At 61.0% G+C, this 57,110-nt stretch carries 52 protein-coding genes (1 of these 52 running past the window's edge); 19 read left to right on the top strand and 33 right to left on the bottom strand.

The genetic code is table 11. The annotated features are described in order from the left end of the window. From ispC to rpsB, 7 genes are all read right to left on the bottom strand, one after another. A protein-coding gene (gene ispC, locus C9383_RS00780; RefSeq protein WP_090366394.1) for a 1-deoxy-D-xylulose-5-phosphate reductoisomerase crosses the window boundary here: on the bottom strand, window positions 1-1,018 show its 5' portion. 173 nt of this gene lie to the left of the window's left edge; 1,018 of the gene's 1,191 nt are visible here — the first part of the coding sequence; the start codon lies at window positions 1,016-1,018; its stop codon lies off the left edge, out of view. Beyond that, a complete protein-coding gene (locus tag C9383_RS00775; RefSeq protein WP_090366395.1) occupies window positions 1,015-1,824 on the bottom strand; it encodes a phosphatidate cytidylyltransferase in 810 nt (269 codons plus the stop codon). Before C9383_RS00775 ends, ispC begins: the two co-directional genes overlap by 4 nt. Beyond that, on the bottom strand, window positions 1,825-2,580 hold the full coding sequence (gene uppS / locus C9383_RS00770; protein WP_060754038.1) for a polyprenyl diphosphate synthase: 756 nt from the start codon (window positions 2,578-2,580) through the stop codon (window positions 1,825-1,827). Between the two features lie 17 nt (window positions 2,581-2,597). Then, entirely contained in the window at window positions 2,598-3,155 is a 558-nt protein-coding gene (frr, locus tag C9383_RS00765; RefSeq protein WP_016974404.1) for a ribosome recycling factor, read from the bottom strand. Beyond that, window positions 3,152-3,895 carry a UMP kinase gene (pyrH, locus tag C9383_RS00760; RefSeq protein WP_060754037.1) on the bottom strand — a complete coding sequence of 248 codons (744 nt, stop codon included), beginning with the start codon at window positions 3,893-3,895 and terminating at the stop codon, window positions 3,152-3,154. Before pyrH ends, frr begins: the two co-directional genes overlap by 4 nt. A gap of 211 nt (window positions 3,896-4,106) precedes the next feature. Further along, entirely contained in the window at window positions 4,107-4,970 is an 864-nt protein-coding gene (gene tsf, locus C9383_RS00755) for a translation elongation factor Ts (RefSeq protein WP_060754036.1), read from the bottom strand. 203 nt (window positions 4,971-5,173) lie between these two features. Beyond that, complete coding sequence (gene rpsB / locus C9383_RS00750) at window positions 5,174-5,911, bottom strand: 30S ribosomal protein S2 (RefSeq protein ID WP_003172263.1); 738 nt, start codon at window positions 5,909-5,911, stop codon at window positions 5,174-5,176. 388 nt (window positions 5,912-6,299) lie between these two features. On the opposite strand from rpsB, the gene map reads away from it, so the two are divergent. The 3 genes from map to dapC all read left to right on the top strand — a co-directional run bounded on the left by map (window position 6,300) and on the right by dapC (window position 11,107). Further along, window positions 6,300-7,082 carry a type I methionyl aminopeptidase gene (map, locus tag C9383_RS00745; protein WP_060754035.1) on the top strand — a complete coding sequence of 261 codons (783 nt, stop codon included), beginning with the start codon at window positions 6,300-6,302 and terminating at the stop codon, window positions 7,080-7,082. Window positions 7,083-7,146: 64 nt separating this feature from the next. Next, window positions 7,147-9,849 (top strand): [protein-PII] uridylyltransferase, encoded by a 2,703-nt coding sequence (locus tag C9383_RS00740; protein ID WP_060754034.1) that lies wholly within the window; start codon window positions 7,147-7,149, stop codon window positions 9,847-9,849. Window positions 9,850-9,907: 58 nt separating this feature from the next. Beyond that, window positions 9,908-11,107, top strand: a complete 1,200-nt coding sequence (gene dapC, locus C9383_RS00735) for a succinyldiaminopimelate transaminase (protein ID WP_060754033.1) — start codon at window positions 9,908-9,910, stop codon at window positions 11,105-11,107. Window positions 11,108-11,119: 12 nt separating this feature from the next. Here dapC and C9383_RS00730 read toward each other — a convergent pair whose 3' ends face one another. Further along, complete coding sequence (locus C9383_RS00730) at window positions 11,120-12,763, bottom strand: Na+/H+ antiporter (protein ID WP_090366397.1); 1,644 nt, start codon at window positions 12,761-12,763, stop codon at window positions 11,120-11,122. A 267-nt stretch (window positions 12,764-13,030) separates the two neighbouring features. Here C9383_RS00730 and C9383_RS00725 point away from each other — a divergent pair, with 267 nt between their 5' ends. The 4 genes from C9383_RS00725 (at window position 13,031) to C9383_RS00710 (ending at window position 16,103) form a co-directional block, all read left to right on the top strand. Beyond that, window positions 13,031-13,339, top strand: a complete 309-nt coding sequence (locus tag C9383_RS00725; RefSeq protein ID WP_232965865.1) for an arsenate reductase — start codon at window positions 13,031-13,033, stop codon at window positions 13,337-13,339. 32 nt (window positions 13,340-13,371) lie between these two features. Continuing rightward, entirely contained in the window at window positions 13,372-14,406 is a 1,035-nt protein-coding gene (gene dapD, locus C9383_RS00720) for a 2,3,4,5-tetrahydropyridine-2,6-dicarboxylate N-succinyltransferase (protein ID WP_060754031.1), read from the top strand. Between the two features lie 69 nt (window positions 14,407-14,475). Then, the gene (locus C9383_RS00715) at window positions 14,476-15,681 is read left to right on the top strand and encodes an aminotransferase class V-fold PLP-dependent enzyme (RefSeq protein WP_090366399.1); all 1,206 of its coding nucleotides are present in this window, start codon (window positions 14,476-14,478) and stop codon (window positions 15,679-15,681) included. Continuing rightward, window positions 15,678-16,103, top strand: coding sequence for a SufE family protein (locus C9383_RS00710; protein WP_090366400.1), 426 nt, complete (start codon window positions 15,678-15,680; stop codon window positions 16,101-16,103). Before C9383_RS00715 ends, C9383_RS00710 begins: the two co-directional genes overlap by 4 nt. Before the next feature lie 85 nt (window positions 16,104-16,188). Here C9383_RS00710 and tcdA read toward each other — a convergent pair whose 3' ends face one another. Then, complete coding sequence (gene tcdA / locus C9383_RS00705; RefSeq protein WP_090366402.1) at window positions 16,189-17,004, bottom strand: tRNA cyclic N6-threonylcarbamoyladenosine(37) synthase TcdA; 816 nt, start codon at window positions 17,002-17,004, stop codon at window positions 16,189-16,191. A gap of 211 nt (window positions 17,005-17,215) precedes the next feature. Between tcdA and C9383_RS00700 the strand changes: the two genes are divergently transcribed. From C9383_RS00700 to C9383_RS00685, 4 genes are all read left to right on the top strand, one after another. After that, window positions 17,216-19,807 (top strand): glycosyltransferase, encoded by a 2,592-nt coding sequence (locus C9383_RS00700; RefSeq protein ID WP_090366403.1) that lies wholly within the window; start codon window positions 17,216-17,218, stop codon window positions 19,805-19,807. A 258-nt stretch (window positions 19,808-20,065) separates the two neighbouring features. Beyond that, entirely contained in the window at window positions 20,066-21,217 is a 1,152-nt protein-coding gene (dapE, locus tag C9383_RS00695; RefSeq protein ID WP_060754027.1) for a succinyl-diaminopimelate desuccinylase, read from the top strand. Beyond that, a complete protein-coding gene (locus C9383_RS00690) occupies window positions 21,217-22,026 on the top strand; it encodes a putative RNA methyltransferase (protein WP_090366405.1) in 810 nt (269 codons plus the stop codon). The genes dapE and C9383_RS00690 overlap by 1 nt, the downstream gene beginning before the upstream one ends. A gap of 55 nt (window positions 22,027-22,081) precedes the next feature. After that, complete coding sequence (locus tag C9383_RS00685; RefSeq protein WP_090366406.1) at window positions 22,082-22,459, top strand: hypothetical protein; 378 nt, start codon at window positions 22,082-22,084, stop codon at window positions 22,457-22,459. Between the two features lie 132 nt (window positions 22,460-22,591). Here C9383_RS00685 and C9383_RS00680 read toward each other — a convergent pair whose 3' ends face one another. Further along, entirely contained in the window at window positions 22,592-22,801 is a 210-nt protein-coding gene (locus C9383_RS00680; protein WP_017844724.1) for a cold-shock protein, read from the bottom strand. A gap of 178 nt (window positions 22,802-22,979) precedes the next feature. Between C9383_RS00680 and plsB the strand changes: the two genes are divergently transcribed. From plsB to C9383_RS00665, 3 genes are read left to right on the top strand one after another with little or no spacing between them, the layout of a single operon-like run. Beyond that, entirely contained in the window at window positions 22,980-25,484 is a 2,505-nt protein-coding gene (gene plsB, locus C9383_RS00675) for a glycerol-3-phosphate 1-O-acyltransferase PlsB (protein ID WP_090366407.1), read from the top strand. Between the two features lie 52 nt (window positions 25,485-25,536). Then, window positions 25,537-25,938: a YbaY family lipoprotein gene (locus C9383_RS00670; RefSeq protein ID WP_090366409.1), complete on the top strand. Its 402-nt coding sequence runs from the start codon at window positions 25,537-25,539 to the stop codon at window positions 25,936-25,938. Between the two features lie 23 nt (window positions 25,939-25,961). Beyond that, on the top strand, window positions 25,962-26,651 hold the full coding sequence (locus C9383_RS00665; RefSeq protein WP_090366411.1) for a DUF4197 domain-containing protein: 690 nt from the start codon (window positions 25,962-25,964) through the stop codon (window positions 26,649-26,651). A 68-nt stretch (window positions 26,652-26,719) separates the two neighbouring features. On the opposite strand, the gene C9383_RS00660 is transcribed toward C9383_RS00665, so the two are convergent. Then, window positions 26,720-29,782 (bottom strand): efflux RND transporter permease subunit, encoded by a 3,063-nt coding sequence (locus C9383_RS00660; protein ID WP_090366412.1) that lies wholly within the window; start codon window positions 29,780-29,782, stop codon window positions 26,720-26,722. Between the two features lie 6 nt (window positions 29,783-29,788). Further along, window positions 29,789-30,889 carry an efflux RND transporter periplasmic adaptor subunit gene (locus C9383_RS00655; RefSeq protein WP_060754020.1) on the bottom strand — a complete coding sequence of 367 codons (1,101 nt, stop codon included), beginning with the start codon at window positions 30,887-30,889 and terminating at the stop codon, window positions 29,789-29,791. A 93-nt stretch (window positions 30,890-30,982) separates the two neighbouring features. Here C9383_RS00655 and C9383_RS00650 point away from each other — a divergent pair, with 93 nt between their 5' ends. Then, window positions 30,983-31,618 (top strand): TetR/AcrR family transcriptional regulator, encoded by a 636-nt coding sequence (locus tag C9383_RS00650; RefSeq protein ID WP_090366414.1) that lies wholly within the window; start codon window positions 30,983-30,985, stop codon window positions 31,616-31,618. A gap of 120 nt (window positions 31,619-31,738) precedes the next feature. Here the strand turns inward: C9383_RS00650 and C9383_RS00645 are convergent, their stop codons facing one another. Beyond that, complete coding sequence (locus tag C9383_RS00645) at window positions 31,739-32,521, bottom strand: class I SAM-dependent methyltransferase (protein WP_090366415.1); 783 nt, start codon at window positions 32,519-32,521, stop codon at window positions 31,739-31,741. A 96-nt stretch (window positions 32,522-32,617) separates the two neighbouring features. On the opposite strand from C9383_RS00645, the gene C9383_RS00640 reads away from it, so the two are divergent. Next, on the top strand, window positions 32,618-33,238 hold the full coding sequence (locus tag C9383_RS00640; RefSeq protein ID WP_090366417.1) for an energy transducer TonB: 621 nt from the start codon (window positions 32,618-32,620) through the stop codon (window positions 33,236-33,238). Between the two features lies 1 nt (window position 33,239). On the opposite strand, the gene C9383_RS00635 is transcribed toward C9383_RS00640, so the two are convergent. The 6 genes from C9383_RS00635 to ppc form a co-directional block, all read right to left on the bottom strand. After that, complete coding sequence (locus C9383_RS00635; RefSeq protein WP_090366419.1) at window positions 33,240-34,067, bottom strand: isocitrate lyase/PEP mutase family protein; 828 nt, start codon at window positions 34,065-34,067, stop codon at window positions 33,240-33,242. A 27-nt stretch (window positions 34,068-34,094) separates the two neighbouring features. Beyond that, a complete protein-coding gene (locus tag C9383_RS00630; protein WP_090366420.1) occupies window positions 34,095-34,955 on the bottom strand; it encodes a DUF72 domain-containing protein in 861 nt (286 codons plus the stop codon). Then, the gene (locus C9383_RS00625) at window positions 34,955-35,257 is read right to left on the bottom strand and encodes a hypothetical protein (RefSeq protein WP_060754014.1); all 303 of its coding nucleotides are present in this window, start codon (window positions 35,255-35,257) and stop codon (window positions 34,955-34,957) included. Before C9383_RS00625 ends, C9383_RS00630 begins: the two co-directional genes overlap by 1 nt. Before the next feature lie 160 nt (window positions 35,258-35,417). After that, window positions 35,418-36,104: a tRNA (adenosine(37)-N6)-threonylcarbamoyltransferase complex dimerization subunit type 1 TsaB gene (gene tsaB / locus C9383_RS00620; RefSeq protein ID WP_090366422.1), complete on the bottom strand. Its 687-nt coding sequence runs from the start codon at window positions 36,102-36,104 to the stop codon at window positions 35,418-35,420. Window positions 36,105-36,194: 90 nt separating this feature from the next. Further along, window positions 36,195-36,842 (bottom strand): adenylate kinase, encoded by a 648-nt coding sequence (adk, locus tag C9383_RS00615; protein ID WP_010212617.1) that lies wholly within the window; start codon window positions 36,840-36,842, stop codon window positions 36,195-36,197. 297 nt (window positions 36,843-37,139) lie between these two features. Continuing rightward, entirely contained in the window at window positions 37,140-39,767 is a 2,628-nt protein-coding gene (gene ppc / locus C9383_RS00610; protein ID WP_090366423.1) for a phosphoenolpyruvate carboxylase, read from the bottom strand. 183 nt (window positions 39,768-39,950) lie between these two features. Between ppc and C9383_RS00605 the strand changes: the two genes are divergently transcribed. The 3 genes from C9383_RS00605 to lptF all read left to right on the top strand — a co-directional run bounded on the left by C9383_RS00605 (window position 39,951) and on the right by lptF (window position 41,846). Then, complete coding sequence (locus tag C9383_RS00605) at window positions 39,951-40,295, top strand: hypothetical protein (RefSeq protein ID WP_060754011.1); 345 nt, start codon at window positions 39,951-39,953, stop codon at window positions 40,293-40,295. Window positions 40,296-40,578: 283 nt separating this feature from the next. Beyond that, a complete protein-coding gene (locus tag C9383_RS00600) occupies window positions 40,579-41,004 on the top strand; it encodes a DUF4398 domain-containing protein (RefSeq protein WP_090366425.1) in 426 nt (141 codons plus the stop codon). 56 nt (window positions 41,005-41,060) lie between these two features. Next, window positions 41,061-41,846, top strand: a complete 786-nt coding sequence (gene lptF, locus C9383_RS00595) for a lipotoxin F family OmpA-related lipoprotein LptF (protein ID WP_060754009.1) — start codon at window positions 41,061-41,063, stop codon at window positions 41,844-41,846. 50 nt (window positions 41,847-41,896) lie between these two features. On the opposite strand, the gene C9383_RS28085 is transcribed toward lptF, so the two are convergent. The 14 genes from C9383_RS28085 to C9383_RS00530 form a co-directional block, all read right to left on the bottom strand. After that, a complete protein-coding gene (locus C9383_RS28085; protein ID WP_158510685.1) occupies window positions 41,897-42,037 on the bottom strand; it encodes a hypothetical protein in 141 nt (46 codons plus the stop codon). Between the two features lie 152 nt (window positions 42,038-42,189). Beyond that, a complete protein-coding gene (locus tag C9383_RS00590) occupies window positions 42,190-42,516 on the bottom strand; it encodes a PA3694 family proteiin (RefSeq protein WP_060754008.1) in 327 nt (108 codons plus the stop codon). Then, the gene (locus C9383_RS00585; RefSeq protein ID WP_090366426.1) at window positions 42,513-43,418 is read right to left on the bottom strand and encodes an alpha/beta hydrolase; all 906 of its coding nucleotides are present in this window, start codon (window positions 43,416-43,418) and stop codon (window positions 42,513-42,515) included. The genes C9383_RS00590 and C9383_RS00585 overlap by 4 nt, the downstream gene beginning before the upstream one ends. Window positions 43,419-43,445: 27 nt before the next feature. Beyond that, window positions 43,446-44,723: a flavohemoglobin expression-modulating QEGLA motif protein gene (locus tag C9383_RS00580; RefSeq protein ID WP_060754006.1), complete on the bottom strand. Its 1,278-nt coding sequence runs from the start codon at window positions 44,721-44,723 to the stop codon at window positions 43,446-43,448. Window positions 44,724-44,796: 73 nt separating this feature from the next. Next, a complete protein-coding gene (locus C9383_RS00575; protein WP_174554022.1) occupies window positions 44,797-45,513 on the bottom strand; it encodes a TetR/AcrR family transcriptional regulator in 717 nt (238 codons plus the stop codon). A 106-nt stretch (window positions 45,514-45,619) separates the two neighbouring features. After that, the gene (gene lysS, locus C9383_RS00570; protein WP_060754004.1) at window positions 45,620-47,122 is read right to left on the bottom strand and encodes a lysine--tRNA ligase; all 1,503 of its coding nucleotides are present in this window, start codon (window positions 47,120-47,122) and stop codon (window positions 45,620-45,622) included. A gap of 63 nt (window positions 47,123-47,185) precedes the next feature. Further along, window positions 47,186-48,281, bottom strand: a protein-coding gene (prfB, locus tag C9383_RS00565; protein WP_098465888.1) for a peptide chain release factor 2 whose coding sequence is annotated in 2 segments (ribosomal slippage) — window positions 47,186-48,208 and window positions 48,210-48,281 — 1,095 coding nt in all. Because the reading frame shifts where the segments join, the coding sequence is not laid out codon by codon here. A 110-nt stretch (window positions 48,282-48,391) separates the two neighbouring features. Further along, window positions 48,392-49,393: a response regulator gene (locus tag C9383_RS00560; protein ID WP_060754003.1), complete on the bottom strand. Its 1,002-nt coding sequence runs from the start codon at window positions 49,391-49,393 to the stop codon at window positions 48,392-48,394. A 51-nt stretch (window positions 49,394-49,444) separates the two neighbouring features. Then, a complete protein-coding gene (gene cheB, locus C9383_RS00555) occupies window positions 49,445-50,455 on the bottom strand; it encodes a chemotaxis response regulator protein-glutamate methylesterase (RefSeq protein ID WP_060754002.1) in 1,011 nt (336 codons plus the stop codon). Then, window positions 50,452-52,716: a hybrid sensor histidine kinase/response regulator gene (locus tag C9383_RS00550; RefSeq protein ID WP_090366428.1), complete on the bottom strand. Its 2,265-nt coding sequence runs from the start codon at window positions 52,714-52,716 to the stop codon at window positions 50,452-50,454. The genes cheB and C9383_RS00550 overlap by 4 nt, the downstream gene beginning before the upstream one ends. Then, the gene (locus C9383_RS00545) at window positions 52,713-53,414 is read right to left on the bottom strand and encodes a chemotaxis protein CheW (protein WP_090366430.1); all 702 of its coding nucleotides are present in this window, start codon (window positions 53,412-53,414) and stop codon (window positions 52,713-52,715) included. Before C9383_RS00545 ends, C9383_RS00550 begins: the two co-directional genes overlap by 4 nt. After that, on the bottom strand, window positions 53,411-54,670 hold the full coding sequence (locus tag C9383_RS00540; protein WP_090366431.1) for a CheR family methyltransferase: 1,260 nt from the start codon (window positions 54,668-54,670) through the stop codon (window positions 53,411-53,413). Before C9383_RS00540 ends, C9383_RS00545 begins: the two co-directional genes overlap by 4 nt. Continuing rightward, window positions 54,667-55,179 carry a chemotaxis protein CheW gene (locus tag C9383_RS00535; RefSeq protein WP_090366433.1) on the bottom strand — a complete coding sequence of 171 codons (513 nt, stop codon included), beginning with the start codon at window positions 55,177-55,179 and terminating at the stop codon, window positions 54,667-54,669. The genes C9383_RS00540 and C9383_RS00535 overlap by 4 nt, the downstream gene beginning before the upstream one ends. Beyond that, a complete protein-coding gene (locus C9383_RS00530) occupies window positions 55,179-56,801 on the bottom strand; it encodes a methyl-accepting chemotaxis protein (protein ID WP_090366435.1) in 1,623 nt (540 codons plus the stop codon). The genes C9383_RS00535 and C9383_RS00530 overlap by 1 nt, the downstream gene beginning before the upstream one ends. Window positions 56,802-57,110 lie beyond the last annotated feature (309 nt).

Here is a 57,110-nt window from a genome sequence, read left to right as displayed (position 1 = left end):
CCACCTCATTGGCCGCATTAAGCATCGCCGGCGCGCTGTTACCCGCCTCCACTGCCTCGCGCGCCAGGCGCAGACAAGGAAAACGCTGCTCGTCCGGCGCTTCGAAGTCCAGGCGCGCAATTGCAAACAGGTCCAACGGCGCCACACCGGAATCAATGCGTTCCGGCCACGCCAGGGCGTTGGCGATGGGCGTACGCATGTCTGGGTTGCCCAACTGCGCCAGCACCGAGCCATCCACGTAATCGACCAGGGAATGAATCACACTTTGCGGGTGAACCACCACCTCGACCTGATCCGGCCGAGCATCAAACAGCCAGCAAGCCTCGATCAGCTCCAGCCCCTTGTTCATCATGCTCGCCGAATCCACGGAAATCTTGCGCCCCATGGACCAGTTGGGGTGTGCACAGGCCTGATCCGGAGAGACATGCTCCAATTCAGCCAGAGGCGTCTGCCGGAACGGCCCACCGGAAGCGGTCAACAGAATCCGACGCACGCCAACCTGGCTCAAGCCACGGGAGAAATCACCCGGCATGCACTGGAAAATCGCGTTATGTTCGCTGTCGAGAGGCAGCAACACCGCGCCACTCTTGCGCACCGCCTGCATAAAGAGCGCGCCGGACATAACCAGCGCTTCTTTATTGGCCAGCAGAATCTTCTTGCCTGCATCGACCGCCGCCAGCGTCGGACGCAAACCCGCTGCGCCGACAATGGCAGCCACGACGGTGTCCACTTCGGCATCGGCCGCCACCTGGCACAACCCCGCCTCCCCCACCAATACCTGAGTGGCGAGGCCGGCAGCGCGCAGGTCATCCTGCAAACCACGCGCCAGCGCCGCCTCGGGCACCACAGCAAAGCGTGGCGAGTGGAGAACGCAAAGGGCCAGCAACTCGCTCAGGCGGCTAAAACCGGTCAGGGCAAATATTTGATAGCGATCAGGATGACGCGCAATCACATCCAGGGTACTCAGCCCTACCGAACCAGTCGCCCCCAGTACGGTGACTTGCTGCAGACGGCTCACGAGGCAGTCATCCACAACAACACGGCAAAGATCGGAATCGCCGCGGTGAGACTGTCGATACGGTCCAATACACCGCCATGCCCCGGAAGCAGGTTGCTGCTGTCCTTGATACCGGCCTGGCGCTTGAACATGCTTTCGGTGAGGTCACCCACCACCGAAATGAACACGACAATGGCCGTACCCAACAGCGCCAGGAAGATTTCCTTCACCGACCAGTCGCGCACAACGCCGACCACCAGCGTGATCGCCAGCGTCAATGCGAGGCCGCCGTACACGCCTTCCCAGCTCTTGCCCGGACTGACCGCCGGCGCCAGCTTGCGCTTGCCGAACGCCCGACCGGAGAAATAGGCGCCGATATCCGCGCCCCAGACCAATACCATCACCGCCATGATCAACCAGTTGCCCATGGACGCATTCTTGATCTCCACCAGGCCTTGCCAGGCGGGCAGCAGGATCAACAAGCCGATCACCAGCTTGCATGCCACGCTGGACCACTGGCCACTGGTCCGTGGGTAGGTGAGCACCAGGTAGGTCGCCAGCGCCCACCACAGCACCGCCGCCCCCAACACCCAAGGCACGATGATGCTCGACAGGGTATGCATCAGGAACAGCGACAGCGCCACGAATGCCGCGTACGCCACACGTGGCGCCTGGGCATTGAAACCCGCCAGGCGCGCCCATTCCCAGGCCCCGAGTGTTACGACCAGGCCGATAAACAGCGCAAAGCCGGAACCGTCGAGCAGGAAAAAACCGCACAAGGCAATCGGCAGCAGGATCAGTGCCGTGATGATTCGTTGTTTAAGCATTTAAACCCGGGCTCCAGCTTCGATCTGCTCGCTCGTTTTACCAAAGCGACGCTGACGGGAAGCGAAATCGGCCAGCGCATTACGCATGGCATCGTGTTTGAAGTCCGGCCAGAACAGGTCGGAGAAGTACAACTCGGTGTAGGCCAACTGCCACAACAGGAAATTGCTGATGCGGTGCTCGCCACCGGTACGGATGCACAAGTCAGGCAACGGCAGGTCGCCGGTTACCAGGCAGGTTTGCAACAGTTCGGGCGTAATGTCTTCCGGCCGCAGATGCCCGGCCTGCACTTCGCGGGCCAGCCGTTGCGCAGCCTGGGCGATATCCCACTGGCCACCGTAGTTGGCTGCAATCTGCAGCACAAAACGGTTGGCGCCAGCAGTCATTGCCTCGGCTTCGCGCATGGCCGCTTGCAGTTCCGGATGGAACCGCGAGCGATCACCAATGATGCGCAGACTGATGTTGTTATCGTTGAGGCGCTTGGCCTCACGCCGCAGCGCCTTGAAGAACAGGTCCATCAAGGCACTGACTTCATCGGCGGGCCGCTGCCAGTTCTCGCTGGAGAAGGCAAACAGCGTCAACACTTCAACCTTGGCTTCGGCACACACCTCAATCACGGCGCGCACCGCATCGACACCCGCTTTATGCCCGGCAACACCCGGCATAAAGCGTTTTTTCGCCCAGCGATTATTCCCATCCATGATGATCGCGACATGGCGCGGTACCACGGAGGGCACAGTCTGCTTGGTCTTTTCCATGAAGGCGTCCTGACCCCTTATACGGCCATCAGGTCCTTTTCTTTTTCCTCGGTAGCCTTGGTGATCTGCGCCTCGGCGTCCTTGGTCAACTTGTCGATATCGGCGACGGCACGACGCTCTTCGTCTTCGCTGATTTCCTTGTCCTTGACCAGCTTCTTCAGGTCACCCAGCGCATCGCGACGGATATTGCGCACGGCAACACGCGCATCTTCGGCTGCGCTGCGGGCCTGCTTGGTGAAGCCCTTGCGGGTTTCTTCAGTCAGGGCCGGCATGGAGATCAACAGCAACTCACCCAGGTTGGTCGGGTTGAGGTTCAAGCCGGCGCTCTGGATGGCCTTGTCGACGGCGGCGAGCATGTTGCGCTCGAACGCCACGACTTGCAGGGTGCGCGAGTCCTTGACCGTCACGTTGGCCACGCCGCTCAGCGGAGTGTCAGCGCCGTAGTAAGGCACCATGACGCTGCCCAGAATGCTCGGGTGCGCCTTGCCGGTACGAATCTGGCCAAATGCGTGGCTCAGAGACTCCAGGGATTTCTGCATACGCGCTTGGGCGTCTTTCTTGATTTCGTTGATCATTGTTGGCCTTCCTCGATCAAAGTCCCTTCTGCGCCGCCGTGTACGATATTCAGCAGGGCGCCGGGCTTGTTCATGTTAAATACGCGCAGCGGCATCTGGTGGTCGCGGCACAGGCAAATAGCGGTCAGGTCCATCACGCCCAGCTTGCGATCCAGCACTTCATCGTAGGTCAGATGATCGAACTTCTCGGCATGCGGGTCTTTGAATGGGTCTGCGGTGTACACACCGTCCACCTTGGTCGCCTTAAGCACGACATCGGCATCGATCTCGATAGCGCGCAGGCACGCAGCCGAATCGGTCGTGAAGAACGGGTTGCCCGTGCCGGCAGCAAAGATCACCACTTCCTTGGAGTTCAGGTGACGCATGGCTTTACGACGATCATAGTGATCGGTCACGCCGACCATGGAAATAGCCGACATCACGATAGCCGAGATATTGGCACGCTCCAGGGCGTCACGCATGGCCAAGGCGTTCATCACAGTGGCCAGCATGCCCATGTGGTCGCCAGTGACCCGATCCATACCGGCGGCACTCAGCGCCGCACCACGGAACAGGTTACCACCACCGATCACCAGGCCAACCTGAACACCGATACCGACCAACTGGCCGACCTCAAGCGCCATGCGATCGAGCACCTTGGGATCGATCCCGAACTCTTCCGAGCCCATCAGGGCCTCGCCGCTAAGTTTGAGTAGAATGCGTTTATAGCGAGCCTGATAACCACTGCCCTGCTGAGCCATTGCGAATCTCTCCTGCGGCGTATTTTTTAAAAAATTCTTGGCGAGCCGTTTACGGCTTGCGTTCACTCTAGCTGGACGCTATCACAGCGCCATCGGAACACGGCTTTGTAAGCCAGTTCCGAAAGGAAACCAAATAAAATTGGCCTTCCCATTTGAAAAGAGGCTGCGCGCGTGAGCGGGCAGCCTCTTTCGGCGACAGTTGAAAACTGTCTTATTGCTTGGCGGCAGCCAGCTGGGCAGCAACTTCTTCAGCGAAGTTGTCGACCGGCTTCTCGATGCCTTCGCCTACTTTGAAGTAAGTGAAGGAAACGATTTCAGCACCGGCTTTCTTAGCCAGTTCGCCAACCTTGATTTCAGGGTTCTTGACGAACGCCTGCTCAACCAGGCTCGCTTCAGCCAGGAACTTGCTGATACGGCCTTTGACCATGTTCTCAACAATGTTTTCCGGCTTGCCGGCGATCTTGTCGGCGTTCAGGGTCAGGAACACGCCCTTCTCACGTTCGATCGCTTCAGCGGAAACTTCCGATGGCAGCAGGAACTCAGGGTTGGTTGCCGCTACGTGCATAGCGATGTCTTTGGCCAGCTCAACGTCGCCGCCCTTCAGAACAACGGCTACGCCGATCTTGTTGCCGTGCAGGTAACCACCAACCACATCACCTTCTACGCGGGTCAGGCGACGGATGTTGACGTTTTCGCCAACCTTGCCGACCAGTACCAGGCGAGCTGCTTCTTGAGCTTCGATCAGAGGCTCAACGGTAGTCAGCTTGTCGGCAAACGCTTTTTCAACGCTTTCAGCAACGAATGCCTTGAAGTCGTCTTGCAGAGCCAGGAAGTCGGTCTGCGAGTTCACTTCCAGCAGCACTGCGGATTTACCGTCTTCTTTCAGAGCGATTGCGCCTTCAGCAGCCACGTTGCCTGCTTTCTTGGCAGCCTTGATGGCGCCGGAAGCACGCATGTCGTCGATGGCTTTTTCGATGTCGCCGCCAGCCTTGGTCAAGGCCTTTTTGCAATCCATCATGCCTTCGCCAGTACGCTCACGCAGTTCTTTAACCAACGCTGCAGTAATCTCTGCCATTTCAAAATCCTCTTGGATAGGTTTTCAACCATTCCACCCGATCAAACGGGCGTTCAATTCTTCCCGAATCTCCCTTGTAGGCCGCTGCACGTTACAGTCGCTATGTTGCACTGCCACAAGTGGGCGCCGACAAATGGTTTTCGAGGTGGCAAAAAGGGGGCCAAGCCCCCTTTTTGCTTACTGAGTCAACGCCAGGGCGTCAATTACTCAGCGGCAGCTACCGGAGCTTCTTCAGCGAACTGCTCGGTACCGCCAGCAACGTGGTTGCGACCACGGATTACAGCGTCAGCCATCGAACCCATGTACAGCTGGATAGCGCGGATTGCGTCATCGTTGCCTGGGATGATGTAGTCAACGCCTTCCGGGCTGCTGTTGGTATCGACTACGCCGATAACCGGGATGCCCAGCTTGTTGGCTTCGGTGATCGCGATGCGCTCGTGATCAACGTCGATTACGAACAGTGCGTCAGGCAGACCGCCCATATCCTTGATACCACCCAGGGAACGATCGAGCTTTTCCAGGTCACGGGAGCGCATCAGCGCTTCTTTCTTGGTCAGCTTGGCGAAAGTACCGTCTTCGGCTTGTACTTCAAGGTCACGCAGACGCTTGATGGAAGCACGGATGGTCTTGAAGTTGGTCAGCATGCCGCCCAACCAGCGGTGATCGACGTACGGCGAACCGCAACGTGCTGCTTCTTCAGCAACGATCTTGCCAGCGGAACGCTTGGTGCCGACGAACAGGATCTTGTTTTTGCCCTGGGCCAGACGCTCTACGAAAGTCAGAGCTTCGTTGAACATTGGCAGGGTTTTTTCAAGGTTGATGATGTGGATCTTGTTACGCGCGCCGAAAATGTACTTACCCATTTTCGGGTTCCAGTAACGGGTCTGGTGACCGAAGTGCACACCGGCCTTCAGCATATCGCGCATGTTGACTTGGGACATGATAGTTCCTTAATAAGTCGGGTTTGGCCTCCACGTATCCCAATGACCAACCAGCGGCATCAAGGCCTCCGGCACCCAGGTCATCGTGTCGACACGTGTGTGGATTTAAGCTTCACGGGGCATCCCCGGAAAGCGGCGCATTTTATACCACACGCAGTCAAAAAACGAAACCCGCAATGACATTTGCCGCCTATCGCCTATACCTGAGCCTTTGAATCGCGCCGGCAAGGCCCAACCTTATAGAGAGAAGCGATCATCAGAGGCTCATGATTTGACGCCATCGTCTGTTAGAATCGCGTTTCTTGGGGTTTGTGCGTTTTTTGTAACCTTTATTGCCGCACACCGTGAACCGTATTGATTTCAGCGCATCGCGCTAGAGAGAGCCTGTATGACCGTTACCTTGAAAACCGCCGAAGACATCGCAGGCATGCGCGTTGCCGGCAAACTGGCTGCCGACGTGCTGGAAATGATCGCCGAACACGTCAAGCCCGGCGTTACCACCGAGGCGCTGGACCGCATCTGCCACGACTATATCGTCAACGTCCAGAAGGCGATCCCGGCCCCACTGAACTACAAGGGCTTCCCCAAGTCGATCTGCACCTCGATCAACCACGTGGTCTGCCATGGCATTCCAGGCGACAAGCCGTTGAAAGACGGCGACACCCTGAACATCGACGTCACCGTGATCAAAGACGGCTACCACGGCGATACCAGCCGCATGTTCCACGTCGGCAATGTGCCGGTCTGGGCCGAGCGCCTATCCCAGGTCACCCAGGAATGCATGTACAAGGCCATCGAGATCGTCAAGCCCGGTTGCCGCCTGGGCGACATCGGCGAAGTGATCCAGAAGCACGCCGAAAAGAACGGCTTCTCGGTGGTTCGCGAGTTCTGCGGCCACGGCATCGGCAAGGTGTTCCACGAAGAGCCGCAGATATTGCACTACGGCCGCGCCGGCACCGGCATGGAGCTCAAGGCAGGCATGACCTTCACCATCGAGCCGATGATCAACCAGGGCAAGGCCGATACCAAGGTGCTGGGCGACGGCTGGACCGCAATCACCAAGGACCGCAAGCTTTCCGCCCAGTGGGAACACACCTTGCTGGTCACCGAAACCGGCTACGAGATCTTCACCCTGCGCTCGGACGACACGATCCCGCGCCTTTCGGCGTAAGGCCTGGTTTGGTTTTCCCAAACACTGTTGTGACTGACTGATAGATAGAAAGGAAAGCCAATCGATGCCCCAGGTGGACCCCGAACTCTTCGACCGTGGCCAGTTCCAGGCGGAGCTGGCACTGAAGGCAAGCCCCATCGCCGCCTTCAAGAAGGCTATCCGCCAGGCCCGCGAGGTGCTCGATGAGCGCTTTCGCAAAGGCCGGGACATCCGCCGGCTGATCGAGGACCGCGCCTGGTTCGTCGACAACATCCTGCAGAAAGCCTGGGAACAGTTCAGCTGGAGTGAAGACGCCGACATCGCCCTGGTGGCCGTCGGCGGCTACGGGCGCGGCGAATTGCACCCCTACTCCGACATCGATCTGTTGATCCTGATGGACGGCGCCGACCACGAGATCTTTCGCGATTCCATCGAGCGTTTTCTGACCTTGCTGTGGGACATCGGCCTGGAAGTCGGTCAGAGCGTGCGCTCGGTTGACGAATGCGCCGAAGAGGCCCGCGCCGACCTGACGGTAATCACCAACCTGATGGAAAGCCGCACCATCGCCGGCCCCGAACGTCTTCGCCAGCGCATGCTGGAAGTCACCAGCACTGCACATATGTGGCCAAGCAAGGACTTCTTCCTGGCCAAGCGCGCCGAGCAGAAAGCCCGGCACCACAAGTACAACGACACCGAATACAACCTGGAGCCCAACGTCAAAGGCTCACCGGGCGGCTTGCGGGATATCCAGACCATTCTGTGGGTCGCCCGCCGCCAGTACGGCACCCTGAACCTGCGGGCACTGGCGGGTGAAGGCTTCCTCGTCGAGAGTGAGAACGCGCTGTTGGCGTCCTCCCAGGAATTCCTGTGGAAAGTCCGTTACGCCCTGCACATGCTCGCCGGACGCGCCGAAGACCGCCTGCTGTTCGATCATCAACGCTCCATCGCCGCCCTGCTGGGCTTTGAAGGCGAAGACGCGAAGACCAGCATTGAAAGCTTCATGCAGCAGTACTACCGCGTCGTCATGAGCATTGCCCAGCTCAGCGACCTGATCATCCAGCACTTCGAAGAAGTGATCCTGGCTCCCGATGACGAAGCGCCGCCGCAACCGATCAATGCACGCTTCCAGCTGCACGATGGCTATATCGAGGCACGCAACGATTACGTGTTCCGTCGTACCCCGTTCGCGATGCTGGAGATTTTCGTACTGATGGCCCAGCAGCCGGAAATCAAAGGCGTACGCGCCGACACTATTCGCCTGCTGCGAGAAAACCGTCACCTGATCGACGACGAGTTTCGCAACGACATCCGCAACACCAGCCTGTTTATCGAACTGTTCAAGTGCAAGATCGGCATCCACCGCAACCTGCGCCGGATGAACCGTTACGGCATTCTCGGGCGCTATCTGCCGGAGTTCGGTTTTATCGTCGGGCAGATGCAGCATGACCTGTTCCACATATATACGGTAGACGCCCACACCCTGAACCTGATCAAGCACCTGCGTAAGCTGCAGTACACACAGGTGTCGGAGAAATTCCCGTTGGCCAGCAAGCTCATGGCCAAGCTGCCCAAGCCCGAGTTGATCTACCTGGCGGGCCTGTACCACGACATCGGCAAGGGCCGGCATGGCGATCACTCGGAAATCGGTGCGGTGGATGCCGAGGCTTTTTGCCAGCGCCACCAATTGCCGCTGTGGGACAGCCGCCTGATCGTCTGGCTGGTGCAGAACCACCTGGTCATGTCGACCACGGCCCAACGCAAGGACTTGTCCGACCCGCAGGTGATCCACGACTTCGCCGGCATCGTGGGTGATGAAACTCGCCTCGACTACCTCTATGTGCTGACCGTCTCCGACATCAATGCCACCAACCCCACACTGTGGAACTCGTGGCGCGCCAGCCTGCTGCGCCAGTTGTACACCGAGACCAAGCGCGCCCTGCGCCGTGGCCTGGAAAACCCGGTGGACCGCGAAGAACAGATCCGCCGCACCCAAAGCGCGGCCCTGGACATCCTGGTGCGCGGTGGCAACGACCCCGACGACGTCGAGCAGCTCTGGTCGCAACTGGGCGATGATTATTTCCTGCGCCACACCGCCGGTGATGTGGCCTGGCACACCGACGCCATCCTGCAGCAGCCGGCCGATGGCGGCCCGCTGGTGCTGATCAAGGAAACCACCCAGCGCGAATTCGAAGGCGGCACACAGATCTTCATCTATGCGCCGGACCAACACGACTTCTTCGCCGTGACGGTGGCCGCCATGGACCAGCTCAACCTGAACATCCATGACGCCCGGGTCATCACCTCCAGCAGCCAGTTCACCCTCGACACCTACATCGTGCTCGATACCGATGGCGACTCGATTGGCGATAACCCGGTGCGAGTGAAAAAGATCCGCGAAGGCCTGACCGAAGCCCTGCGCAACCCTGCCGACTACCCGACGATCATCCAGCGCCGGGTGCCGCGCCAGCTCAAGCACTTTGCCTTTGCGCCCCAGGTCACCATCTCCAACGACGCCCAGCGCCCGGTCACCGTACTGGAGCTCAGCGCGCCGGACCGTCCCGGCCTGCTGGCACGTATCGGCGGGATTTTCCTGGAGTTCGACCTGTCGCTGCAGAACGCCAAGATTGCGACCCTGGGCGAACGCGTGGAAGACGTGTTCTTCATCACCGATGCCGACAACCACCCGCTGTCCGACCCCGAGCTGTGCCTGCGCTTGCAGGAGGCCATCGTGCAGCAACTGAGCGTGACCCAGGAACCCGGTGTCGAACTGACACGCCTGACCTTTTGAATTTTTAACTTTGTGAACACGATCCCACAGGTCGGTGTTTACGGTGATTGAGGCTTACATGAACAACGCCCTGAACCAGTTGCAGCCCTACCCGTTCGAGAAACTGCGCGCCTTGCTGGGCAGCGTTACGCCGAACCCGGACAAGCGCCCGATTGCGTTGTCCATCGGCGAGCCCAAGCACAAGTCCCCGGAATTCGTGGCCAAGGCCCTGGCTGACAACCTCGACCAGATGGCGGTCTACCCGACCACCCTGGGCATCCCGGCCCTGCGCGAGGCCATCGGCGCGTGGTGCGAGCGGCGCTTCAACGTGCCCAAGGGCTGGCTGGACCCGGCGCGCAATATCCTGCCGGTGAACGGTACTCGTGAAGCGCTGTTCGCCTTCACCCAAACCGTGGTCAACCGCGGTGACGACGCCCTGGTGGTCAGCCCGAACCCGTTCTACCAGATCTACGAAGGCGCTGCGTTCCTGGCCGGTGCCAAACCGCACTACCTGCCGTGCCTGGACGCCAACGGTTTCAATCCGGACTTCGATGCCGTGACGCCGGACATCTGGAAGCGCTGCCAGATCCTGTTCCTGTGCTCGCCCGGCAACCCGACTGGCGCGTTGATCCCCGTCGAAACCCTGAAAAAACTCATCGCCCTGGCCGACGAATACGACTTCGTCATCGCCGCAGACGAGTGCTACAGCGAACTGTACTTCGATGAACAAACCCCGCCGCCGGGCCTGCTGAGCGCCTGCGTCGAGCTGGGCCGCCAGGACTTCAAACGCTGCGTGGTGTTCCACAGCCTGTCCAAGCGCTCCAACCTGCCGGGCCTGCGTTCCGGTTTCGTGGCCGGCGACGCCGACATTCTCAAGGCCTTCCTGCTGTACCGTACCTACCACGGCTGCGCAATGCCGGTACAAACCCAGCTGGCGAGCATTGCCGCCTGGCAGGATGAAGCCCATGTGCAGGCCAACCGCGACCTGTATCGTGAGAAATTCGATGCCGTGCTGGCGATTCTCAAGCCGGTGCTGGACGTGCAAAGTCCGGATGGCGGTTTCTACCTGTGGCCGAACGTGAACGGCGACGATGCCGCATTCTGCCGTGACTTGTTCATTGAAGAACATGTGACCGTAGTACCGGGCTCCTACCTGTCACGCGAAGTGCAAGGCTTCAACCCCGGCGCCGGCCGTGTGCGCATGGCGCTGGTTGCGCCGTTGGCGGAGTGTGTGGAAGCCGCCGAGCGGATTCGCGCGTTCATCCAGCGTCGACGCTAAGCGCTTTCTGGGTCATTTCACATGGCCCAGGTTCGCCTCACTCATATCCAGATCCGCCAACACCTCCCTCAACACGTCATCACCTATCTGGTGATGACGGCTCAAGCTGTACAACTCCAACCGCTGCGCCCGCAAGGCCTTGAGCCGCAACTTGCGCTCCAGCAAGTCCATCTGCTGCGCCAACGCCTGGGCTTCGGCTGAGTCGTTGAAGACCTCCAACTGGTGGCGATATTCCGACATCAGCCGCGCCTTGAGTTCCGTAGCCAGTGCCGCCTGGGCAGCGTCGGGAGCCGCGGCTTCTGTCGGTTCCTCGGCTTCCAGGGCATGAATCGCCGCCACGGCGGTCTTCTTCCAAGCCTCACGCACTTCGCGATGGCGCTTTTCATCGGGACTCTGCTCGATGCCGCGCAGCAGCAACGGCAAGGCAATGCAGGCAGCGACCAATGAGAGCAGGATCACGCCGGCGGCGATAAAGATCAGCAGGTCACGCTCAGGGAAGTCTTGCCCCGGCGCCAGCAGTAAAGGCACCGACATCACACCGGCCAAGGTCACCGCACCGCGTACCCCACCGACGGTCAGCAACCAGCAGGAGCGGGCTGTAGGTACCAGGGTCAGTTCGCTTTTCCCACGCAGCCTGCGCAACAAGCCCGACAACCGCCAGATGCTCTGCACCCAGATGAATCGCAGGATCACCAGCACCAGAAAGATCGCGACCACATCCAGGCAGCGATACAGCAACGTCGGCCATAGCGTCGGTTCATGGCTCACCACCGCCTTGATGATGTCCGGCAATTGCAGACCCAGCAGCAGGAAGATCAAACCGTTGAAGGCAAATTCCAGCAGCGACCAGACACTGCGGTTGAGCAAGCGGGTGCTGGTCTGGCGCGGCAACAGGTCGAGCCAGCTTTGCATCATGCCCGCCGCCACCGCCGACAAAATGCCCGACGCGCCTAGCCGCTCGGCCAGCACATAAGCTGCAAATGGCAGCAGCAACATGAACACCACGTGGGTGGCCGGGTCATCCCAGCCTCGCGCGATCATCCAGGCGCGCAGGCGCCCCACCAGCCAGCTCAACGCCACACCAATCGCCAGGCCACCCAAGGCCACCAGGACGAATGTCAGGCTGGCATCCGCCAGGGAAAACACCCCCGTCAATGCCGCCGCCAAGGCGAATTTGAACGTCACCAGACCCGAAGCATCATTCATCAAGGCTTCGCCCTGCAGCATGTGCATCAGCGGCTTGGGTAGACGGTTCTGGGCAATGGCCGACACCGCCACGGCATCCGTCGGCGACAAAACGGCCGCCAGGGCAAAAGCCACCGGCAGCGGGATCGAAGGCAATAGCCAATGAATAAAGTATCCGGCACCCACCACGGTGAATAGCACCAGCCCCACCGCCAACGTGAGGATCGGGCCACGCAGCCGCCACAACTCACGCTTGGGCATGCGCCAGCCATCGGAGAACAACAACGGTGGCAGGAACAGAAACAGGAACAGCGCCGGGTCCAGTGCCACGTGCAACCCCAGCGTAGGCCAGGCCAGCAGGGCTCCGGCGGCAATCTGCACCAAGGGTAACGGCAGGGGAATGACACGCCCGACAAGACGCGAAACGCTGACCAGCATCAGCAGGATAAGAACGGTGTAGGCGGTTTGCATAACGCGGGGTTCCCGGACAATCGACTTGCAACGACACACATCAGGCAACAACTGGCCGTTGAAGTGCCATATTACCCCGCTATGGTACGCACCTATGCCGTCACCGGCATTTGCCCATAAGTCGCACGTCAGCACGACGAGGGGCACCAGAGGCCGCTGGTCGTGGCATAATCCGTGACCTTCCGTTTTCACACGCTCAAAGGGGGCAATTCCTTGACCGTTTCAAGCAAAACGTTGCACCTTTTCGGCATCAAAGCCTGCGACACCATGAAAAAAGCGCGCACCTGGCTCGACGAGCACGGGGTGAGCTATGAGTTCCACGACTACAAAACGGCCGGTATCGACCGCGAACACTTGACCCAATGGTGCAACGAGCACGGTTGGCAGGTGGTTTTGAACCGTGCGGGTACCACCTTTCGCAAACTCGAAGACGAATGCAAAGCCGATCTCGATCAGTCGAAAGCCATTGAATTGATGCTCGCGCAACCCTCGATGATCAAGCGCCCGGTGCTGGATCTCGGAGACAGAACCCTGATTGGCTTCAAGCCAGATAGTTATTCGGCGGCCCTGAAGTAGGCCAGCCCTTCCATTTTTGTAGAGGTAACAGCATGTCCAATTCCCTGTTCAGCCTGGGCTTCGGCGTCGGCACTCAAAACCGTCAAGGCGCCTGGCTGGAAGTGTTTTACGCACAGCCACTGCTCAACCCATCGGCCGAAATCGTCGCCGCCATCAAACCGATCCTGGGTTACACCGGCGGCAACCAGGCGATCAGCTTCACCATCAGCCAAGCGCTGCAACTGGCCGATGCGCTGAAGAATGTCGATGCGACCCAAGCTGCGCTGCTCAACCGCCTGGCGGAAAGCCACACTCCGCTGGTTGCCACCCTGCTGGCCGAAGACGCTGCGCTGACCTCCACGCCTGAGGCATACCTAAAGCTGCACCTGCTGTCCCACCGTCTGGTCAAGCCGCATGGCCTGAGCCTGGCCGGCGTGTTCCCACAACTGCCGAACGTGGCCTGGACCAGCCAGGGCGCCATCGACATCAACGAGCTGGCCGAACGCCAACTGGAAGCGCGCCTGCGTGGCGAGTTGCTGGAAGTGTTCTCGGTGGACAAGTTCCCGAAAATGACCGACTACGTGGTGCCGAGCGGCGTACGTATCGCTGACGCGGCACGCCTGCGCCTGGGCGCCTACGTGGGCGAAGGCACCACCGTGATGCATGAAGGTTTCGTCAACTTCAACGCCGGCACCGAAGGCCCGGGCATGATCGAAGGTCGCGTCTCGGCAGGCGTGTTCGTCGGCAAAGGCTCGGACCTGGGCGGCGGTTGCTCGACCATGGGCACCCTGTCGGGTGGCGGCAACATCGTGATCAAGGTCGGCGAAGGCTGCCTGATCGGTGCCAACGCCGGTATCGGTATCCCGTTGGGCGACCGCAACACCGTGGAGTCGGGCCTCTACGTGACCGCCGGGACCAAGGTTGCCCTGCTGGACGAGCACAACCAACTGGTCAAGGTGGTCAAGGCACGCGAGCTGGCCGGCCAGCCGGACCTGTTGTTCCGCCGCAACTCCGAGACCGGTGCCGTGGAGTGCAAAACCCACAAATCGGCCATCGAACTGAACGAAGCGCTGCACGCTCACAACTAAGCAGCCACTCGATGCCACTAGCGGGCCGCGCCTTCGGGTTGCGGCTCGCTTATACGAGTCTTGAACACCATGCTTGTGCCCTCTCCCTGGCGCGCCGATTTCCCGGCCATCGCCACCCTGCAACGGCAAGACCAGACCTATCTGGACAACGCCGCCACCACACAAAAACCCCAGGCCTTGCTGGATGCCATCAGCCATTACTACGCCAACGGCGCAGCCAATGTGCATCGTGCCCAGCATTTGCCCGGCGCCCATGCGACGCAGGCTTTCGAAGACAGCCGCAGCAAAGTCGCACAGTGGTTGAACGCAGGTGACAGCGGGCAAATCGTGTTTACCCATGGCGCGACTGCTGCGCTGAACCTCCTGGCCTACGGCCTGGAGCACTTATTCAATGCGGGCGATGAGATAGTCATCAGCGCCCTGGAACATCACGCCAACCTGCTGCCTTGGCAGCAACTGGCCAAGCGCCGCGCACTCACGCTGGTGGTCCTGCCGCTGGACGATGATGGCGTGATCGACCTGCAAGCCGCCGCCGAACTGATCGGCCCACGCACGCGGCTGCTGGCGGTAAGCCAGCTGTCCAACGTGCTCGGCGCCTGGCAGCCACTGCAAGCCCTGCTGGCACTGGCCAACCCACACGGCGCACTGACCGTGGTGGATGGCGCCCAAGGGATCGTCCATGGCCGTCATGACGTGCAGGCACTGGGCTGCGACTTCTACGTTTTTTCCAGTCACAAGCTGTACGGCCCGGACGGTGTCGGGGTGTTGTTCGGGCGCAATGAAGCCCTGCATCACCTGCGCCACTGGCAGTTTGGCGGCGAGATGGTGCAACAGGCGGACTACCACAGCGCCAGCTTTCGCAGCGCACCGCTGGGGTTTGAAGCCGGCACGCCACCGATTGCCGGTGTGATCGGCCTGGGCGCCAGCCTGGATTACCTGAGCTCGCTGGATCAACCGGCAGTGCTCGCCCATGAAGCCGCGTTGCATGACTATCTGTTGCGCGGGCTGAAAGCGCGAAACGGCGTGCGCGTGCTCGGAGCACCGCAGGTCGCGCTGGTCAGCTTTGTCGTGGACGGCGTGCACAACGCCGACCTGGCGCACCTGCTGACCGAGCAGGGTATTGCCGTGCGCGCCGGGCACCATTGCGCGATGCCGCTGCTCAAGGCGATGCACTTGTCCGGGGCGATCCGTGTATCCCTGGCGCTGTACAACGACTCGGATGACCTGGAGCGCTTTTTTGAAGCGTTGGACCAGGCGCTGGATATGTTGCGATGAGCATGCCGGTGGCAGCGCTGGCTGCGCTGGAAGCCTTTCAGTCGGTCGGCAGCTGGGAACAGCGCGCCCGGATGCTGATGCAATGGGGCGAACGGCTGCCCGCATTGGCAGATGAGGACAAGGTCGAGGCCAACCTGGTGCAGGGCTGTGAGAGCCTGGTGTGGTTGGTGGGACGCTTGGAGCATGGGCATTGGCAATTTGCCGCGAGCAGCGATGCGCGCATGATCCGTGGCTTGGTGGCCTTGCTGCTGGTGCGGGTCAATGGCTTGTCGGCGGCGGAGTTGCAAGCGGTGGACCTGGCCGACTGGTTCAACCAGTTGGGGCTTTCCCGTCAACTGTCACCGTCGCGCAGCAACGGCTTGAATGCGGTGTTGCAACGTATGCGCGAACTATGTGGCAGGGGGCTTGCTGCTGATTGCTGAGTGTCAGTCACTCGATATATTGGCTGATCCACCGCTATCGGGAGCAAGCCCCCTCCCACACTGAACACTTTTTTAGCAGTGAACGCTAAGCAGGCTTGACCCGCTCGGAAGGCCGGCGCACCCCGGCCACAATCTTGTCCACTGCCTTGGTCGCCGCCACCATCCCGAACGTGGCCGTGACCATCATCACCGCGCCGAACCCACCGGCGCAGTCCAGCTTGACCCCATCCCCGACGAAGCTCTTCTGCAAACAGATGCTGCCATCCGGCTTGGGATAGCGCAGCTGCTCGGTGGAAAACACGCACGGCACGCTGTAATGGCGGGTCACGGTGCGCGAGAACCCGTAGTCGCGGCGCAAGGTAGAGCGAACCTTGGAGGCCAGCGGATCGTTGAACGTGCGGTTCAAATCGCATACCTGGATCAACGTCGGGTCGATCTGCCCGCCGGCGCCACCGGTGGTGATGATCTGGATCTTGCGGCGCTTGCACCAGGCAATGAGCGCAGCCTTGGCGTTGACGGCGTCGATGCAGTCGATCACGCAGTCGATATCCGGGGTGATGTACTCGGCCATGGTGTCGCGGGTCACGAAGTCGGCCACCGCATGGACCGTGCAGTGCGGGTTGATACCGCGCAGGCGCTCAGCCATTACCTCGACCTTGGGCTTGCCCACGGTGCTGTCCAGGGCATGCAACTGGCGGTTGCTGTTACTCACGCAGACATCGTCCAGGTCAAACAGCGATATTTCGCCCACCCCGCAGCGGGCCATGGCTTCCGCCGCCCAGGAGCCAACGCCGCCCACGCCGACAATGGCCACATGGGCCGCCTTCAAGCGTTCCAGGCCCTCAATGCCATACAAGCGGGCGACGCCTGCAAACCGCGGATCTTCTGTACTCATGACCATTACCCCAAAAACCGGCGCGCATTATGGACTACGCAGCGACAAGTTCGAAGCGACAAGCTACAAGTAAAGAACTTAGGAGGGCTTTCGCTGACTAACGTCCGGCTTTTCTCTGTCCGCTGTACGCTCAGGGAAGTGCCAGTGTAGGATGCGCGCCGTTCGGCGTTGGCCGACACCTCTTTTCGTTCCACAGCCTTTGGAACCCGAAACCGCCATGTCATCGCGTAAATTTGGACTCAACCTGGTGGTAGTGCTGGCAATTGCCGCGCTGTTCACCGGCTTCTGGGCGCTGATCAATCGCCCGGTCACTACCCCCAACTGGCCTGAACAGATCTCCGGGTTCTCTTACTCGCCGTTCCAGCAAGGCCAGTTCCCACAGAAAGACCAGTACCCGACCGACGATCAGATGCGCCAGGATCTGGCGATCATGAGCAAGCTGACGGACAACATCCGTACTTACTCGGTCGACGGCACCTTGGGCGACATCCCCAAACTGGCCGAAGAATTCGGCCTGCGCGTGACGTTGGGGATCTGGATCAGCCCGGACCTTGAGCGTAACGAACGCGAAATCCAGCGCGCCATCGAGATTGCCAACAGCTCGCGCAGTGTCGTGCGCGTAGTGGTCGGTAACGAGGCGTTGTTCCGCGAGGAAATCACCCCGCAAGCACTGATCGTGCTGCTGGACCGGGTGCGCGCCGCCGTGAAAGTGCCGGTGACCACCTCCGAGCAATGGCACATCTGGGAGAAGAACCCGCAACTGGCCAAGCACGTCGACCTGATCGCCGCGCACATCTTGCCGTTCTGGGAATTTATTCCGATGGACAAGGCTGGCCAGTACGTACTCGACCGTGCCCGGGACCTGAAGAAACTGTTCCCGAAAAAGCCGCTGCTGCTGTCGGAGGTTGGCTGGCCGAGTAACGGACGCATGCGCGGTGGCAACGAAACGTCCCCGGCGGACCAGGCCATCTACCTGCGCACCCTGGTGAACAAGCTGAACCGCCAAGGCTACAACTACTTCGTGATCGAGGCCTTCGATCAGCCGTGGAAAGTCAGCGACGAAGGTTCGGCGGGCGCCTATTGGGGCGTTTATAACGCGGCACGCCAGCAGAAATTCAATTTCGAAGGCCCGGTCGTGGCGATCCCGCAATGGCGCGTTCTGGCCATCGGCTCGGTGGTGCTTGCGCTGTTGTCCCTTACCCTGCTGATGATCGACGGCTCGGCCCTGCGCCAGCGTGGCCGTACCTTCCTGACCTTTATCGCGTTCCTGTGCGGTTCGGTGCTGGTATGGATCGGCTACGACTACAGCCAGCAATACAGCACCTGGTTCAGCGTGACGGTCGGTATCTTGCTGGCACTCGGTGCACTCGGCGTGTTTATCGTGTTGCTGACCGAGGCCCACGAACTGGCCGAAGCGGTATGGACCCACAAGCGTCGGCGTGAATTCCTGCCGGTGGAAGGGGATTCGCACTACCGCCCGAAAGTATCGATCCACGTGCCGTGCTACAACGAGCCGCCGGAGATGGTCAAACAGACCCTCGACGCCCTGGCCGCCCTCGATTACCCGGACTACGAAGTCCTGATCATCGACAACAACACCAAGGACCCGGCGGTATGGGAGCCGGTGCGCGACTACTGCGAAACCCTGGGCCCGCGCTTCAAATTCTTCCATGTCTCGCCCCTGGCCGGTTTCAAGGGCGGCGCATTGAATTACCTGATCCCGCATACCGCCAAGGATGCCGAAGTGATCGCGGTGATCGACTCGGACTACTGCGTGTCGCCCAACTGGCTCAAGCACATGGTGCCGCACTTCGCCGACCCGAAAATCGCCGTGGTGCAGTCGCCGCAGGATTACCGCGACCAGAACGAAAGCACCTTCAAGAAGCTTTGCTATGCCGAATACAAGGGTTTCTTCCATATCGGCATGGTTACCCGCAACGACCGCGACGCGATCATCCAGCACGGCACCATGACCATGACCCGTCGCTCGGTGCTCGAAGAGCTGGGCTGGGCCGACTGGTGCATCTGTGAAGACGCCGAACTGGGCCTGCGGGTGTTCGAAAAAGGTCTGTCGGCCGCGTACTACCACGACAGCTACGGCAAAGGCTTGATGCCGGATACCTTTATCGACTTCAAGAAACAGCGTTTCCGCTGGGCCTATGGCGCGATCCAGATCATCAAGCGTCACACCGCCAGCCTGTTGCGCGGCAAGGATACCGAGCTGACCCGTGGCCAGCGCTACCACTTCCTCGCGGGCTGGTTGCCGTGGGTGGCGGATGGCATGAACATCTTCTTCACCGTCGGCGCGCTGTTGTGGTCGGCCGCGATGATCATCGTGCCGACGCGGGTCGACCCGCCGTTGCTGATTTTCGCGATCCCGCCGTTGGCGTTGTTCGTGTTCAAGGTCGGCAAGATCATCTTCCTCTACCGCCGTGCGGTAGGCGTGAACCTCAAGGACGCGTTCTGCGCAGCCCTGGCCGGCCTGGCGTTGTCCCATACCATCGCCAAGGCGGTGTTGTATGGTTTCTTCACCAGCAGTATTCCGTTCTTTCGTACACCGAAAAACGCGGATAACCATGGCTTCTGGGTCGCGATCTCGGAAGCCCGTGAAGAGATGTTCATCATGCTGTTGCTGTGGGGCGCGGCGCTGGGGATCTACCTGGTGCAGGGCTTGCCGAGCAATGACATGCGCTTCTGGGTGGTGATGCTGCTGGTGCAATCGCTGCCGTATGTGGCGGCCTTGATCATGGCGTTCCTGTCTTCGTTGCCAAAACCTGCGCCGAAACCGGAACCCGTGCCGGCCGCGTAAAAACTTGCGCAATGCACTAAACGGCGGCCTCTGGCCGCCGTTTTGCTATAAGATAACGGCCGTTTTATGCGCCAGCCTTGCGCCAATGCTTTATGTGGGAGGGGGCTTGCTCCCGATAGCGGTGTACCGGTCAACATAGACAGTGACTGACACCCCTCAATCGGGAGCAAGTCGAATCGTCGCACCGCCCCCCCCACACTGAATCGGTGCCGTATTTCACATTCGTTCTGCGCCACGACACGCTTCCGGAGTTTTCCCATGACGGCCCATGCCGACCTTTCGCCGACCCTTCAACTCGCAATCGACCTGATCCGTCGCCCCTCGGTCACACCGATCGATGCCGACTGCCAGAAGCTGATGATGCAGCGCCTGGGTGACGCCGGTTTCAAGCTTGAGCCGATGCGCATTGAAGACGTGGACAACTTCTGGGCCACCCATGGCAAGCACGACGGCCCGGTGCTGTGTTTCGCCGGCCACACCGATGTGGTGCCAACCGGCCCGGTGCAGGCCTGGCAAAATGACCCGTTCGATGCCCTGATCGACGAAGACGGCATGCTCTGCGGCCGTGGCGCGGCAGACATGAAAGGCAGCTTGGCGGCCATGCTCGTGGCCTCAGAGCGCTTCGTCACCGACTACCCGGACCACAAGGGCTCGGTGGCCTTCCTGATCACCAGCGATGAAGAAGGCCCGGCGCACCACGGCACCAAAGCCGTGATCGAACGTCTGGCGGCCCGCAAGGAACGCCTGGACTGGTGCATCGTCGGCGAACCGTCGAGCACCACGCTGGTGGGCGATGTGGTCAAGAACGGCCGTCGTGGTTCCCTCGGCGCCACCCTGACCGTGCGCGGCGTACAAGGTCACGTGGCTTACCCGCACCTGGCGAAGAACCCGATTCACCTGGCGGCTGCGGCCCTGGCCGAATTGGCTGCCGAGCACTGGGATGACGGCAATGCGTTTTTCCCGCCGACCAGCTTCCAGATTTCCAACCTCAATTCCGGCACCGGTGCCACCAACGTAATCCCAGGTGAGCTGAAGGCGGTGTTCAACTTCCGTTTCTCCACCGAGTCCACCGTCGAAGGCTTGCAACAACGCGTGGCGGCCATCCTCGACAAGCACGCGCTGGACTGGCATGTGGACTGGGCCTTGTCGGGCCTGCCGTTCCTGACCGAACCGGGTGCCCTGCTGGATGCGGTCTCCGCCAGCATCAAGGCGATTACCGGGCGCGACACCCAGGCGTCCACCAGCGGTGGTACATCGGACGGGCGCTTCATTGCAACGCTCGGCACTCAAGTCGTCGAACTCGGCCCGGTCAACGCGACCATTCACCAGGTCAACGAGCGCATCCTGGCCAGTGACCTCGACGTGCTGACCGAAATCTATTACCAGACCCTGATCAAGTTGCTCGCCTGATGCTCGCCTGCCCCATTTGCAGCGCACCGCTCAACGCGGTGGACAACGGCGTGGCCTGCCCGGCCGGGCACCGCTTCGACCGTGCGCGCCAGGGTTACCTGAACCTGCTGCCGGTACAGCACAAGAACAGCCGCGACCCGGGCGACAACCTGGCCATGGTCGAGGCGCGCCGCAACTTCCTCAACGCCGGGCACTATGCGCCAGTCGCCAGGCGCCTGGCCGAGTTGGCCGCCGAACGGGCGCCGCAACGCTGGGTCGACATCGGTTGCGGCGAGGGTTACTACACCGCGCAGATCGCCGACGCCCTGCCGCATGCCGACGGCTACGCGCTGGATATCTCCAAGGAAGCCGTCAAACGTGCCTGCAAGCGCAACCCGGCGCTGACCTGGTTGATCGCCAGCATGGCCCGCGTGCCGCTGGCGGACGCCAGTTGCCAGTTCCTCGCCAGCGTGTTCAGCCCGTTGGACTGGCAGGAAGCCAAACGCCTGCTCAGCCCTGGCGGCGGCCTGATGAAGGTCGGCCCGACCAGCGGCCACTTGATGGAGCTGCGCGAGCGCCTGTATGACGAAGTGCGCGAGTACACCGACGACAAGCATCTGGCCCTGGTGCCGGACGGCATGCACCTGGCGCACAGCGAAACCCTGACGTTCACCCTGAGCCTGGCCAGGCCCGAAGACCGTGCCAACCTGCTGGCCATGACGCCACACGGCTGGCGCGCCAGCGCCGAGCGCCGCGCACAGGTGATCGAGGCGGCCGAGCCGCTGCAGGTGACGGTGTCAATGCGCTACGATTATTTCGTGCTTCAATAACCGACTTTTTAGTATCCGCGAATGGATTTTTTAAATCCCGCAACGAGGAACATCCATGCGCCAACCTGATATCGAGATTTACCTGAAGGACGCCGACGTCGACCACAAGGCCATTGCCGCCTGGCTGGGCGCCACCCTGGGCCCGTGCACCGACTGGGTCCAGAAAGGTCAGACCTACAAGTGCAAAGCCGGCACTGTACCCGTGACCTGGCTGCCCAAAGCCGTGGGCAAATGGAACAGCCTGTACCTGGAAAGCGACCAGACACCCTGGGACGACGACATTGCCTGCGCCCGCGCAGCCTTTGCCGCGCTGAACGTGGAAGTGCGTTGTGCACCGGGCACCTGGGTCGAGGAAGAAGGTGAAGAAAGCGCCGACACCTGGATTCGCATCAGCGCCGACGGTGAAGAGCAGATCACCTGGAAAACGGCCTGATCCGCCAGTGTGAACCGAATCAAAAAGTGGCAGGGGGCTTGCTCCCGATTGCAGCGGGTCAGTTGCACATTAAGCTGACTGGCCCATCGCTATCGGGAGCAAGCCCCCTCCCACAGTTGTTCAGTGGTGGGCTTAGAGGCCGACCACATCCTCCGCCTGCAAGCCTTTCTCGCCGCTCACGACGGCGTATTCCACCTGCTGGCCTTCAGCCAGGGAGCGGTGGCCTTCACCCCGAATGGCGCGGTAGTGCACAAACACATCCTTGCCATCTTCGCGTTGGATAAAACCATAGCCCTTGGCATCGTTGAACCACTTCACATTGCCGGTTTCGCGCGTTGTCATCTGTTTCTCCCACATGCTTTTTATTGTTGAGTGAGCCGCATTGAACTGCCGAGTATATGGCAGGCTCAAAAAGCTTCAACTCAAGTTTATTTAGCCGCTTTTTGCCGATTTTCGGCGAATACGGCACACTACCCGCCCGAGCATCTGCTCGGTTTTTCCCACTTGAAGCAGCACGCCTATGACCCGCTCCCCGTTCCGCCGTCTGGTGTTTGGCACCTTGCGCCGACTGTTGTACCTCTGGGTTCGCTCGGAGACGATCAACCAGTCGTCCCTAACCCTTAACCTCGACCGCAGCCGGCCAGTGTTCTATGTCCTGCAATCGCCTTCTCTCACCGAATTGGCCGTGGTCGATGCCGAATGCACCAAGGCCGGCCTGCCGCGCCCGGTGCTGCCGGTCTCGGTAGGCCCACTGATCGAACCCGCCGCGTTCTTCTACCTCACGCCGGACCCCGACTGGCTCGGCCGCCAGGACAAGCGCGGCGCACCGCCGACCCTGACCCGTCTGGTCAATACCCTGAGCGAACGCGCCGAGGAAGATGCACAAATCATTCCGGTCAGCGTGTTCTGGGGCCAATCGCCCGAGAGCGAGTCCAGCCCGTGGAAGCTGCTGTTTGCCGACAGTTGGGCCGTCACCGGGCGTCTGCGCCGGCTGCTGAGCATCCTGATCCTCGGTCGCAAGACCCGTGTGCAATTCTCCGCGCCAATCAACCTGCGTGAATTGATCGAGCACAATAAAGGTCACGAACGCACCGTGCGCATGGCTCAACGCATCCTGCGTGTGCACTTTCGTAACCTGAAGACCGCCGTGATCGGCCCCGATCTGTCCCACCGCCGTAACCTGGTGAAGGGTTTGGTCAATATGCCGCTGGTGCGCCAAGCCATTGCGGAAGAAGCCGAGCGGGAAAAAATCGCCCCGGAAAAAGCCAAGGCACTGGCCCTGCGCTATGGCAACGAAATCGCCTCGGACTACACCTACACCGCGATCCGCTTCCTGGAAGTGGTGCTCAGTTGGTTCTGGAACAAAATCTACGATGGCATCAAGGTCAACAACATCGAAGGCGTGCAAAAGGTTGCCCAGGGTTATGAGGTCATCTACGTGCCTTGCCACCGCAGCCATATCGACTATCTGCTGCTGTCGTACCTGCTGTTCAAGAACGGCCTGACGCCGCCGCACATCGCCGCCGGCATCAACCTGAACATGCCGGTGATCGGCAGCCTGCTGCGCCGTGGCGGTGCGTTTTTCATGCGCCGCACCTTCAAGGGCAACCCGCTGTACACCGCCGTGTTCAACGAGTACCTGCATACCTTGTTTACCAAAGGCTTCCCGGTGGAATACTTCGTCGAAGGTGGTCGTTCGCGTACGGGGCGCATGCTGCAACCGAAAACCGGGATGCTAGCGATCACCCTGCGCAGTTTCTTGCGTTCATCACGCACGCCGATCGTCTTCGTACCGGTGTACATCGGCTACGAACGCGTGCTCGAAGGCCGTACTTACCTGGGCGAACTGCGTGGGGCGAGCAAGAAAAAAGAGTCGATCTTCGATATTTTCAAAGTCGTCGGCGCGCTCAAGCAGCGTTTCGGCCAGGTCGCGGTCAACTTCGGCGAGCCGATCAAATTGGCCGAGTTCCTCGACGGCGAGCAACCGGACTGGCGCGCCCAGGAACTCGGCCCGAACTACAAACCGGCATGGCTCAATGAAACCACGCACCGCCTCGGTGAACAGGTGGCGCGCCACTTGAACGAAGCTGCGGCGGTGAATCCGGTGAACCTGGTGGCCCTGGCACTGCTGTCCACCACGCGCCTGGCCCTGGATGAACAGGCCATGGCGCGCCAACTGGACCTGTACCTGGCGTTGCTGCGCAGCGTGCCCTACTCGCCCCACACTACCCTGCCCGAGGGCAACGGCCTGGCATTGATCAAGCACGTCAAGGACATGGCCCTGTTGTCGGAGCAGAGCGACGCCTTGGGCAAGATCCTGTATCTGGACGAACAGAACGCCGTCCTGATGACCTACTACCGCAATAACGTGCTGCACATCTTCGCCCTGCCGGCATTGCTGGCCAGCTTCTTCCAGAGCAGCTCGCGGATGAGCCGCGAACAGATCCTGCGCTACACCCGCGCGCTCTATCCGTACCTGCAATCGGAGCTGTTTATCCGCTGGTCACTGGAAGAGCTGGACGCCGTCGTTGATCAATGGCTGCAAGCGTTTGTGGAACAGGGCCTGCTGCGCTTCGAGAACGCCGTCTACCTGCGCCCGGCCCCGAGTTCACGGCACTTTGTGCTGCTGACACTGCTGTCCAAAAGCATTGCCCAGACCCTGCAGCGCTTCTACATGGCCATCTCGCTGCTGCTCAACAGCGGCCAGAACAGCATCAGCGCCGAAGAACTGGAAGACCTGTGCACGATCATGGCCCAGCGCCTGTCGATCCTGCATGGCCTGAACGCTCCGGAGTTCTTCGACAAAAGCCTTTTCCGACATTTCATCCAGACATTGCTGGAGCAAGATGTGCTTCGCCGTGATGAGGCCGGCAAGTTGAGTTACCACGACCTGCTCGGTGAGTTGGCCGAAGGCGCGGCGAAACGCGTGCTGCCGGCAGACATTCGCCTGTCGATCCGGCAAGTGGCCCTGCATCGGGTTGACGGCGCGGCCGAGGCATCCGTCGACACGCCAGAAACCCGCTAGATTGAATCAGGCGCCGGGCGGTTTCCGGCGCCGTTGAAAAAGGAGCTGCACCATGAAAAAGATCATCCTCCTGGGCCTCACCGCCCTGCTCGGAGCCTGCCAGTCCATGACCCCAGCCCCCAAGGCCAGCCTCGACGGCGAAGTGTTCTACCTGCAACGCATTGCCTTGCCGCCAACGGCCACCTTGAGCGTGAGCCTGCAAGACGTGTCCCTGATGGACGCCCCGGCCGTGACGCTCGCCGAACAGAAAGGCCCGGTCAAAGGCCAGGTCCCGCTGCCCTTTCACCTGAGCTACGACCCTGCGCAAGTCAAGCCGGGCCACAGCTACTCGGTCAGCGCTCGCATCGAACTGGAGGGCAAGCTACTGTTTGTCACCACCGAACGGCACACCGTACAGCTCGACGGCCAGGCTCAACCACCGCTGCGCCTGCGTGTTGATGCCGTCGCCCACTGATTCACGAACTCAAGGAAGCGCCCATGCTCCGTAACTCCCTTCGCCTTACCGCCCTGTGTGCCGGCCTGCTGCTCGGCGCCAACGCCATGGCCCTGGACCTTGGCAGCCTGTCCCAGGGCGACGCCAACGGCGGCCTCAAGGACGCACTGACCCAGGGTGCACAGATCGCCGTGAAACAACTGGGCGTACCCGGTGGTTTCAGCAACAACCCCGAAGTCAGGATCGGCCTGCCCGGCAAGCTTGGCAAAGTCGCCGATAAGCTGAAGATGTTCGGCATGGGTGATCAGGTCACGCAACTGGAAACCAGCATGAACAAGGCGGCAGAAACCGCCGTGACCCAGGCGCAGCCGATCCTGGTCAATGCGGTGAAGAACATGAGCGTCACCGACGCCAAAGGCATCCTCACCGGCGGCCAGGATTCGGCGACTCAGTACCTGAACAAAAGCAGCCGTGACCAGATCCGTGCCAAGTTCCTGCCTATCGTCAAGGCCGCCACCGACAAGGTGGGCGTGGCCCAACAGTACAACGCCCTGGCCGGCAAGGCCGCGGCCTTCGGCGCGCTCGATGCCAAGAATGCCAACGTTGAAAACTACGTGACCGAGCAGGCGCTGGACGGGCTGTTCAAGATGATTGCGCAGCAGGAAGAAACCATCCGCAAGAACCCGGCGGCAGCGGCCACCAGTTTGGCGAAGAAGGTGTTCGGCGCGCTGTAACGTCCCCCTGGCTGCGCCCAGGCCGTTCCAACCGGCTGGGCGCAACTACCTTCAGCTACGCAAGCAGGTCAGGCATCCTTCCTGACTCGAAACCAAGCCGCGTAAAGGGCCGGCAGAAACAACAGTGTCAACGCCGTCGCCACTATCAACCCGCCCATGATCGCTACGGCCATTGGCCCGAAGAACACGCTGCGCGACAGCGGGATCATCGCCAGGACTGCCGCCAGCGCAGTCAGCACAATCGGGCGGAAGCGTCGCACGGTAGCTTCGATGATTGCCTGCCACGGCGCGAGACCCGCCTTGATGTCCTGTTCGATCTGGTCCACCAGGATCACCGAGTTACGCATGATCATCCCTGACAGGGCGATGGTGCCCAGCATGGCCACGAAGCCGAAGGGCTGGCGGAACACCAGCAGGAACAGCGTCACGCCGATCAAGCCCAGTGGCGCCGTCAGAAACACCATGGCAGTGCGTGAGAAACTGCGCAGCTGCAACATCAGCAAGGTCAGTACCACCACGATGAACAACGGCACGCCGGCCTTCACCGAGTTCTGGCCACGGGCGGAGTCTTCGACGGTGCCGCCCACTTCGAGCAGGTAACCATCCGGCAGTTCGGCACGCACACCCTCAAGGGTCGGCAGGATTTGCTGGACCAGGGTCGCCGGTTGTTCCTTGCCATAGATGTCGGCACGAATGGTCACGGTCGGCAGGCGATTGCGGTGCCAGATGACGCCCTCTTCAAAGCCATATTCAAGGGTGGCGATCTGCGACAACGCTACGCTTCTGCCGTTGTCGGTCGGCACCGCAAGGCTGGGCAGCAACGACAGTTCGGTGCGCTCATGCACGGTGCCGCGCAGGAGGATTTCGATCAACTCGTTGTCCTCACGGTACTGGCTGACGGTGGAGCCGGTCAGTGAGCTCTGCAGGAACTTCGACAAGTTGGCGGTGCTGACACCGAGCGCACGGGCGCGGTCCTGATCGATGTTGAGGTAGACGATCTTGCTTGGCTCTTCCCAGTCCAGGTGCACATTGACCACGTGGGTGTTTTCGCGAACCTTGGCGGCGACTTTGCGCGCCAGGGCACGCACTTCTTCGATGTGCTCGCCCGTCACGCGAAACTGGACCGGGTACCCCACGGGCGGGCCGTTCTCCAGGCGTGTGACCCGCGAACGCAGCTCGGGGAATTGTTCGTTGAGGGTTTCGATCAGCCAGGTGCGCAGGGTTTCACGTTCTTCGATGGTGTTGGCCAACACCACAAATTGCGCAAAGCTGGCCGCCGGCAATTGCTGGTCCAGCGGCAGGTAGAAACGCGGCGAACCGGTGCCGATATAGGCCACATAGTTGTCGATGCCGGCGTGGTCCTTGAGCAAGGCTTCCAGGCGCTTGACCTGGTCGGCCGTGTTGCTCAGGGACGCGCCTTCGGCCAGCTTCAGGTCGACCATCAGCTCCAGGCGCCCCGAAGCCGGAAAGAACTGCTGCGGCACGAAGCGGAACAACGCAACCGAGCCGATAAACAGCAGCAAGGTCAGGACGATCACGGTTTTGCGCCGACGCACACACCACTCAACCAGACCTCTTACGCGTTGGTAGAAGGGCGTGCCGTAGGGATCAGGGCCATCGGCGCCGTGTTTGGCTGCGTGAATCTTTGCCAGGTCCGGCAGGAGCTTTTCCCCCAGGTACGGCACAAACACCACGGCGGCGACCCATGACGCCAACAGTGCGATGGTCACCACCTGGAAGATCGAGCGGGTGTATTCGCCAGTACTCGATTGCGCAGTGGCAATCGGCAGGAAGCCCGCCGCCGTGATCAACGTCCCCGTAAGCATCGGAAACGCCGTGCTGGTCCAGGCAAAGCTCGCCGCCTTGAGCCGGTCGTAGCCCTGCTCCATTTTGATCGCCATCATTTCCACGGCGATGATCGCGTCGTCCACCAGCAAGCCCAGCGCCAGTACCAAAGCGCCAAGGGAGATCTTGTGCAGGCCGATGCCGAGGTAATACATGGTGGCAAAGGTCATCGCCAACACCAGCGGAATCGCCAGGGCCACCACCATGCCGGTGCGCAGGCCAAGGGAGAAAAAGCTCACCAGCAATACAATGGCCAATGCCTCGGCCAACACCTGGACGAATTCGCCGACGCTGGTTTTCACCGCCGCCGGCTGGTCCGACACCTTGCGCAGTTCCATACCCGCGGGAAGATTCTTCTGCAGGCGTGCGAACTCCCCTTCGAGGGCCTTGCCCAGTACCAGAATGTCGCCGCCTTCACGCATGGCCACGGCCAGGCCGATCGCGTCGGCGCCCATGTAGCGCATACGCGGCGCGGGTGGATCGTTGAAGCCACGGTGGATGTCGGCCACGTCACCAATACGGAAGGTACGGTCACCGACGCGAATCGGGAAGTTGCGAATCTCCTCCACGGTCTTGAAGTTGCCTGACACCCGCAGCTGTACGCGCTCGGTCGGGGTTTCAAAGAAGCCCGCCGTGGACACCGCATTCTGCTCCTGCAAGGCTTGCTGCACGGCCGCCAAGGGCAGGCCGAGGGTGGCGAGCTTGAGGTTGGACAGCTCGATCCAGATTTTCTCGTCCTGCAGGCCCAGCAGCTCGACCTTGCCCACATCCGGCACGCGTTGCAGTTGAATCTGGATACGGTCGGCGTAGTCCTTGAGCACGGCATAGTCGAAGCCGTCGCCGGTCAGCGCGTAGATGTTGCCGAAAGTGGTACCGAATTCATCGTTGAAAAACGGCCCCTGGATATCCGGCGGCAACGTCTGGCGAATGTCGCTGATCTTCTTGCGCACCTGGTACCACAACTCCGGAATCTGTGCGGAGTGCATCGAGTCGCGAGCCATAAAGGTGACCTGTGACTCGCCGGGGCGCGAGAACGAGACAATGCGCTCATAGTCGCCGGTCTCCATCAGTTTTTTCTCGATGCGCTCGGTGACCTGCCGCGAAACCTCCTGGGCCGTGGCCCCGGGCCAGTTGGTCTTGATCACCATGGCCTTGAAGGTAAACGGCGGGTCTTCGCTTTGCCCCAGCTTGGTGTAGGACAGGGTGCCGACCACCGCCAGCAGGATCATCAGGAACAGTACGATCTGGCGATTACGCAACGCCCATTCGGAAAGATTGAAACCCATCGGGGACTACTCCTTGGTCGCCAGATTCACAACGCGGTTGGAGCGGTCCACCGGGCGCACTTGCTGGCCCTCATGGAGCACATGCACGCCCGCCGCAATCACCCAATCGGTGGGCGCCAGGCCTTCCAGCACCGGTACGGTTTTTTCGCCGAAGGCACCGATGCGCACCGGAGTACGCTTAAGGGTGTTGTCGGGTTGCACGCGCCAGACGTAGGAGGCGCCATTCTCTGCACTGAGGGCCGACAACGGCACCGACAGCGCGACCGCGCCCTCGGCCTGGATGAAAACGCGAGCGCTCTGGCCCAGTTCGGCCGGGACTTTGCCGCCGGTGAAGGCAACACGGGCGGCGAAGGTCCGCGACTTGGGGTCTGCAGCGGGGGACAGTTCACGGATGTGCCCGGTGAAGCGTTGGTCCGGCTGGCTCCACAATTCGACCGACACCGGCTGGCCGATCTTGAACCGGCCAAAGCCTTGTTCAGGCAGGCTGATCAACACTTCGCGCTCGCCATCGGTGGCCAGGGTGAACACGGTCTGGCCGGCTGACACCACTTGCCCGACTTCCACTGCACGCTTGGCGACCACACCGTCCTGCGGCGCGCGCAACACGGCGTAACCGGCCTGGTTACTGGACACGTCGAACTCGGCCTTGATCTGCTTGAGGCGCGCCTCACCGGATCGGTAGAGGTTTTCGGCATTGTCGTACTGGGAGCGGCTGACCATCTGACGATCCATCAGGGTCTTGTAGCGATCACGCTCGGCACGCACCAGGCTCAGGTTGGCCTCGGCGGCGGCCACCTGGGCGCGGGTGGCTTCCAGTTGCAGGCGCACGTCCTGGGGGTCGAGTTCGGCCAGGGGTTGATTGGCCTTGACCCGCTCACCCTCCTCCACCAGGCGTTTGCTGACTTTACCGCCGATGCGAAAGGCCAGGTCCGGCTCGTAACGGGCACGCACTTCACCCGGATAACTTTCCATCGCCTGTGCGGATGGCTGTGGTTGCACCACCATGGCCGGGCGGATGGTGGTTTGGGCCGCTTCCTCATGGCCGCAGGCGGCCAACAGGAAGGCCAGGCTGGCAGGCAACGCAAGGGGCAGGAAAGTGCTGCGCATGCTGAAGGACCTTTCGCAAATGAAGCTAGGAATAATTATACTGGCCAGTATGTTATTAATACCAAACTCGCCAGTCCAGTATTAAAGGTGAAAATGTCCGACAATCCTGTGAACACCAATAGCCCCGGGCGTCCCAAGGACATGGCAAAACGCCAGGCAATCCTCGAAGCAGCGAAAACCCTGTTTCTGAGCAATGGCTACACCAGTACCAGCATGGATGCCGTGGCCCTTGAGGCCGGCGTGTCAAAATTGACCGTGTATAGCCATTTCACCGACAAAGAAACCCTGTTCACCGCTGCCGTGGTGGCCACGTGCGAAGAACAGTTACCGGTGATGTATTTCGAACTCCCCGAAGGTGTGCCCGTGGAGACCGTGCTGCTGAATATCGCACGGGGCTTTCATCGGCTGATCAACAGCGCGGAATCGGTGAACCTGCACCGCCTGATGATGACCACCGGCAATCAGGACGTGAAACTCTCACAGATCTTCTTCGAAGCCGGCCCCATGCGCATGCTCCAGGGGATGGAGCGCCTGCTCGGCAAGATCGACCAGAGCGGCGCCCTGAGTATCGATAAGCCGTTTACGGCAGCCGAGCATTTCTTCTGCCTGCTCAAGGGCACGGCGAACTTCTGTTTGCTATACGGCTGCGGCGGACAACTGAGCGAGGAAGCCGCCGAAGCCCATGTGCAAGAAGTGGTGGGGTTGTTTATGCGGGCTTATCGGGCCTGAGCCCGGGTGTTATCCGGGTGGCCTCATCGGGGGCAGGCCCCCTCCCACATTTGATTTGTGAATACACTCAAGTGTGGGAGGGGGCTTGCTCCCGATGAGGCCCTCAAGGCCAATGAAGAGTCAGGGCTTGAGCGCTTTCTTCGGGTAAATATCATACCGGCTGGACTTGCCATCCAACGCATGGCTCGGCTTCGGCCCCTCGATGCAAGGCGCCTTGCGTGGGCGCTTGACCACCACACGGTGGCTGGCCAGGGCCAGTGCGGCCGCGAGCAACGCCGGCGCGTCCGGATCATCGCCCACCAAGGGGCGGAACAGGCGCATTTCTTTCTTTACCAGGGCAGTTTTCTCACGGTGGGGGAACATCGGGTCCAGGTAGATGACCTGGGGTGGCTCGCCTTGCCAATTGAGCATCACGTCAATGGAGTTGCCCTTGAGCAACTGCATGCGCGCCACGATCGGCGCCACCTCGAAATCATCCGCGCCGCGTGCCAGGCCATCTTCGAGCAAAGCGCCGATCAGCGGTTGACGCTCGATCAGGCTCATCTCGCAGCCCAGGCTCGCCAGTACGAACGCATCCTTGCCCAGCCCGGCCGTGGCATCCAGCACACGCGGGCGCACGCCCTGGGCGATGCCCACGGCCTTGGCGATCATCTGCCCGCTGCCACCGCCATATAAGCGCCGGTGCGCCGCGCCGCCTTCGACAAAATCCACACGCACCGGCCCCGGTGCGTCAGGCCCAAGCTGTTGCAGTTGTAGTCCCTGTTCCCCGACCTGCAGGGAAAAGTCCGCCGCCTCCAGCTGCAACGGCAGCTCAAGCTGCTCAGCCCATCGCTCGGCACGCGCCTGGAAACCTTCGGCCAAGGCCTCGACCCGAATGCGGCTGGCCGCTGGTTGTTCGCTCATCAATCGCTACGCTCAAAAATATTAAGGATCGGCCAACACTGGCCGATAAAACCAACAGTCAGGTATTTTGCCAGAGCTGAGCGTCGACCGAGAAAAATGTCAGACATTCTTCCCCTAACCATCGGTGTACTGCCGACCCACAACCATTACGGCCTGCGCAATACCCAAGCGCTGGCCGGGGTGAGTCATGTGTGGCAGGACTTCTTCGCCCGAGCGTTGGCCGAACAGCTTGGCGATTCACCGAACGCGCTGGCCATCAAGGCGCCTGCAACCCTGGACCCTGCGGTAGAACCCAGCGAAGGCGCCGATCTGTTGGCGCAGATCCTCACCCAGCGTGAATGCGACGTGATAGACACCGAAATCGCCCCACCTGAGCCGCTGTTCCTGCCGATCGCCGAATTCGAAACCGAGTTGCTGCCGCCCCCCGCCACGCCCTTTGCGCCAGAAGAAATTGTCGCCCAGCAGCGCCAACAGAATTTCGACAGCGGCTGGGTTCGCCCGCTCGTGCTGAACGCCGGCCAACCACTGCCTGAACCTGGCCCCGCACCGCAACCACGCCCACTGCACCTGCCGATTGCCGAGTTCGAGCTGGACCTGCTGCCACCGCCAGCCACGCCGTACCCACCGCAAGAGCTGGAGGAGCAACAGAAGGCGCTGGACTTCGACTACCACTGGGCACGCCCACTGATCCTCAACAACCTGCGCCTGGCCGCCTGATTCAACGCTTGAAAAACCCATTGGCCTGGCTGAACGGCATCTTGCGTTCGTTGAATTCGAACGTGCCCGACTCATACATTTCCTGCGCCGCCCGGTAGAACTCGCCATAGGCCGCCAGGGCCAAAGCCGAACCGACGCTGATACGCCGCACCCCCATCTCACTCAACTGCGCCACGCTCAATTTCAAGCCACCGGACATCAACACATTCACCGGCTTGGGCGCGACCGCCTTGACCACTGCCAACACCTCTTCGGCAGTGCGCAAAGCCGGGGCATACAACACATCGGCGCCGGCTTCGGCGTAGGCTTGCAGGCGGCGAATGGTGTCAGGCAGATCCAGGCGCCCGTGCAGGAGGTTTTCTGCGCGAGCCGTCAGCGTGAAGGCATAAGGCAAGCTGCGCGCAGCCGCGGCAGCCGCCTCAACACGCTCAACCGATAAATCGAATGGGTAGATCGGGTCGGCCGCGATGCCGGTGGCGTCTTCGATAGAGCCGCCGACGATGCCCGTGGCCGCCGCCCGCAAAATGGTTTGGGCGCAGCCTTCGGGGGTGTCGCTGAAACCATTTTCGAGGTCGGCCGCCACCGGCAGGGAAGTCGCCCGGACAATCATTGAAGCATTGCCCAAGGTGTCTTCCAACGATAGCGCGCCCTCGGCATCCGGCCGTCCCAGGCTGAACGCAAACCCGGCACTGGTCGTGGCCAAGGCTTCAAAACCCAGGCTGGCAAGCATGATGGCGGAACCGGCGTCCCACGGATTGGGCATGACGAAGGCGCGATCACGTTCATGCAGGGCCTTGAAGGTATCGGCGCGCAGGGCTTGTGCGTCCATGGCTCACTCCTGTCGGAAAAAGGAGCCTTAGAGTAACCCCAGTTGCTCCGCTGCGGGTTCTCGATGCAAGGTCGGCAAAGGCGGCAGGCCTGGCAGGCGCACCATCAATTTGGCGTGAAAACGCAGTGCCAGTTGCGCGGCCAGGCGATTATCCGACGTGTGCAGAAACACGTAGGGCGTGCGCCCTTCCTCGATCCAGCCGGCGATCTTTTCCAGCCAAGGGATGAGGAACGGGTCATTGGCTTCCAGTTCCGGATGGCCGATAAACCGCACTTGAGGAAACTGGGTGAGCGCCGCCGGGCGCGGTGGCACCTTGGGCTTTTTCGATTGGGCATGCAGCACCGCGGCCGAGGTGGAGGTGCAACTGAACAGGGCGCGGGGATCCAGGCAGATACGCTCGACACCACGGTCGCGCAACAAACGGTTGAGCATCCGCTCGGCATCACCCTTGGCGAAGAATTCCGGATGACGCACTTCCACCGCCAGCGGGCGCTCCAGGCCATCGATGAAGCCCGCCAGTTCACCCAGGCGCTGTGGCGAAAAGGTCGCCGGCAGCTGCAGCCACAACGGTGAAATGCGCTCGCCCAACGGGCTCATCAAGCCGACAAAGCTTTCCGCCGCCGGCAATTGCTCACGCAAGTCACCACCGTGGCTGATATCGCCGGGAAACTTGGCGGTGAAGCGAAAATCCGCAGGCATGATTTCAGCCCAGCGTTGCACCGTGGCGGCTGAGGGGCGGGCATAAAATGTGGTGTTGCCTTCAACGGCGTTGAAAACCTGGGAGTACAGCGCGAGGTAATCGCCGGAACGCGCATCGGCCGGGTACAGGTACTCGCGCCAGGCATTTTCGCTCCAGGAAGGGCAACCGATGTAGTAAGGCAGGCGCATCAGATGTGGATATCGAGACCCAGCACTTCCATATCCCATTCGACAAAGCCGGCGGTGGTCAGGTAGCTGGCCAGGGCGGTGGCGACGCTTTTGCTCATGGAGCGCGGGAAGACCATGTCTTGCTGGCGGGCAGGCAGACCGCCGATACGCGAGCCTGTGGAACCCTGGGCGTTGGAGGGCGAGTCGGACTGTAACTCAATGAAGTCCGGCGAATCTTCAACGGACTCGTCTACCGTCACGCTCGCCTTACGTGGCTTGCGCTTGATGGGGTAGGACTGTGAGGAAAATCCGTCTATACGCATACATGCAGACTCGGAATCGATGATGGCAATTTAGCGGCACTTTCCATGGCGCGCAAATGCTCTGGTGCTAACTAGAACACATAATTTGTAAAAGGTTTAGAAACCCGCGCAAATTCTGACGATTGGCGAAATTTGTCGGCCAAATCCCGCCTTTTTGACGTCAAATAATCCCGCGTTCGGCCTTGGTCTGCGCCACTTTATCGCGAAGATAAACCGGTGCCGCCTGATCGGCCGGGATGGCTTCGCCGCGCTCGAAAGCGAAACGCGCCAGGGTCAGCAAGTCTTGCGCATGGGGCAACATATCGGCGGCCTGGCCGACGGTCTTCACGCCAAGACGCTCACCGTAACCCCAGCCGGTGCCGGCACCGAACCAATCGCCTTGGGCGTCATCGGGCAATACGGACGCCTCTGGCGCCTGAACCACTTCACTCCCCACCAGACGCATTTCCCCGGCGGTTTCGCGATAGCATCCCCAATACACTTCATCCATGCGCGCATCAATGGCCGCCGCGACCTGGGTCGCACCGTGCTCACGCAGCGAGCGCTGGGCCAGCACCGCGAGATTGGAGACCGGCAACACCGGGCGCTCCAACGCAAACGCCAGGCCCTGTACCACGCCGATGGCAATACGCACGCCGGTGAATGCACCAGGGCCACGGCCGAAGGCGATGGCATCCACGGCAGCAAGCGTGGTGCCCGCCTCCTCAAGCAGCTGCTTGATCATCGGCAACAGCTTCTGCGCATGCAGGCGCGGGATCACCTCGTAGTGGCTCGTTACCTTGCCATCGTGCAGCAAGGCGACGGAGCAAGCTTCAGTCGCGGTGTCCAGGGCCAGCAGGGTGCTCATCGGTGTGGGTGTCCAAGTCGAAAAAAAGTGCGCCAGTATAAACAACAACGGCCCGCAAGCGGGCCGTTGTAGATGAAGCTGATCAATGAATCAGCTCAGAGCCTGCAGCACCTTGGCGGTGATGGCTTCTACCGAACCGACGCCAGGGATGTGGCTGTACTTCGGCTTGCCCTGTGCAGCGGACAGCTTCTGGTAGAAGTCCACCAGCGGTTTGGTCTGGGAATGGTAGACCGAGAGACGATGGCGCACGGTTTCTTCCGTATCGTCCTTGCGCTGCACCAGGTCTTCGCCGGTGACATCGTCCTTGCCTTCAACCTTGGGCGGGTTGTAAACGGTGTGGTACACGCGACCCGAGGCTTCGTGAACGCGACGACCGGCGATACGTTGCACGATCTCTTCGTCCTCGACGGCGATTTCAACCACCGCATCCAGCTCCACGCCGGCCTTCACCAAGGCTTCAGCCTGGGGAATGGTGCGCGGGAAGCCGTCGAACAGAAAACCGTTCTTGCAATCTTCCTGGCTGATGCGTTCCTTGACCAGGTTGATGATCAGGTCATCGGAGACCAGGCCGCCGCTGTCCATCACGCTCTTGGCGATCAGGCCCAGCTCGGTGCCGGCCTTGACGGCAGCACGCAACATGTCGCCGGTGGAGATTTGTGGAATGCCGAACTTCTCAGTGATGAACTTCGCCTGAGTACCTTTACCGGCCCCGGGAGCTCCCAGCAGAATGACGCGCATCGATGTGCTCCTCAATTTTTTATAGAGATGGTGCCCGGATTCGCCGCGTAGGGGCAAATCTCGTAGAAATATGAAGCTTGAATATGTGGGTCCAGGCCGAATCAAACGGCCAAAGGCTGATCAAGATACACAGCGGGCCGTCACCATACAAGCCGCCAAAAGTCGCAGGAACCCGCGCCGGACATGCGTCATAGGTAGGGTATGCCTGAGTGCAACCCGCCGGCACAAACGCCGACCGCCCCTTTCCGGGCGGCCGTCGTGGTTTATCTGCAAGCCGTTGAGAACACTTGGAAAACTTCAGCCGGTGTTGCGCAAGCCGGCGGCAATACCGGCCACGGACACCAGCAGCGCCTGTTCCAGAGGGCTGTCTTGCTCGGCTTCCTGTTGACGGGAGCGTGCCAGCAACTCGGCCTGCAGCAGGTGCAGAGGGTCGAGGTAGGTGTTACGCAGACGGATGAACTCCAGGGTGTCCGGGCTATGGGCCAGCAGTTGCGACTGACCGGTCAGGCCAAGTACCACGCTGCATGCCTGCGACAATAGGTCGCGTAAGTGCGCACCCAGCGGCAACAGGTCAGGCTGCACCAAACGCTCGTCATACAGGCGGGCAATGTCGGCGTCGGCCTTGGCCAGCACCATTTCCAGCATGTCGATTCGCGTGCGGAAGAACGGCCACTGTTCGCGCATCTGCCCCAGCAACTCACCTTCGCCGCGTTCCAGCGCCTTGCTCAAGGCGGCCTCCCAGCCCAGCCAGGCCGGCAACATCAGGCGGGTCTGGGTCCAGCCGAAGATCCACGGAATGGCGCGCAGGCTTTCAATGCCCCCCGCACGCCGTTTGGCCGGGCGACTGCCCAGTGGCAGACGCCCCAGCTCCTGCTCCGGCGTGGATTGGCGGAAGTACTCGACGAACTGCGGATTTTCCCGCACTACGGCGCGGTAGGCGCTGACACCGTCGGCGGCCAGTTCGTCCATCAAATCACGCCAGTCAGGCTCGGGTGGCGGCGGAGGCAGCAGGGTGGCTTCCAGTACGGCCGCCAGGTAAAGGTTGAGGTTTTGCTCGGCAATGTCGGGCAGGCCGAACTTGAAGCGGATCATTTCGCCTTGTTCAGTGGTGCGAAAGCGCCCCGCCACCGAACCCGGCGGCTGCGACAGAATCGCCTCGTGAGCCGGGCCGCCGCCACGGCCGACGGTGCCGCCGCGACCATGGAACAACAGCAGTTCCACCTGTTGCTCGCGGCAGATATCCACCAGGCGTTCCTGCGCCCGGTACTGCGCCCAGGCAGCGGCTGTGGTGCCCGCGTCCTTGGCCGAGTCCGAGTAGCCGATCATCACTTCCTGCGGCCCTTGCAGGCGCGCCCTGTAGCCCGGCAACTGCAACAGCGTTGCCATCACCGGCCCGGCGTTATCCAGGTCGGCCAGGGTCTCAAACAGCGGCACCACACGCATCGGGCGTTGAACGCCCGACTCCTTGAGCAGCAACTGCACCGCCAGCACATCCGACGCGGCGCCCGCCATGGAGATGACATAGGAGCCCAGCGACGCCGCCGGGGCGGCAGCGATTTCCTTGCAGGTATTCAACACCTCAGCGGTCTCCGCCGAAGGTTTGAAGTAGCCCGGCAACAAGGGCCGGCGATTGGCCAACTCCTTCATCAGGAAGGCGATACGGGCCTCTTCGTCCCAGTCCTCATAGCGGCCGAGGCCAAGGTAATCGGTGATTTCGGTCATGGCCGCCGAATGTCGACTGGAATCCTGACGCACATCGAGACGCACCAGGAACAAGCCGAATGTCACCGCACGGCGCAGGCAATCGAGCAGCGGCCCATCGGCGATCACGCCCATGCCGCACTCATGCAGCGACTGGTAGCACAGCTCCAACGGCTCCAGCAGCTCGCGGTTGTTTTGCAGCACTTCGGCGGTGGCCGGCGTGGCGGCCGTCAACGCGGTGTGCGCCCATTGGCGCGTGGCGCGCAGCCGTTCACGCAGTTGCTTGAGCAAGGCGCGATAGGGTTCAACGCTGTCACCGACCCTGGCTTGCAATGCCGGGCTGGCTTGCTGCATCGACAACTCCGAGGCCAGGTGGTCGACATCACGCAAATACAGGTCGGCCGCCATCCAGCGTGCCAGCAGCAGCACTTCACGGGTGACCGGTGCGGTGACGTTGGGGTTACCGTCGCGATCCCCGCCCATCCACGAGGCAAAACGAATCGGCGCCGCCTCCAGGGGCAGATGCAATCCGGTAGCGGCGAATAACGCCTTGTCGGCCTTGCGCAGATAATTGGGAATGGCGTGCCACAACGAATGCTCGATCACCGCAAAGCCCCATTTGGCCTCATCCACCGGGGTGGGTCGTACGCGGCGGATTTCTTCGGTGTGCCAGGCTTCAGCGATCAGCCGTTGCAGGCGCTCGCGGATCTGCTCGCGCTCGGCCGTGGTGAGATCACGGTGATCCTGCAGGGCCAGTTGCGCGGCAATCGCATCGTACTTCTGGATCAGGGTACGACGGGCGACTTCGGTGGGGTGGGCCGTGAGCACCAGTTCGATCTCCAGCCGCGCCAATTGGCGGGCCAGGGACTCGTTGCTGTGACCTTCGCGCTGCAGGCGGGCCAGCAATTGCGGGAGCACCCGGGACTCGAAGGGTGCCGGCTGCGACTCATCGCGTCGATGAATCAGCTGGTACTGCTCGGCGATGTTGGCCAGGTTAAGGAACTGGTTGAAGGCTCGCGCTACAGGCAGCAGTTCATTTTCCTGCAACTGGTTCAGGCTGGCGCTCAATTCATCGCCAGCCCCTCGCCGGTCAGCCTTGGCGCCTTTGCGGATCTGCTCGATCTTGTCGAGAAAATCATCACCGTACTGCTCTCGAATGGTGTTGCCCAACAGCTCACCCAGCAGGTGAACATCCTCGCGCAAGCGTGCATCGATATCACTCATCAGCCAATCTCCAGCCAGAAATCCGGGACGCGCAGGGGTTCAAGAGTGCCGCCGACGTCGGTTTCTGACAAGGCTTTAAACCTTATCAATTGCAGCTAGTCTCAACTATGAGTCGCCGTGTTATCCACATCAGCGACTGGTCACTCATCAGCGCCCGCAACCCGCGGGCATATTGAGGTAGCCATGAAAATTCGAGAACTGGCCCAGCATTGGGAAGAAACCGCCAAGGGTCGCATGACCAAAACCGAATACGCGATCCATCTGGATGTGGAGGCCGCCGCGAGGCTGGCCGCCATTGCCGAGATGTACCCCAAGCGCCACACCGAAGAACTGCTCGGCGAACTGATCGGCGCCGCCCTTGAAGAGCTCGAAGCCAGCTTTCCGTACATCAAGGGTCAACAGGTGATTGCCACCGATGAAGAGGGCGATCCGTTGTATGAGGACGTCGGCCCTACCCCACGCTTTCTCAGCCTGTCGCGACGCTATCTGCATGATTTTTCGGCAAGTGCCGATAAACAGAAGCACTGACGAACCACTCTAAAAACCGGTAAACCCCTTGTATTCCGGGCCTTTCACAGGCTCGGAGTACCGCTGCGCGCGACGAAAGTTCCATGTTCAAAACGCTGACCAGTCAGTCAAATATTTTTTTAGGCAAATCGCCATCTTCTCTGAACTTTTGAAAAAAGCCTCAGGTCACAGCCAGTAAGCCATCAACTTGGAACGGCCGTTTGAAAGGGCATTTCGAGCTTTACCGCCGGGCCCCAACCGCTGACCAACGAAGTGGATTTTGATGTTTTTCAGGAGTTATCCAATGGAGTTGAAGACGATGAAAACCAGCACTGCCAAATCCTCGTTTAACCACCTGCGCGGGCTCAAATTGGCCGCGCTGGCGATCGGCACCAGCTTCGTACTGGCGGGTTGCGCAGGCAACCCTCCGACTGAGCAATATGCGGTGACTCAATCGGCTGTTAACAGCGCAGTCAGCGCTGGCGGTACCGAGTTCGCGGCTGTGGAAATGAAATCGGCCCAGGACAAGCTCAAAGAAGCCGAAATCGCCATGCACGACAAGAACTACGACAAAGCCCGTCAGTTGGCTGAACAAGCCGAATGGGACGCTCGCGTTGCAGAGCGCAAGGCCCAGGCAGCCAAGGCTCAACAGGCCGTGAAGGATTCCCAGAAAGCTGTTCAGGAGCTGCGTCAGGAAGGTATGCGCCCGGCTGTTATCCAGCAGAAATAAGCCCGCTGCCCCTGATTGCATTGCACCCGAAATCGAACTGAAAGGACGACACGATTATGCGTAAACAACTGATGATCCCTGCCCTGTTGGCAATGAGCGTTGCTCTGGCGGCCTGCTCCACCCCACCGAACCAGAACCTGGAAAACGCCAAGACCAATTTCGCGGCTTTGCAGACCAACCCGCAAGCCACCAAGTTGGCGGCTCTGGAAACCAAGGACGCCAGCGATTGGTTGGACAAGGCTGAAAAAGCCTACCGTGACAAGGAAGACGAGAAGAAAGTCGACCAGTTGGCCTACCTGACCAACCAGCGCGTTGAAGTGGCCAAAGACACCATCGTGCTGCGTGAATCCGAAGCCAAGCTGAAAAACGCCGGTGACGAACGTGCCCGCGCCCTGCTGCAAGCCCGTGATGCGCAGATCAAGCAACTGCAAGACAGCTTGAACGCCAAGCAGACCGATCGTGGCACCCTGGTGACTTTCGGTGACGTGCTGTTCGCCACCAACAAGTCCGACCTGAAATCCAGCGGCCTGGTCAACATCACCAAGCTGGCGCAGTTCCTGCGCGATAACCCGGACCGTAAAGTGATCGTCGAAGGCTACACCGACAGCACCGGTTCCGATTCGTACAACCAGAGCCTGTCCGAGCGTCGTGCCGCTTCGGTACAACGTGCACTGGCGCAACAAGGCGTGGATATCTCGCGCATCGTGACCCAGGGTTACGGCAAGGAATACCCGGTTGCCGACAACGGCAGCGCATCGGGCCGTGCCATGAACCGTCGCGTTGAAGTGACCATCTCCAACGACAACCAGCCAGTCAAGCCGCGCTCCAGCCTGGCTAACTGATTGATTGAAGCTGGATAAAAAAACCCACCGGAGACGGTGGGTTTTTTCGTTCAGTACTGGATCTGGGGTTTATTTTCGTCGGCGCCGAAAGGATCAAACTCCAGCTTGCGCTTCAGTTCATCTCGCTTCGCTTGGGGCGACTCAGCCTCGCACTCGCTGCACTCATCCAGAATCTGCTGCGCCCGGGCCATGTCCAACATCCTACTGATCGCACCGATATTCACCGTGACTTCCCCCCTGGCTGACTATTCGTAAGTTACCCGTCAGCACCGCTGACTGGGCATTGAGTGGCGTCTTACGGAATACGGTTCCAGATATTTCAGAAACGGTTAATTGGAGCGATTTACTGCTGAAGTTGCGGTGTTTCCTGGCCGAGGCAGCGCACAGCCTGTTTCTTGTTGTTGACCAGCACGCCGCTGAGGCCCTTCTGATCGGTGTCGAACATCACCAGCACACCGTCAACGCACTGCGCCACTTGCGCGGCCGGGGTCAGGGAGATTTTGTAATCCTCTCCCGGCACGGTCTTGAGCATCGTGAAATCGCTCAGAAGCAATGCGTCCTCCGGCTTGGCGAAATGCAGGTAGCCATAAAACCACAGGCAACCGACGGTACCGATGATGGTGCCGATACCGGTGAGGATCAGTGGAATCATGTTGCGTTCTTCACTCATTGCGGGCTCTCTGATGAATCAACTTTAGGAGTCGGATAATTCGGGATCTCGCCCAGGCGGCGCAGGCCGTTGAAGTGCTGCGGATCGTCCAGATAACGCAGCATCACGGTCTGCCAGGTCGTGTCGGCAAAGGTCTGCACATGATCGCCACGGGTCAATTGCAATACACGCGGCGGCGGCGCGGCCTGATACAAGCGGATACCGTTGGCCAGCGGCACAATCGGGTCATCCAGGCTATGGAACAGCAGCTTGGGTACACCGGTCAGCGCCGGCATGGCGTTGATCGCACTGTCGGCGTCGGGCACCAGCCAGGACAGCGGCACCTGGAATGGCCATGTTAACCAGGAAGTGCTCAAGGCGAATTGCCCTACGTCACGATAACTGGCGGGCACGCCATCCAGCACCAAGGCCTTCAGTTGGGGTTGACGCTCCGGGTGCGCGGCCAGGTAATGCACAGCCAGCGCACCGCCCAGGCTTTGCCCCAGGACAACCAGGGGTTGGCCCCGGGTTTCAGGCGCTTGATCGAGCCATTGCCAGGCCGCATCGATATCCTGGTAAATCGCCGGCAATGACGGTTTACCCTCCGATAACCCGTAGCCACGGTAGTCGAGCATCAACACCTGATAGCCCTGCTCCGGCAACCACCAACTGCCACCGAGGTGCCAGGCCAGGTTGCCGCCATTGCCGTGCAGATGAAGCACCGTGCCCTTGAGCGGCACGCCGGGCTTGGCCGGCAACCACCAGGCGTGAAGTTTTACCCCGTCAGCGGTCGTGAGGGTGACGTCACGGTAGTGCAGGTGCGCTTTTTCCGGCGTGAACGGCAGGCCGGGTTCGGGATAGAACAGCAGTGAACTGCAGCCGCTCAATGTCAGTAACAGGCACAGAATACCGAGGACTCTCATCCGTTAAAGCCTCCACAGGCCAATAACCTAAAGAATATTGGAGTAATCGGCCTCGATCCGGTCCAGGCTCAAGTGGTTGAGGAAGTTGGAAAAGCACATCCAGGCCGCCAACGCGTTCATGTCGCGAAACTGCTCGGGCAGGTATTTGGGCGGTACCACCAGGCCTTCGTCGACCAGTTGGCGCAAGGTGCGCATGTCTTCCAGGGTGGTCTTGCCGCAGAACAACAGCGGCACTTGTTCCAGCTTGCCTTTGCGCACTGCGAGCTGGATGTAGTTGTAGACCATGATAAAGCCCTTGAGGTAGGACAGATCCTTGGTAAACGGTAAGCCGGTCGGCACCGAACCTCGGAACACCCGGCTGGCATTGCCGTAGCTTTCAGCCATCTCAAAGCCCTGCTCGCGGAAGAACTCGAACACCTGCAGGAAGTCAGCGCCCTCTTCCACCATATGGATGGCGCGGGTGCGGTTGGTCAATTTACGCAAGCGGCTTGGGTAAGAGGCGAAGGTGATGATTTCCATCAGAATCGCCAAGCCTTCCTGGGTCACGGTGGACGACGGTGGGCCCTTGGACAGGAACGTGCAGATCGGCTGGTTCAGGCCGTTCAGGGTGGTGCCGACGTGGACCAGACCTTCATGCACCTCCAGGGCGCGCACATCGCGCTCGTTGAACATCGCGTCGGCGCGGATCTTGATGTAGTCGGCCCCCGCCGCAGCGTCAGCGACAATCCCATCGGACTCGAACACACGGATGGTTTCCTCGGCCTCGCCAAACACTTTATTCAAGCGGGTTTGCAGCAAGGCGACGGCATCCTTGGCCGTCAGGGTCTTGGCTTCGTCCTTGAGGTCGCCACGGCCGTCGATATTGTTCAGGTAGTCGGAGAGCATCAGGCCGAGGTCCGCCAGGGTCGGGTCGCCGGCATGGAACGCATCGGAGGCGGCGCCGTACAGCTCCTGGGAAATCAGGCCGAAATCCTCGGTGCCGCGGGCTTCGAGCATGCGCACGACCATGCGGTACTCGCGGCACATGCGGCGCATGATCTGCCCGACCGGGCTGAACTGGCCGAGACGGCGGGTAATGTCCCGCTCGATGTTCTGGAACTCCAGCTTCACGGCGCTGGAATCGAACGACAACGGTCGGTTGAGGTAGTAATCACGATCCACGGCAGGCATGGCCTTGCCCTTGGCCTTGAGGAACCCCTGGCGAATATTTTCGTCCCACTTCACGGCGTCAAGGACGCGAATCGGTGTTTGCGCCAGCACAATGCGATCAGACAAGGTGCGTATCGTCTGCTGGTAATCGTCCACCTGGTGCTTCCTCTATAAACGTTATCGGCTCGCGCGCTGCAGGTGCAAGGTGAGTGTTACCTGGAGCGTAGTGTCAGACCGAGGCCAACACCAAATGCATGTATCGCTTGAGAATCGCGAGCATCTCTTCACCGGTCAGCGGCTCCAGACCGTCAAGCAGGCCCTGATACTCCATCCGACCGATAATCGCCGTCAACACTTTGGCATCCTGTTGCGGCTCGCGAGAGCCCAGTACCTGGAAAAACTGCCCGGTGCCCTGCAACAGAATCTGCTGGTGGGAACGCACCAGCTCGGCCAGGCGCGGGTTGAGCAGCGCTTCCTGACGAAACGCCTGCTCGGCCATCAGGTACTCGCGACGGTTGGTCAACTGGCGCAAGACGTAATCGGCGGTCAGCCGCGCAATATCATCGGCCAATTGCGAACGGGATTCGGGGCTGCCGTCACCATAAGCGACCATTTCGCGCAGCAGGCCCTCATTGCGCACCCACAGCTTGCCCATGTAGGCCGCGCTGCGTTCGACGTATTGGGCAAACGTGTCGGTGAGCAGATCATCGATATCCTTGAAGTAATAGGTGGTGGCCGACAACGGCACACCCGCCTCCGCCGCCACGGCGCGATGGCGCACGGCGCGCACGCCGTCACGCACCACGATGCGCATCGCCGCATCGAGAATGTCTTGCCGACGTTGCTCGCTGCCCCGGCGACTGGCCTTGCGGCCCTGGTACTGGACACTTTCAGCCACGGCAGCCGCAATGCCGGCGGCGCCTTCTTGAGCCATTACGCGGTTCACCACACACATCCTTGCATTGATCAAAATCTGGCGCTGTTCGCTTGACGCTTATAGACGCCGCATAAAAAAGCCGCCTTATATAAGGCGGCTTCGGATTACGCTACGGTCACGCTTGTGGCCGCATGTGCGGGAACAAGATCACATCGCGGATCGACGGTGAGTTGGTCAACAACATCACCAGGCGGTCGATGCCGATACCTTCGCCCGCCGTCGGCGGCATGCCGTACTCCAGGGCGCGGACGAAGTCGGCGTCGTAGTGCATGGCTTCGTCGTCGCCGGCGTCCTTGTCGGCCACCTGGGCCATGAAGCGCTCGGCCTGGTCTTGCGCGTCGTTAAGCTCGGAGTAAGCGTTGGCGATTTCGCGGCCGCCGATGAACAGCTCGAAACGGTCGGTGACGTTCGGGTTGTCGTCATTGCGACGGGCCAGCGGCGACACTTCGAACGGGTACTGGGTAATGAAGTGCGGCTGTTCGAGCTTGTGCTCCACCAGCTCTTCGAAAATCATCACCTGCAGTTTGCCCAGGCCTTCGAAACCCAGCACCTTGGCGCCGGCTTTCTTGGCAATGGCACGGGCCTTGTCGATGTCGTTCAGGTCGTCAGCGGTCAACTCAGGGTTGTACTTGAGGATCGAATCGAACACCGACAGGCGCACGAACGGCTCGCCGAAGTGGAACACCTTGTCGCCGTACGGTACGTCGGTGCTGCCCAGGACCAACTGCGCCAGCTCGCGGAACAGCTCTTCGGTCAGGTCCATGTTGTCTTCGTAGTCGGCGTAAGCCTGGTAGAACTCCAACATGGTGAATTCTGGGTTGTGACGAGTCGAAACGCCTTCGTTACGGAAGTTGCGGTTGATCTCGAAAACTTTCTCGAAGCCGCCCACCACCAGGCGCTTGAGGTACAGCTCGGGGGCAATACGCAGGAACATTTCCATGTCCAGCGCATTGTGGTGGGTTTCGAACGGCTTGGCTGCAGCGCCGCCAGGAATGGTCTGCAACATCGGCGTTTCGACTTCGAGGAAGTCGCGCTTCATCAGGAAGCTGCGGATGTGCGCGATGACTTGCGAACGCACGCGGAAGGTCTGGCGCACGTCTTCGTTGACGATCAGGTCAACGTAGCGCTGGCGGTAGCGCTGTTCGGTGTCGGTCAGGCCATGGTGCTTGTCCGGCAGCGGGCGCAGGGATTTGGTCAGCAGGCGCACGCTGGTCATTTCGACGTACAGGTCACCCTTGCCGGAACGGGCCAGGGTGCCTTCGGCGGCGATGATGTCGCCCATGTCCCAGGTTTTCACCGCGGCCAGGGTTTCTTCAGGCAAGGTCTTGCGGTTGACGTAGACCTGGATACGCCCGGTCATGTCCTGGATCACCAGGAACGAGCCACGGTCGAGCATGATGCGACCGGCAACCTTGACCGGGATTGCAGCCTCTGCCAGCTCTTCCTTGGTCTTGTCCGCGTACTGTTTCTGCAAGGCATCGCAGTAGTTGTCGCGGCGGAAGTCGTTGGGGAAGGCATTGCCCTTGGCGCGCTCGGCAGCAAGCTTTTCCTTGCGCAGGGCGATCAGGGAGTTTTCTTCCTGTTGCAGGGCTTGCGGGTCGAGTTGTTGGTCGCTCATGTCTTTAAATCTTCCATCAGGTTCGTTGTCCCCGGCCTGCGGCCGGGGATCGCCGGCAAGGGATTACAGGCCGGATTTCAGGCTGGCTTCCAGGTATTCGTCGATATCACCGTCGAGCACCTTGTCACAATCGCTGCGTTCGATGTTGGTGCGCAGATCCTTGATCCGCGACGCGTCGAGCACATAGGAGCGGATCTGGTGACCCCAGCCGATATCCGACTTGGTGTCTTCCAGTGCCTGGGAAGCGGCGTTGCGCTTCTGCATTTCCTGCTCGTACAACTTGGCCCGCAGCATTTTCATGGCGGTGTCCTTGTTCGCGTGCTGGGAACGTTCGTTCTGGCAGCTGACCACCGTGTTGGTCGGCACGTGGGTGATACGCACGGCCGAGTCGGTGGTGTTTACGTGCTGGCCACCGGCGCCGGAGGAGCGATAGGTGTCGATCCGCAGGTCGGCCGGGTTGATCTCGATTTCCACCTTGTCATCGATCTCCGGCGAGACGAACACCGCAGAGAACGAAGTATGGCGACGGTTGCCGGAGTCGAACGGGCTCTTGCGCACCAGGCGGTGCACGCCGATCTCGGTACGCAGCCAACCAAAGGCGTATTCGCCCTTGATATGCACGGTCGCGCCCTTGATACCGGCGACTTCACCGGCCGACAATTCCATGATGGTGGCGTCGAAACCGCGTTTGTCGGCCCAGCGCAGGTACATGCGCAACAGGATGTTGGCCCAGTCCTGGGCTTCGGTGCCGCCGGAACCGGCCTGGATATCCAGGTAGGCGTTGTTCGGGTCCATTTCGTGGCTGAACATGCGACGGAATTCAAGCTTGGCGAGGTTTTCCTCGAGACGGGCCAACTCGGCGACGACATCGCCCACTGCGCCTTCGTCGTTTTCTTCGACGGCCATGTCCAGCAGGTCACGGCAATCGGCCAGACCGGTATTCAATTCGTCGAGGGTGTCGACGATCTGCGCCAGCGCAGCGCGCTCGCGGCCCAGTTCCTGGGCGTATTCAGGTTTGTTCCAGACACTCGGATCTTCAAGCTCGCGATTGACTTCGGTCAGACGCTCATGCTTTTGATCGTAGTCAAAGATACCCCCGAATAGTTTCGGAGCGCTCGGACAGGTCCTTGATGGTGTTAAGGATCGGGTTGATTTCCATGGCGGGCAGCACTCGTTGGCGAACTTTTGAAAGCCGGCGAGTATAACGGCAATCGGGCTGAAACGGCAGCCCGCTTGGCGAAAAGGCGGGGTTTGCTCCCTGCCACCCGGTTATTCGATACCGACCTGATTGCGCCCGTTGTGCTTGGCCATATACAACCCCTTGTCCGCCGCCATGATCAACTGCCGATAATCCGTGCCCTGCTTGGGCGTCAGGGTCGACAGGCCGATGCTGATGGTCAGGCACGATCCCTCGGTCGGCGCGATGTGCGGGATTTTCAGGGCCGCCACCGCCATGCGCAGCTTTTCCGCGACCAGTCGGGCGCCGCCCGGCGAGGTGCTCGGCAGCACCAGGGCAAATTCTTCACCGCCATAACGCGCCGGCAAATCCGAAGGACGGCTGCTGGCCTCGCGAATGGTGGCAGCGACCTTGCGCAGGGCTTCGTCGCCTTCGACATGGCCGAAGTTGTCGTTGTAGCTCTTGAAAAAGTCCACGTCGATCATCAACAGCGAGAGCTGGGTCTGGTCACGCATGGCACGGCGCCACTCCAGCTCCAGGTATTCGTCGAAGTGGCGACGGTTGGACAGCCCGGTGAGGCCATCGGAGTTCATCAGGCGTTGCAGCACCAGGTTGGTGTCCAGCAACTGTTGCTGGCTGACCCGCAGCGCACGGTAGGCCGCATCCCGTTGCAGCAGCGTCATGTAGGAGCGCGAGTGATAGCGAATGCGCGCCACCAGCTCGATGTTGTCCGGCAGCTTCACCAGGTAGTCGTTGGCGCCCGCGGCAAAGGCAGCGCTCTTGATCAGCGGGTCTTCCTTGGTGGACAGCACGATGATCGGGATATTCGCGGTGGCCGGGTGGTTGCGGTATTCGCGAACCAGGGTCAGGCCGTCCAGCCCCGGCATCACCAGGTCTTGCAGGATCACCGTGGGCTTGATGCGAATCGCCTGGGCAATCGCCTGATGCGGATCGGCGCAGAAGTGGAAGTCGATGTTCTCTTCATGGGCCAGGCCGCGTCGCACGGCTTCGCCGATCATCGCCTGGTCGTCAACCAGCAACACCATGGCGGCATTTTCATCGGTCTTGAAGTCGTCGAGCTGTAAATCATTCATGTGCAGTCACCTGAATTACCACCTGCAAACCAGCAGCACGGGAGGTTTTGATCATTTTGCAAAGACCTCCAGCAATCGGGGCGCAATTCTATCCAGTGGGCGAATTTCAACAGCGGCATCAATCGCCGCCGCCGCTTTGGGCATGCCATACACCGCCGAACTCTGTTGGTCCTGGGCGATGGTCAAATATCCTTGTTCACGCAGTAATTTGAGCCCTTGGGCGCCATCGCGCCCCATGCCGGTCAGCAATACGCCGACGGCATCGCCATTCCAGTGGCTGGCGACGCTCTCGAAAAACACGTCGATGGAAGGTCGATAAATCTCGTTCACCGGCTCGGCGGTATAGGCCAGCGTGCCGTTTTTCAGCAGGCGGATGTGGTGATTGGTGCCGGCCAGCAAGACTACGCCGCTTTGTGGCGGTTCGCCTTCACGGGCCAGGCGCACCGGCAGGCCGGACGCACTGCTCAACCACTCGGCCATGCCGGCGGCGAACACCTGATCCACATGCTGCACCAGCACAATGGCGGCGGGAAAGTCGCCTGGCAAGCCCTTGAGCAGGGTTTCCAGGGCAGCCGGCCCTCCCGCCGACGAGCCAATCGCTACCAGGCTCTGACGCTTGCCGGTAGCACGTTGCGGCGTCGCGTCGGCGCGCACGCGGCTGCCGCGCTGACCAATCAGCCAGCCGATGTTAAGGATCTTGCGCAGCAGCGGCGCCGCTGCATCCTTGGGGTTGCCCACGCCCAGCGCCGGTGTGTCCACTACGTCCAGGGCACCATGGCCCATGGCTTCGAACACGCGGCTGACGTTGGCCTGGCGGTCCACGGTGACAATCAGGATCGGGCACGGAGTATCGGCCATGATCTGACGGGTGGCTTCCACGCCATCCATCACCGGCATGATCAGGTCCATCAGGATCAGGTCCGGGGTCAGTTCGGCGCAACGTTGCACGGCTTCCAGGCCGTTGCTGGCCACCCACACCACTTCGTGGGCAGGCTCGAAACTGAGTGCGCGGCGCAGCGCCTCCACCGCCAGGGACATGTCATTGACGATCGCAATCCTCATGCCCGGGCTCCTCCGATCAGTTCGACCACGGCGTCGAGCAAGGCGTCATCGTGAAAACTGGCTTTGGCTAAATAATAGTCGGCGCCGGCATCCAGTCCACGGCGGCGGTCTTCTTCGCGATCCTTGTACGACACCACCATCACCGGCAACGATTGCAGGCGACTGTCACGACGCAGAAGTGTGACCAATTCGATACCGTCCATGCGAGGCATATCAATGTCAGTGATAAGCAGGTCGAAGTCTTCGGAGCGCAAGGCGTTCCAGCCGTCCATGCCGTCGACTGCAACGGCCACTTCATATCCGCGGTTTAACAGCAATTTGCGTTGCAGCTCACGTACGGTCAGCGAGTCATCCACGACCAGCACCCGTTTGCGCGCAGCTTCGGTGGCCTGCTGGCTGCGCCTCGCGATGCGCTCCAGGCGGCCGGTGTTGAGCAGCTTGTCCACCGAGCGCAGCATGTCTTCGACATCCACGATCAACACCACCGAACCATCATCCAGCAAGGCGCCGGCGGAGATGTCCTGGACCTTGCCCAAGCGATCATCCAGCGGCAACACCACCAGGGTGCGCTCGCCGATGAAACGCTCCACCGCAATGCCATACACCGCATCGCGTTCGCGGATGACCACGACCTTCAATGTCGCGTCATTGCTTTGCGCCGCCGGGCGCTGCAACAACTGGCTGGCGGCAACCAGACCGACATGCCGGCCCTCGTGCCAGAAATGCTGGCGGCCTTCCAACTGGACAATATCGTCCGGCGACAGGTCGCACATGCGCTCGATATGCGCCAGCGGAAAAGCATAGGCTTCACCGCCGACTTCCACCACGAGGCTGCGCACCACCGACAGGGTCAACGGCACTTCCAGATGGAAGCGACTGCCCTGCCCCGCCGCCTGCTCCAGCACCACCGCGCCGCGCAATTGCCGGACCATATGCTGCACCGCATCCAGGCCCACGCCGCGTCCGGACACTTCGGTAACTTTGTCGCGCAGGCTGAAACCGGGCAGGAACAGGAACGTCAGCAGTTCCTCCTCGCTCAAACGCAAGGCGGTTTCCGGCGGTGACAGGTGCCGGTCGACGATGGTCCCACGCAGGCGCTCAAGGTCGACGCCATTGCCGTCATCGCTCAGTTCCAGCACCAGCAACCCCGCCTGATGGGAAGCACGCAGACGGATCAGGCCCTCGGCCGGCTTGCCCGCCAGGATACGCTGCTCGGGCATTTCGATGCCGTGGTCGACGGCATTGCGCAGCAAATGAGTGAGCGGCGCCTCGAGCTTTTCCAACACGTCGCGATCGACCTGGGTCTTTTCGCCTTCGATTTCCAGGCGCACCTGCTTGCCCAGGCTGCGCCCGAGGTCGCGGACCATGCGCACCTGCCCGGCCAGTACATCGGCAAAGGGCCGCATGCGACAGGCCAGCGCGGTGTCGTAAAGCACCTGGGCACGCTGCCCGGCCTGCCAGCCGAACTCATCCAGCTCGACGATTTTTTCCGCCAGCAGGGCCTGGGCTTCGCTCAGCAAACGCCGGGTATCGGCCAGCGCTTCCTCGGCTTCGAGGTTCAAATCCAGCGCCCTGAGCTGGCCGTCCAGCGTATCCAGTGCGCGTGCGCCGTTACTTTGAATCCGCTTGAGGCGCTGCATGCTTGCCAGGTAAGGCTTGAGCCGCTGGGTTTCCACCAGGGACTTGCTGGACAGGTCCAACAGACTGTTCAAGCGCTCGGCGGTCACGCGCAGCACGCGCTCGCCACCCTCGGTCATCGGTTTGCTCTGGCGCGGCAACGCCGGCTCGGGCTCGGGTGCAGGCGCTTCAATGATCGGCGCCGGGGCAGGCTCGGGCGGTGGTGGCGGTGGCGCGACGTTGGCAGTCGGCTGCGACGGATCGAGCAGCCGTTCCATCAATGCCACATAGGCATCAATATCGGCCGCCCCCACATCATTGCCGGGGGTGGCAATGCGCATCAGCAAATCAGTGCCCTGCAGCAGAGCGTCGATATGCTCAGGTTGCAGGTACAGGCGGCTTTCCTGGGCACTGACCAGGCAGTCCTCCATGACGTGAGCCACGCTGACCCCGGCGTCCACACCGACGATGCGGGCCGCGCCCTTGAGCGAATGGGCGGCGCGCATGCAGGCCTCAAGCTGGTCGGCCTGGGTCGGGTTACGCTCCAGGGCCAGCAGGCCCGCGCTCAATACCTGGGTCTGCGCATCGGCTTCCAGGCTGAACAGTTCCAGCAACGAGGCATCGCGCATCTGGTCGGGGGTCATGTGAGGCTCCGGGTCACGGCGGACAGCAATTGCGCCTCGTCCAGCCAACGCAGGCTGCGGCCCTTCCACTGCAACACACCCTGGGTGAAGCGCGCGCTGGCCTGGGTGCCGGAGGCGGACGCGGCCTTCAAGGCGCGTTCATCGATGGCATGGATGCCGTCGACTTCGTCCACCGGCACCACCACCGGACCGTCCTGCGCGGCGATGATCAACATGCGCGGCATGATGCGCCCGCCCGTCGCGCCATGATCGGTGACGTCCAGGCCAAGCAGCTCGACCAGCGACAGGCACGCCACCAGCGCGCCGCGTACGTTGGCCACGCCGAGCAATGCCCGTGAGCGCTGATGCGGCAGGGAATGGATCGGTTGCAGCGGTGCCACTTCCACCAGGCAGCGGGTGGCGATGCCCAGCCATTCTTCGCCGAGGCGGAACATCAGCAGGGAACGGGTGGCCACGTTCTCGTCGACGGCGTCGGCGGCGATCGCGTGGCGATCGTCCTGCTGCAACGCATAGCGGTCGAGCAAGCGCGTGGCGGCGGCGGAATACACCGAGCAGTTGCGGCAGTGAATATGTTCGGCCAGCAACGGGCAGGATTTGTCGCCATGGATGCCGATACGGTTCCAGCAATCGTCGATGCGTTGGGTGTCGGTCAGGGTCAGGTCAAGACCCGCAGTGTCGAGCGCGTCGGAGGTACTCATCGTTTGGACTCACTGTCAGCTCGCTCGCTACGCGCGGCCCGCGCCTGCAAACGGCGCGCCCCCGCACTGTCGCCCTGGGACTCGAGCAACGCGGCCAGATGCATCAGGGCCTGCGGGTGCTGCGGTTCCAGGTATAGGGCTTTGCGGTAATACCCCTGGGCTTCCAAGGCGCTGCCGGCCACATCGCTGAGCAAGCCCAGCCAGTAAAACACTTGGGCGACCGGCGGGTGGTTGCTCAAATACTGTTCACAGGCAGCCCGGGCCTCAGCACTTTTGCCCTCATTGGCCAGGGTGGCGATCCGGCTGAGCAAATCACCCGCGTCCGTCTGCGGTGCCTTGATCGGCAGCACCTGGGCGCTGACCGTGCTGAACGGGCGCGGTTTGGGCGGGATCGGTGCTGCGCTGCGCGCCGGCACGGGGGCCGGCATCGGCACGAAAACCGGCGCAGGCTTCACCGGTTCCACATGTCGGCTGAAGGCAAAGGACTGTGGCACGCCAATCGAGCGCATGCCATGGCGCCCCAGCAAACTGCCTTCGGCCGGGCCGATAAACAGCACACCATCGACATGGGTCAAGCCCTTGAGCACATCGAAGACTTGTTTCTGGGTCGGCTGGTCGAAGTAGATCAGCAGGTTGCGGCAGAACACGAAGTCATAGCTGGGCTCATTCGCCAGCAACGCTGGGTCCAGCAAGTTTCCGACTTGCAGGCGCACCTGCTCACGCACTCGATCGGCAATGTGGTAACCGTCGGCCTGCTCGGTGAAATGGCGCTGGCGAAACTCAAGGTCGCCACCGCGAAAGGAATTCTTCCCGTACACCCCGCGCCGCGCCCGCTCTACCGACAGCGGGCTGACGTCCATGCCCTGCACCTTGAACTGATGTGGGGCCAGGCCGGCATCGAGCAACGCCATGGCAATCGAATAGGGCTCTTCGCCGGTCGAACATGGCAGGCTGAGAATGCGCAAAGCGCGCAGTTGGTTGATCTCGGCCAGACGCGCCTTGGCCAGGCGCGCCAAGGTGGCAAAGGACTCCGGGTACCGGAAAAACCAGGTCTCGGGAACAATCACCGCCTCGATCAGCGCTTGCTGCTCGTCCTGCGAGCTTTGCAATCGCTGCCAATAGTGCTCCAGCGTCACCGCCTGCACGGCCTGGCTGCGCTGGCGCACGGCGCGCTCGATAATGGCCTCGCCCACCGATGCGACGTCCAGGCCAATGCGTTCTTTCAGGAAGGTAAAGAAACGGGGGTCGCTGTTCATAGGCTCAGCTCGGCAGAAAATAGCAAAGCGCGGGCTTCATCGGTCAATAACTCGGACACGCCGATCCACTGCATCAAGCCCTGGGCATCTTCACGCACCAGCCCCAGGTAAGGCGCTTGCCGATTGTCGAGGCCATAGGGTTGAAACTCGGTAGGGTAGCAACGCAAGGTGTCGGTAGCCTGCTCCAGGATCAGCCCGAGCCTGCGCGCCTCGATCCAGGGTTGCGGCTGGTAGTTGACCAGCACCAGACGAGTACTGGTACGCACTTGGGCGGCTGTGCCGAAGGTCAGCGCACTGAGGTCGATCACCGGTACCAACACCCCGCGATGGGCAAATATGCCTGCCACCCACGCCGGCGCATGAGCGATGGGTTTGAGGGGCAGGCGCGGCAGCACCTCGGCCACTTCCGTGGCCTTGAGCGCATAACGTTCGCCGCCGATGTGAAACACCAGGAACAACGTCTTTTTCGCTGCCGGGACGGCACCGCGTTTAGCCGCGAAGTCGCTCATCAGACTTTGAAACGCGATACGCCGCTGCGCAGACCGACCGCAACCTGGCTCAGTTCATCAATGGCAAAACTGGCCTGGCGCAGGGACTCCACGGTCTGGCTGCTGGCATCGCCCAGTTGCACCAACGCGTGGTTGATCTGCTCGGCGCCGGTGGCCTGGGCCTGCATGCCTTCGTTGACCATCAACACCCGAGGCGCCAGGGCCTGTACCTGGTGGATGATCTGCGACAGCTGCTCGCCGACTTGCTGCACTTCGAACATGCCACGGCGCACTTCTTCAGAAAACTTGTCCATGCCCATCACGCCAGCTGACACTGCCGACTGGATCTCGCGCACCATCTGCTCGATGTCATACGTGGCCACGGCGGTCTGGTCAGCCAAGCGACGCACTTCGGTGGCAACCACCGCAAAGCCGCGGCCGTATTCGCCGGCCTTCTCGGCTTCGATGGCCGCGTTGAGCGACAACAGGTTGGTCTGGTCGGCGACCTTGACGATGGTCACCACCACCTGGTTGATATTGCCGGCCTTCTCATTGAGGATCGCCAGCTTGGCGTTGACCAGGTCGGCGGCGCCCATCACCGAATGCATGGTTTCTTCCATGCGCGCCAGCCCTTGCTGACCGGAACCGGCGGCGACCGAAGCCTGGTCGGCGGCGGTGGACACCTCGGTCATGGTGCGGACCAAGTCCTTGGACGTTGCAGCAATTTCGCGGGAAGTAGCCCCGATTTCGGTGGTGGTTGCAGCCGTTTCGGTGGCGGTCGCCTGTTGCTGCTTGGAAGTCGCGGCGATCTCGGTCACCGAGGTGGTCACCTGCACCGACGAGCGTTGGGCCTGGGACACCAGCGCAGTCAGTTCGGTCATCATGTCGTTGAAGCCGGTTTCGACTGCGCCGAATTCGTCCTTGCGCTCCAGGTTCAAGCGCTTGCTCAGGTCACCGTCACGCATGGTGCCCAGGATCGACACAATGCGCTGCATCGGCGCCGTGATTGCGCGCATCAGTAGCAAACCGCAGAGGGCGGCCGCGAGGATGGCCAGGGCCAGGGATACGAACATACTGATTTTCGCGGCGGCTACGGCATCATCGATGGCCGTGGTGGCGCGGTCGGCGACACTTTTGTTCTCGGTAATGATGTCATTGAGCTTCATGCGGCCTGCGGTCCAGGCCGGTGTCATTTCGGTGTCGAACAATTTGCGCGCAGCGGCGACATCGTTGTTCTGCAAGCGATCCACCACCCCGGCCAGGGCCTTGTTGTAAATCTGGTGCTGGGCTTCGAATTTATCGAACTCGGCCTGATCGTCACCACCCTTGATGGTGGCCTGGTAGTTGGCCATCTGTTGCAGGATGCGCGCTTCGAAGGATTTGAATTCAGCCTTGTCGGTGTCGGCTAGCCCCTTGTTTTGACCCGAACCGATCAGTTCCAGGATATGCAGGTAACTGTCGACCCAGGCGCTACGAATCATCGAACTGAGGTAAACCCCCGGCACCGCGTCGTCACGCACCGCGACTTCACTGGTTTCGATCTTCAGCAACCGTGAATAGGAGACCACAACCATTAACAGCATGATGGCGATAATGACCGCAAAGCTAGCCAAAATCCTTTGGCGCAAGGTCCAGTTCTTCACAGTAATTCCTCGAAGGCCCATTCAAATGCTGGGGAGTATAGCTGAGCGGATGCCTGCATTTATCAACAGCTTTTGCCGGACCAGGCAGAGGACGCGAATAGTTGTGAGAGGGGGCTGGTTCCCGATAGCAGTGTGCCAGGCCACTTATACATAATTGACACACCGCTATCAGGGGGCGAGCCCTAATGCCAGTCAGTTAAATGGCGGGCTGTAGAACACATCATCTGTAGTGAGCGGGCTTGCCCCGGTACAAACCGGGGACATCGTTTACATTTCTAACCGGGGACATGGTTTACAGGCTAATACGCA

The organism is Pseudomonas palleroniana (genome assembly GCF_003031675.1).
Lineage (GTDB): Bacteria > Pseudomonadota > Gammaproteobacteria > Pseudomonadales > Pseudomonadaceae > Aquipseudomonas > Aquipseudomonas palleroniana.
Note: the sequence above shows the minus strand (reverse complement) of the source record. Positions and strands in the feature narration are given on the sequence as shown.

Excerpts from the sequence above, each read along its gene's own strand:
- C9383_RS00635 (WP_090366419.1), bottom strand. The coding sequence starts at position 34,067 with ATGGACGCACAAGCCCTGCGCGCCGATACCTTCAAGGCCCTGCATGAA.
- rpsB (WP_003172263.1), bottom strand. The coding sequence starts at position 5,911 with ATGTCCCAAGTCAACATGCGCGATATGCTGAAGGCCGGTGTGCACTTC.
- dapE (WP_060754027.1), top strand. The coding sequence starts at position 20,066 with ATGACGGCCCATGCCGACCTTTCGCCGACCCTTCAACTCGCAATCGAC.
- adk (WP_010212617.1), bottom strand. The coding sequence starts at position 36,842 with ATGCGCGTCATTCTGCTGGGAGCTCCCGGGGCCGGTAAAGGTACTCAG.
- C9383_RS00600 (WP_090366425.1), top strand. The coding sequence starts at position 40,579 with ATGGAGTTGAAGACGATGAAAACCAGCACTGCCAAATCCTCGTTTAAC.
- C9383_RS00715 (WP_090366399.1), top strand. The coding sequence starts at position 14,476 with ATGCTTGTGCCCTCTCCCTGGCGCGCCGATTTCCCGGCCATCGCCACC.
- C9383_RS00535 (WP_090366433.1), bottom strand. The coding sequence starts at position 55,179 with ATGAGCGACTTCGCGGCTAAACGCGGTGCCGTCCCGGCAGCGAAAAAG.
- C9383_RS00660 (WP_090366412.1), bottom strand. The coding sequence starts at position 29,782 with ATGGGTTTCAATCTTTCCGAATGGGCGTTGCGTAATCGCCAGATCGTA.
- C9383_RS00725 (WP_232965865.1), top strand. The coding sequence starts at position 13,031 with ATGAAAAAAGCGCGCACCTGGCTCGACGAGCACGGGGTGAGCTATGAG.
- dapC (WP_060754033.1), top strand. The coding sequence starts at position 9,908 with ATGAACAACGCCCTGAACCAGTTGCAGCCCTACCCGTTCGAGAAACTG.
- dapD (WP_060754031.1), top strand. The coding sequence starts at position 13,372 with ATGTCCAATTCCCTGTTCAGCCTGGGCTTCGGCGTCGGCACTCAAAAC.
- C9383_RS00670 (WP_090366409.1), top strand. The coding sequence starts at position 25,537 with ATGAAAAAGATCATCCTCCTGGGCCTCACCGCCCTGCTCGGAGCCTGC.
- tcdA (WP_090366402.1), bottom strand. The coding sequence starts at position 17,004 with ATGGTCATGAGTACAGAAGATCCGCGGTTTGCAGGCGTCGCCCGCTTG.
- C9383_RS00775 (WP_090366395.1), bottom strand. The coding sequence starts at position 1,824 with ATGCTTAAACAACGAATCATCACGGCACTGATCCTGCTGCCGATTGCC.
- C9383_RS00680 (WP_017844724.1), bottom strand. The coding sequence starts at position 22,801 with ATGACAACGCGCGAAACCGGCAATGTGAAGTGGTTCAACGATGCCAAG.
- tsaB (WP_090366422.1), bottom strand. The coding sequence starts at position 36,104 with ATGAGCACCCTGCTGGCCCTGGACACCGCGACTGAAGCTTGCTCCGTC.
- map (WP_060754035.1), top strand. The coding sequence starts at position 6,300 with ATGACCGTTACCTTGAAAACCGCCGAAGACATCGCAGGCATGCGCGTT.
- ppc (WP_090366423.1), bottom strand. The coding sequence starts at position 39,767 with ATGAGTGATATCGATGCACGCTTGCGCGAGGATGTTCACCTGCTGGGT.
- C9383_RS00655 (WP_060754020.1), bottom strand. The coding sequence starts at position 30,889 with ATGCGCAGCACTTTCCTGCCCCTTGCGTTGCCTGCCAGCCTGGCCTTC.
- C9383_RS28085 (WP_158510685.1), bottom strand. The coding sequence starts at position 42,037 with ATGGCCCGGGCGCAGCAGATTCTGGATGAGTGCAGCGAGTGCGAGGCT.
- uppS (WP_060754038.1), bottom strand. The coding sequence starts at position 2,580 with ATGGAAAAGACCAAGCAGACTGTGCCCTCCGTGGTACCGCGCCATGTC.
- C9383_RS00710 (WP_090366400.1), top strand. The coding sequence starts at position 15,678 with ATGAGCATGCCGGTGGCAGCGCTGGCTGCGCTGGAAGCCTTTCAGTCG.
- C9383_RS00585 (WP_090366426.1), bottom strand. The coding sequence starts at position 43,418 with ATGAGAGTCCTCGGTATTCTGTGCCTGTTACTGACATTGAGCGGCTGC.
- C9383_RS00605 (WP_060754011.1), top strand. The coding sequence starts at position 39,951 with ATGAAAATTCGAGAACTGGCCCAGCATTGGGAAGAAACCGCCAAGGGT.
- C9383_RS00625 (WP_060754014.1), bottom strand. The coding sequence starts at position 35,257 with ATGCGTATAGACGGATTTTCCTCACAGTCCTACCCCATCAAGCGCAAG.
- C9383_RS00665 (WP_090366411.1), top strand. The coding sequence starts at position 25,962 with ATGCTCCGTAACTCCCTTCGCCTTACCGCCCTGTGTGCCGGCCTGCTG.
- tsf (WP_060754036.1), bottom strand. The coding sequence starts at position 4,970 with ATGGCAGAGATTACTGCAGCGTTGGTTAAAGAACTGCGTGAGCGTACT.
- plsB (WP_090366407.1), top strand. The coding sequence starts at position 22,980 with ATGACCCGCTCCCCGTTCCGCCGTCTGGTGTTTGGCACCTTGCGCCGA.
- pyrH (WP_060754037.1), bottom strand. The coding sequence starts at position 3,895 with ATGGCTCAGCAGGGCAGTGGTTATCAGGCTCGCTATAAACGCATTCTA.
- cheB (WP_060754002.1), bottom strand. The coding sequence starts at position 50,455 with ATGAGGATTGCGATCGTCAATGACATGTCCCTGGCGGTGGAGGCGCTG.
- C9383_RS00645 (WP_090366415.1), bottom strand. The coding sequence starts at position 32,521 with ATGAGCGAACAACCAGCGGCCAGCCGCATTCGGGTCGAGGCCTTGGCC.
- frr (WP_016974404.1), bottom strand. The coding sequence starts at position 3,155 with ATGATCAACGAAATCAAGAAAGACGCCCAAGCGCGTATGCAGAAATCC.
- C9383_RS00740 (WP_060754034.1), top strand. The coding sequence starts at position 7,147 with ATGCCCCAGGTGGACCCCGAACTCTTCGACCGTGGCCAGTTCCAGGCG.
- C9383_RS00560 (WP_060754003.1), bottom strand. The coding sequence starts at position 49,393 with ATGAATGATTTACAGCTCGACGACTTCAAGACCGATGAAAATGCCGCC.
- C9383_RS00685 (WP_090366406.1), top strand. The coding sequence starts at position 22,082 with ATGCGCCAACCTGATATCGAGATTTACCTGAAGGACGCCGACGTCGAC.
- C9383_RS00640 (WP_090366417.1), top strand. The coding sequence starts at position 32,618 with ATGTCAGACATTCTTCCCCTAACCATCGGTGTACTGCCGACCCACAAC.
- C9383_RS00650 (WP_090366414.1), top strand. The coding sequence starts at position 30,983 with ATGTCCGACAATCCTGTGAACACCAATAGCCCCGGGCGTCCCAAGGAC.
- C9383_RS00730 (WP_090366397.1), bottom strand. The coding sequence starts at position 12,763 with ATGCAAACCGCCTACACCGTTCTTATCCTGCTGATGCTGGTCAGCGTT.
- C9383_RS00540 (WP_090366431.1), bottom strand. The coding sequence starts at position 54,670 with ATGAACAGCGACCCCCGTTTCTTTACCTTCCTGAAAGAACGCATTGGC.
- C9383_RS00545 (WP_090366430.1), bottom strand. The coding sequence starts at position 53,414 with ATGAGTACCTCCGACGCGCTCGACACTGCGGGTCTTGACCTGACCCTG.
- C9383_RS00700 (WP_090366403.1), top strand. The coding sequence starts at position 17,216 with ATGTCATCGCGTAAATTTGGACTCAACCTGGTGGTAGTGCTGGCAATT.
- C9383_RS00590 (WP_060754008.1), bottom strand. The coding sequence starts at position 42,516 with ATGAGTGAAGAACGCAACATGATTCCACTGATCCTCACCGGTATCGGC.
- C9383_RS00550 (WP_090366428.1), bottom strand. The coding sequence starts at position 52,716 with ATGACCCCCGACCAGATGCGCGATGCCTCGTTGCTGGAACTGTTCAGC.
- lysS (WP_060754004.1), bottom strand. The coding sequence starts at position 47,122 with ATGAGCGACCAACAACTCGACCCGCAAGCCCTGCAACAGGAAGAAAAC.
- C9383_RS00690 (WP_090366405.1), top strand. The coding sequence starts at position 21,217 with ATGCTCGCCTGCCCCATTTGCAGCGCACCGCTCAACGCGGTGGACAAC.
- C9383_RS00630 (WP_090366420.1), bottom strand. The coding sequence starts at position 34,955 with ATGCGCCTGCCTTACTACATCGGTTGCCCTTCCTGGAGCGAAAATGCC.
- lptF (WP_060754009.1), top strand. The coding sequence starts at position 41,061 with ATGCGTAAACAACTGATGATCCCTGCCCTGTTGGCAATGAGCGTTGCT.